The organism is uncultured Sneathiella sp. (assembly GCF_963976355.1).
Taxonomy (GTDB): domain Bacteria; phylum Pseudomonadota; class Alphaproteobacteria; order Sneathiellales; family Sneathiellaceae; genus Sneathiella.
Genome location: NZ_CAXBKA010000004.1, coordinates 287,665 through 345,335 on the forward strand (window position 1 = coordinate 287,665; position 57,671 = coordinate 345,335).

At 51.3% G+C, this 57,671-nt stretch carries 52 protein-coding genes (2 of these 52 only partly in view); 22 read left to right on the plus strand and 30 right to left on the minus strand.

The window, feature by feature from the left end:
- Positions 1–294: the 5' end (the start) of a thiamine pyrophosphate-dependent dehydrogenase E1 component subunit alpha gene (locus AAC599_RS11620; RefSeq protein WP_340150564.1), read on the minus strand. It extends 705 nt beyond the left edge of the window; only the first 294 of its 999 coding nucleotides appear in the window; it begins with the start codon at positions 292–294; the stop codon falls past the left edge of the window.
- Positions 291–1,073 carry an IclR family transcriptional regulator gene (locus AAC599_RS11625; protein ID WP_340150565.1) on the minus strand — a complete coding sequence of 261 codons (783 nt, stop codon included), beginning with the start codon at positions 1,071–1,073 and terminating at the stop codon, positions 291–293. The genes AAC599_RS11620 and AAC599_RS11625 overlap by 4 nt, the downstream gene beginning before the upstream one ends.
- A 91-nt stretch (positions 1,074–1,164) precedes the next feature.
- Here AAC599_RS11625 and AAC599_RS11630 point away from each other — a divergent pair, with 91 nt between their 5' ends.
- Positions 1,165–1,986 carry a hypothetical protein gene (locus AAC599_RS11630; RefSeq protein ID WP_340150566.1) on the plus strand — a complete coding sequence of 274 codons (822 nt, stop codon included), beginning with the start codon at positions 1,165–1,167 and terminating at the stop codon, positions 1,984–1,986.
- A 39-nt stretch (positions 1,987–2,025) separates the two neighbouring features.
- On the opposite strand, the gene AAC599_RS11635 is transcribed toward AAC599_RS11630, so the two are convergent.
- Both AAC599_RS11635 and AAC599_RS11640 read right to left on the minus strand, forming a co-directional pair.
- Positions 2,026–5,166, minus strand: a complete 3,141-nt coding sequence (locus tag AAC599_RS11635) for an efflux RND transporter permease subunit (RefSeq protein WP_340150567.1) — start codon at positions 5,164–5,166, stop codon at positions 2,026–2,028.
- Positions 5,167–5,177: 11 nt separating this feature from the next.
- Positions 5,178–6,356 carry an efflux RND transporter periplasmic adaptor subunit gene (locus AAC599_RS11640; RefSeq protein WP_340150568.1) on the minus strand — a complete coding sequence of 393 codons (1,179 nt, stop codon included), beginning with the start codon at positions 6,354–6,356 and terminating at the stop codon, positions 5,178–5,180.
- A 596-nt stretch (positions 6,357–6,952) separates the two neighbouring features.
- On the opposite strand from AAC599_RS11640, the gene AAC599_RS11645 reads away from it, so the two are divergent.
- The 8 genes from AAC599_RS11645 to AAC599_RS11680 all read left to right on the plus strand — a co-directional run bounded on the left by AAC599_RS11645 (position 6,953) and on the right by AAC599_RS11680 (position 15,111).
- Positions 6,953–9,031 carry an EAL domain-containing protein gene (locus AAC599_RS11645; protein WP_340150569.1) on the plus strand — a complete coding sequence of 693 codons (2,079 nt, stop codon included), beginning with the start codon at positions 6,953–6,955 and terminating at the stop codon, positions 9,029–9,031.
- A 234-nt stretch (positions 9,032–9,265) separates the two neighbouring features.
- Complete coding sequence (locus AAC599_RS11650) at positions 9,266–10,492, plus strand: MFS transporter (RefSeq protein ID WP_340150570.1); 1,227 nt, start codon at positions 9,266–9,268, stop codon at positions 10,490–10,492.
- A 133-nt stretch (positions 10,493–10,625) separates the two neighbouring features.
- Complete coding sequence (locus AAC599_RS11655) at positions 10,626–11,390, plus strand: N-formylglutamate amidohydrolase (RefSeq protein ID WP_340150571.1); 765 nt, start codon at positions 10,626–10,628, stop codon at positions 11,388–11,390.
- A gap of 8 nt (positions 11,391–11,398) precedes the next feature.
- Positions 11,399–11,893 (plus strand): TRAP transporter small permease subunit, encoded by a 495-nt coding sequence (locus AAC599_RS11660; protein ID WP_340150572.1) that lies wholly within the window; start codon positions 11,399–11,401, stop codon positions 11,891–11,893.
- Entirely contained in the window at positions 11,893–13,215 is a 1,323-nt protein-coding gene (locus AAC599_RS11665) for a TRAP transporter large permease subunit (protein ID WP_340150573.1), read from the plus strand. The genes AAC599_RS11660 and AAC599_RS11665 overlap by 1 nt, the downstream gene beginning before the upstream one ends.
- A 74-nt stretch (positions 13,216–13,289) precedes the next feature.
- A complete protein-coding gene (locus tag AAC599_RS11670; RefSeq protein WP_340150574.1) occupies positions 13,290–14,324 on the plus strand; it encodes a TRAP transporter substrate-binding protein in 1,035 nt (344 codons plus the stop codon).
- 270 nt (positions 14,325–14,594) lie between these two features.
- The gene (locus tag AAC599_RS11675; RefSeq protein WP_340150575.1) at positions 14,595–14,804 is read left to right on the plus strand and encodes a dodecin; all 210 of its coding nucleotides are present in this window, start codon (positions 14,595–14,597) and stop codon (positions 14,802–14,804) included.
- Between the two features lie 40 nt (positions 14,805–14,844).
- On the plus strand, positions 14,845–15,111 hold the full coding sequence (locus AAC599_RS11680) for a hypothetical protein (RefSeq protein WP_340150576.1): 267 nt from the start codon (positions 14,845–14,847) through the stop codon (positions 15,109–15,111).
- Between the two features lie 55 nt (positions 15,112–15,166).
- On the opposite strand, the gene AAC599_RS11685 is transcribed toward AAC599_RS11680, so the two are convergent.
- Positions 15,167–15,991 carry an enoyl-CoA hydratase gene (locus tag AAC599_RS11685; RefSeq protein WP_340150577.1) on the minus strand — a complete coding sequence of 275 codons (825 nt, stop codon included), beginning with the start codon at positions 15,989–15,991 and terminating at the stop codon, positions 15,167–15,169.
- A 533-nt stretch (positions 15,992–16,524) separates the two neighbouring features.
- Between AAC599_RS11685 and AAC599_RS11690 the strand changes: the two genes are divergently transcribed.
- From AAC599_RS11690 to AAC599_RS11700, 3 genes are all read left to right on the plus strand, one after another.
- Positions 16,525–16,962, plus strand: a complete 438-nt coding sequence (locus tag AAC599_RS11690; protein ID WP_340150578.1) for a universal stress protein — start codon at positions 16,525–16,527, stop codon at positions 16,960–16,962.
- 11 nt (positions 16,963–16,973) lie between these two features.
- On the plus strand, positions 16,974–18,521 hold the full coding sequence (locus tag AAC599_RS11695; protein ID WP_340150579.1) for an alanine/glycine:cation symporter family protein: 1,548 nt from the start codon (positions 16,974–16,976) through the stop codon (positions 18,519–18,521).
- Between the two features lie 156 nt (positions 18,522–18,677).
- A complete protein-coding gene (locus AAC599_RS11700; RefSeq protein WP_340150580.1) occupies positions 18,678–20,336 on the plus strand; it encodes a hypothetical protein in 1,659 nt (552 codons plus the stop codon).
- A 23-nt stretch (positions 20,337–20,359) separates the two neighbouring features.
- On the opposite strand, the gene AAC599_RS11705 is transcribed toward AAC599_RS11700, so the two are convergent.
- Complete coding sequence (locus tag AAC599_RS11705) at positions 20,360–21,079, minus strand: HAD family hydrolase (protein ID WP_340150581.1); 720 nt, start codon at positions 21,077–21,079, stop codon at positions 20,360–20,362.
- 309 nt (positions 21,080–21,388) lie between these two features.
- Here AAC599_RS11705 and AAC599_RS11710 point away from each other — a divergent pair, with 309 nt between their 5' ends.
- From AAC599_RS11710 to AAC599_RS11720, 3 genes are all read left to right on the plus strand, one after another.
- Entirely contained in the window at positions 21,389–24,013 is a 2,625-nt protein-coding gene (locus tag AAC599_RS11710; protein WP_340150582.1) for a non-ribosomal peptide synthetase, read from the plus strand.
- A 144-nt stretch (positions 24,014–24,157) separates the two neighbouring features.
- On the plus strand, positions 24,158–25,042 hold the full coding sequence (gene yghU, locus AAC599_RS11715) for a glutathione-dependent disulfide-bond oxidoreductase (RefSeq protein ID WP_340150583.1): 885 nt from the start codon (positions 24,158–24,160) through the stop codon (positions 25,040–25,042).
- Between the two features lie 65 nt (positions 25,043–25,107).
- A complete protein-coding gene (locus AAC599_RS11720; protein WP_340150584.1) occupies positions 25,108–25,572 on the plus strand; it encodes an L-2-amino-thiazoline-4-carboxylic acid hydrolase in 465 nt (154 codons plus the stop codon).
- Positions 25,573–25,587: 15 nt separating this feature from the next.
- On the opposite strand, the gene AAC599_RS11725 is transcribed toward AAC599_RS11720, so the two are convergent.
- From AAC599_RS11725 to AAC599_RS11745, 5 genes are all read right to left on the minus strand, one after another.
- Positions 25,588–25,956, minus strand: coding sequence for a YdbL family protein (locus AAC599_RS11725; protein ID WP_340150585.1), 369 nt, complete (start codon positions 25,954–25,956; stop codon positions 25,588–25,590).
- A 1-nt stretch (position 25,957) separates the two neighbouring features.
- Positions 25,958–26,158 (minus strand): YnbE family lipoprotein, encoded by a 201-nt coding sequence (locus AAC599_RS11730; RefSeq protein WP_340150586.1) that lies wholly within the window; start codon positions 26,156–26,158, stop codon positions 25,958–25,960.
- 19 nt (positions 26,159–26,177) lie between these two features.
- Positions 26,178–28,976 (minus strand): YdbH domain-containing protein, encoded by a 2,799-nt coding sequence (locus AAC599_RS11735; protein ID WP_340150587.1) that lies wholly within the window; start codon positions 28,974–28,976, stop codon positions 26,178–26,180.
- A gap of 116 nt (positions 28,977–29,092) precedes the next feature.
- Complete coding sequence (locus AAC599_RS11740; RefSeq protein ID WP_340150588.1) at positions 29,093–29,950, minus strand: TauD/TfdA family dioxygenase; 858 nt, start codon at positions 29,948–29,950, stop codon at positions 29,093–29,095.
- Between the two features lie 177 nt (positions 29,951–30,127).
- Positions 30,128–30,703, minus strand: coding sequence for a GNAT family N-acetyltransferase (locus AAC599_RS11745; protein WP_340150589.1), 576 nt, complete (start codon positions 30,701–30,703; stop codon positions 30,128–30,130).
- Positions 30,704–30,966: 263 nt separating this feature from the next.
- Here AAC599_RS11745 and AAC599_RS11750 point away from each other — a divergent pair, with 263 nt between their 5' ends.
- On the plus strand, positions 30,967–31,854 hold the full coding sequence (locus AAC599_RS11750) for an alpha/beta hydrolase (RefSeq protein WP_340150590.1): 888 nt from the start codon (positions 30,967–30,969) through the stop codon (positions 31,852–31,854).
- A 19-nt stretch (positions 31,855–31,873) separates the two neighbouring features.
- Here the strand turns inward: AAC599_RS11750 and AAC599_RS11755 are convergent, their stop codons facing one another.
- The 7 genes from AAC599_RS11755 to AAC599_RS11785 all read right to left on the minus strand — a co-directional run bounded on the left by AAC599_RS11755 (position 31,874) and on the right by AAC599_RS11785 (position 38,779).
- The gene (locus AAC599_RS11755; protein WP_340150591.1) at positions 31,874–32,155 is read right to left on the minus strand and encodes a DUF2160 domain-containing protein; all 282 of its coding nucleotides are present in this window, start codon (positions 32,153–32,155) and stop codon (positions 31,874–31,876) included.
- A gap of 11 nt (positions 32,156–32,166) precedes the next feature.
- Positions 32,167–32,967 (minus strand): carbohydrate ABC transporter permease, encoded by an 801-nt coding sequence (locus AAC599_RS11760; protein WP_340150592.1) that lies wholly within the window; start codon positions 32,965–32,967, stop codon positions 32,167–32,169.
- Positions 32,967–33,830 carry a sugar ABC transporter permease gene (locus tag AAC599_RS11765; RefSeq protein WP_340150593.1) on the minus strand — a complete coding sequence of 288 codons (864 nt, stop codon included), beginning with the start codon at positions 33,828–33,830 and terminating at the stop codon, positions 32,967–32,969. Before AAC599_RS11765 ends, AAC599_RS11760 begins: the two co-directional genes overlap by 1 nt.
- Complete coding sequence (locus tag AAC599_RS11770) at positions 33,827–34,903, minus strand: ABC transporter ATP-binding protein (RefSeq protein WP_340150594.1); 1,077 nt, start codon at positions 34,901–34,903, stop codon at positions 33,827–33,829. Before AAC599_RS11770 ends, AAC599_RS11765 begins: the two co-directional genes overlap by 4 nt.
- A gap of 11 nt (positions 34,904–34,914) precedes the next feature.
- Positions 34,915–35,991: an ABC transporter ATP-binding protein gene (locus AAC599_RS11775; protein WP_340150595.1), complete on the minus strand. Its 1,077-nt coding sequence runs from the start codon at positions 35,989–35,991 to the stop codon at positions 34,915–34,917.
- 108 nt (positions 35,992–36,099) lie between these two features.
- A complete protein-coding gene (locus AAC599_RS11780; protein ID WP_340150596.1) occupies positions 36,100–37,836 on the minus strand; it encodes an ABC transporter substrate-binding protein in 1,737 nt (578 codons plus the stop codon).
- A gap of 343 nt (positions 37,837–38,179) precedes the next feature.
- Positions 38,180–38,779 carry an XRE family transcriptional regulator gene (locus tag AAC599_RS11785; protein WP_340150597.1) on the minus strand — a complete coding sequence of 200 codons (600 nt, stop codon included), beginning with the start codon at positions 38,777–38,779 and terminating at the stop codon, positions 38,180–38,182.
- A gap of 120 nt (positions 38,780–38,899) precedes the next feature.
- Here AAC599_RS11785 and AAC599_RS11790 point away from each other — a divergent pair, with 120 nt between their 5' ends.
- The 4 genes from AAC599_RS11790 to AAC599_RS11805 all read left to right on the plus strand — a co-directional run bounded on the left by AAC599_RS11790 (position 38,900) and on the right by AAC599_RS11805 (position 43,042).
- A complete protein-coding gene (locus AAC599_RS11790; RefSeq protein ID WP_340150598.1) occupies positions 38,900–40,072 on the plus strand; it encodes an FAD-binding oxidoreductase in 1,173 nt (390 codons plus the stop codon).
- A complete protein-coding gene (locus AAC599_RS11795; protein WP_340150599.1) occupies positions 40,069–41,007 on the plus strand; it encodes a tripartite tricarboxylate transporter substrate binding protein in 939 nt (312 codons plus the stop codon). The genes AAC599_RS11790 and AAC599_RS11795 overlap by 4 nt, the downstream gene beginning before the upstream one ends.
- Before the next feature lie 70 nt (positions 41,008–41,077).
- Entirely contained in the window at positions 41,078–41,497 is a 420-nt protein-coding gene (locus AAC599_RS11800) for a hypothetical protein (RefSeq protein WP_340150600.1), read from the plus strand.
- A gap of 12 nt (positions 41,498–41,509) precedes the next feature.
- A complete protein-coding gene (locus AAC599_RS11805) occupies positions 41,510–43,042 on the plus strand; it encodes a tripartite tricarboxylate transporter permease (protein WP_340150601.1) in 1,533 nt (510 codons plus the stop codon).
- 48 nt (positions 43,043–43,090) lie between these two features.
- Here the strand turns inward: AAC599_RS11805 and AAC599_RS11810 are convergent, their stop codons facing one another.
- The gene (locus AAC599_RS11810; protein WP_340150602.1) at positions 43,091–43,942 is read right to left on the minus strand and encodes an HAD family acid phosphatase; all 852 of its coding nucleotides are present in this window, start codon (positions 43,940–43,942) and stop codon (positions 43,091–43,093) included.
- A gap of 211 nt (positions 43,943–44,153) precedes the next feature.
- Here AAC599_RS11810 and AAC599_RS11815 point away from each other — a divergent pair, with 211 nt between their 5' ends.
- Positions 44,154–45,266: an acyl-CoA dehydrogenase family protein gene (locus AAC599_RS11815; protein WP_340150603.1), complete on the plus strand. Its 1,113-nt coding sequence runs from the start codon at positions 44,154–44,156 to the stop codon at positions 45,264–45,266.
- Positions 45,267–45,277: 11 nt separating this feature from the next.
- On the opposite strand, the gene AAC599_RS11820 is transcribed toward AAC599_RS11815, so the two are convergent.
- The 9 genes from AAC599_RS11820 to AAC599_RS11860 form a co-directional block, all read right to left on the minus strand.
- Positions 45,278–46,144, minus strand: coding sequence for a DUF1989 domain-containing protein (locus AAC599_RS11820; protein ID WP_340150604.1), 867 nt, complete (start codon positions 46,142–46,144; stop codon positions 45,278–45,280).
- A gap of 90 nt (positions 46,145–46,234) precedes the next feature.
- Positions 46,235–48,115 (minus strand): DUF2207 domain-containing protein, encoded by a 1,881-nt coding sequence (locus tag AAC599_RS11825; protein ID WP_340150605.1) that lies wholly within the window; start codon positions 48,113–48,115, stop codon positions 46,235–46,237.
- 80 nt (positions 48,116–48,195) lie between these two features.
- Positions 48,196–48,762 carry a LemA family protein gene (locus AAC599_RS11830; protein WP_340150606.1) on the minus strand — a complete coding sequence of 189 codons (567 nt, stop codon included), beginning with the start codon at positions 48,760–48,762 and terminating at the stop codon, positions 48,196–48,198.
- A gap of 78 nt (positions 48,763–48,840) precedes the next feature.
- Complete coding sequence (locus AAC599_RS11835) at positions 48,841–50,004, minus strand: phytanoyl-CoA dioxygenase family protein (protein ID WP_340150607.1); 1,164 nt, start codon at positions 50,002–50,004, stop codon at positions 48,841–48,843.
- 70 nt (positions 50,005–50,074) lie between these two features.
- Positions 50,075–51,292 carry an FAD-dependent monooxygenase gene (locus AAC599_RS11840; RefSeq protein ID WP_340150608.1) on the minus strand — a complete coding sequence of 406 codons (1,218 nt, stop codon included), beginning with the start codon at positions 51,290–51,292 and terminating at the stop codon, positions 50,075–50,077.
- Positions 51,293–51,476: 184 nt separating this feature from the next.
- Complete coding sequence (locus AAC599_RS11845) at positions 51,477–52,004, minus strand: cupin domain-containing protein (protein ID WP_340150609.1); 528 nt, start codon at positions 52,002–52,004, stop codon at positions 51,477–51,479.
- 190 nt (positions 52,005–52,194) lie between these two features.
- Positions 52,195–52,755 carry a fasciclin domain-containing protein gene (locus tag AAC599_RS11850; RefSeq protein ID WP_340150610.1) on the minus strand — a complete coding sequence of 187 codons (561 nt, stop codon included), beginning with the start codon at positions 52,753–52,755 and terminating at the stop codon, positions 52,195–52,197.
- Positions 52,756–52,850: 95 nt separating this feature from the next.
- The gene (locus tag AAC599_RS11855; protein WP_340150611.1) at positions 52,851–53,573 is read right to left on the minus strand and encodes an anti-sigma factor; all 723 of its coding nucleotides are present in this window, start codon (positions 53,571–53,573) and stop codon (positions 52,851–52,853) included.
- Positions 53,570–54,109 (minus strand): sigma-70 family RNA polymerase sigma factor, encoded by a 540-nt coding sequence (locus AAC599_RS11860; RefSeq protein ID WP_340150612.1) that lies wholly within the window; start codon positions 54,107–54,109, stop codon positions 53,570–53,572. The genes AAC599_RS11855 and AAC599_RS11860 overlap by 4 nt, the downstream gene beginning before the upstream one ends.
- Before the next feature lie 225 nt (positions 54,110–54,334).
- On the opposite strand from AAC599_RS11860, the gene AAC599_RS11865 reads away from it, so the two are divergent.
- Complete coding sequence (locus AAC599_RS11865; RefSeq protein WP_340150613.1) at positions 54,335–55,261, plus strand: D-amino acid aminotransferase; 927 nt, start codon at positions 54,335–54,337, stop codon at positions 55,259–55,261.
- A gap of 56 nt (positions 55,262–55,317) precedes the next feature.
- Here the strand turns inward: AAC599_RS11865 and AAC599_RS11870 are convergent, their stop codons facing one another.
- Together AAC599_RS11870 and AAC599_RS11875 are read right to left on the minus strand one after the other, a co-directional pair.
- Positions 55,318–56,511, minus strand: a complete 1,194-nt coding sequence (locus tag AAC599_RS11870) for an ABC transporter substrate-binding protein (RefSeq protein WP_340150614.1) — start codon at positions 56,509–56,511, stop codon at positions 55,318–55,320.
- A 71-nt stretch (positions 56,512–56,582) separates the two neighbouring features.
- A protein-coding gene (locus AAC599_RS11875; RefSeq protein ID WP_340150615.1) for an AMP-binding protein crosses the window boundary here: on the minus strand, positions 56,583–57,671 show its 3' portion. The gene runs 744 nt beyond the window's last position; only the last 1,089 of its 1,833 coding nucleotides appear in the window; its start codon lies beyond the right edge, outside the window — the gene reads right to left on this strand; its stop codon occupies positions 56,583–56,585.

Sequence of the window (57,671 nt, forward strand, 5' to 3'; positions counted from 1 at the left end):
ACCACAACATCCGCCTTCACGACCGAGCAACTCGCGCATCATTGCAAGGGAACTCGCCCCCTTGGCAAGGGTATGCCCGTGACCACGATGCGTGGACAGCAGGATATCCTCCTTTTCGAGGTTATGCATGATGCCCGCGGCCACCGCCTCCTGGCCGATAGATGGATGGATCGCCCCCAGCACCAGCTTATCCCGTTCCGCAGCCAGACAAGCCTGTTCCTCGAAGGCACGAATACGCTCCATCATCTGCAATAATGATCGACCGCGTTCAAAATTGTGACCAACAGTTGTCATGTACTATTTTCCTTTTCCAGCGCGTTCAGTCGGTCAGCCAGACTGTGCGCCTCTCTTTTAAGTTCTGGCAGCAAGAGGTTGTCGATACGTGCCTGACCCATCCTGTCATTGATCGCGCCGACCGCCAGCGCGGCAACCGGCCGACCACTATCGGTTATGACCGGAACGGCAATGGCGCTCATCCCGCTAACAACACCTCCGGAATTGAGGGCGTAGCCATTGGTTTGAAAGAACTGAAACTCCCTTTCGAGGAGCTCTTCCGTAACCCCGTAATCAGCCAGCCAGCTCCTATTGATGCGACACATAGCCGCGCGCTTTTCCTCCGGCAAGGAACAGAATAAAGCCAGAGAGCCAGCCCCCACGCCTAACGGCCGCCGATCTCCCTTATCCAGAGTAAGGGTTCGGATCGGGAATGCCCCGACTTTCCGGTTAATGCAAATGGATGTGTGTCCTTCCGGAATAGAGAGAAAGACGGTGTCCTCTGACATATCCGCCAAGCGCGTCATTCCCCGTTCAGCGAGGGCGCCTACATCGATGCGATCCGCAACCCTGGCAAGCTCAGCCAGTTTCGAACCAAGCCGATAAGACCGGCTTGCCGGATCCTGAAAAACATAGTCAACATCGCGCAATGACGACAACACCCGAAAAGTCGTCGTTTTCGTGAATTTCGACCGTTCTACTATTTCGTTGAGGTCCGCACCGTCAGGCGCCAGTGACAACACGTCCAGAACGCGCGCAGCCCGAGCTATGGAGCCTTTTACAGGCGATATATTCGGCATACTTTCTCCAAAGCGTTCCGTTAACCGGAATTCATATTGCCGGTATTTGAAACAGATTGAAGCCCGAAGTCAAGCTATGTAAGGTCATCAAATGACAAAAGAATCTCTTTTACTCGACTCGATTACAGACACCGACGGGTCAATGAAAGGCAGGGTTGTAATATCCGGCTCTCATGGCGGAATTTACCCTGCGTCCCTTGCCTCGGCGGCCAATCTTCGTGCCATTCTCTTCAATGACGCGGGAATCGGATTTGAGAAAGCTGGCGTGGCTGGTGTTCTGGCCCTGGCTAATGTTGGGATGGCCGCAGCAGCCATGGATTGCGAATCCTGTCTGATCGGCTCCGCACAGGATGCCCTGAACCGGGGTATTATCAGCGTTGTGAATTCTGTTGCAAAAGCATGTGGTGTTGAACCCGGCATGGCTGTCGAGAAAGCAGCCATGGCTCTGGCGCGGGCACCTCAAGCTGAGGAACACTTGCCGCATGTCGAAGAGACGCGCCACGAGAGAATATTGGAAAAAAGCGGGCTATCACTCGTGCTCGTCGATTCTGCCTCACTAGTAACGGCCGAGGATAAAAACAGGATCGTGATCACTGGCTCTCATGGATGCCTTATTGGCGGCAATCCAGACAGGGCATTAAAGGCAGCCGCCAGGGTCGCTGTTTTTAATGACGCCGGGATCATTACCAGTGAGGCCGGCATCTCGCGATTACCGGCCCTGGATGATCGTGGTGTCTCAGCAGTAACGGTCTCCCACGAAACCGCCCGCATCGGCGATGCCATATCAGCCTTTGAAACAGGCGTTATATCAAACGTCAATGTGCATGCGCGTGAGGATGGCGCCGAGATCGGAATGCCTTTGAAAATCTGGCTGCAGCAACTGCGCCCTGCCTCAATAGTAGATCATAGTTAGCGGCAATGTCCAAAACACAATCTGAGAAACCTTCATTCTTCAAGCCTCCTCAGATGCCGTAGAAGATTTTTCAGGGGCCCGACGGTTCTTTGAAAAAATCCTGACAATAATCATGAAAAACAGAGGGACGAAGAAGATCGCCAGAACAGTCGCCGCAAGCATGCCGCCAATAACACCAGTGCCAACGGCAATTCGCGCCCCGGCGCCCGCACCCGTACTCAATGCGAGAGGAAGAACGCCAAGAGTGAAGGCCATTGAAGTCATAATAATTGGCCGCAACCGCTGACGTGCGGCTTCGACTGTTGCAGCCATCAATTCCATACCCTGATCATGGAGATCCCGCGCATATTCAACAATCAGGATAGCGTTTTTCGCGGACAAGCCAATCGTTGTCAAAATCGCGACCTGAAAATAGATGTCATCGGGCAGCCCCCTGAGCAAGGCCGCAATGACAGCCCCCAATACGCCAAGCGGCACAATCATGAGCACCGAGAACGGGATCGACCAGCTTTCATAAAGTGCCGCAAGACAAAGGAAGACGACAATGACAGACAGGGCGTATAGCGCAGGAGCCTGCTCGCCCGCCGCCCGCTCTTCATAGGAAAGACCAGTCCATTCCAATCCAACGCCCGCAGGCAGTTTCGACACCATCTCTTCCATCGCGATCATGGCCTCGCCTGAGCTCACGCCCGGTGCTGCCGACCCTTGAATATTAAGGGAAGATAAGCCGTTAAACCGTTCAAGCTGCGGGGATCCGAAACTCCATTCGGTGGACGCGAAGGCCGCGAATGGCACCATCTCGCCTTTGTCATTTCTGACATACCAGTTGCCCAGGTCATCCGGCATCATCCGAAAGCGGGCATCCGCCTGCATGTAAACCTTTTTCACCCGGCCGTTTTCCATGAAGTCGTTGACATATGACGGCGCCCAGGCCGCTGTCAGGGTCTGATTAATATCCGCGATGCTGAGGCCAAGCGCGCCCGCTTTTTCCTGGTCTATGTTGATGTCAAACTGCGGCGTGTCACTCAGGCCGTTTGGACGAACTCCGGCAACATTCGGATTTTGCGCCGCCATTCCCAACAACTGATTTCTGGCAGCGGTCAAAGCATCATGCCCGATACCGCTGCGGTCCACCAACTGCATATCGAAGCCGCCCGCAACGCCAAGCTCAAGAATGGCAGGGGGTGCAAAAGCAAACACCATCGCTTCGCGTATTTGCGCGAAAGCGCCATAGGCTCGGCCAATAATTGCCTTCACTGACTGCTGCGGCTCTGTTCGCTCCGACCAGTCTTTAAGATTGATAAAGGCAATGCCCGAGTTCTGCCCGCTTCCGGCGAAGCTGAATCCAGCCACCGTGAAGATACCGTTTACATCTTCCTTCTCGTCTTCCAGAAAATGTTTCTCAAGCTTTTTGAGTACATCGACCGTCCGCTCCTGAGACGCACCAGCCGGAGTTTGGACCATTGCGAACATAATTCCCTGATCTTCATCGGGAAGAAAAGAGGTTGGCAAGCGCATAAATAGGAAAGCGAGCCCGCCCAATAGGATGACGTACATCAGTATATAGCGCCACTTGCGGTTAACCACATGGCCAACGCTGCCTTGATAGAACCGGTTAAGAGAATCAAATCCACGATTGAACCAGCCGAAGAAGCCGCGCTTTGAATGCGGGCCACCATTGGCTGGTTTCAGGATCGTTGCGCAGAGCGCTGGTGTCAGCACGATTGCGACAACCACTGACAAAATCATTGCAGAAACAATGGTAATTGAGAATTGCCGGTAAATGGCGCCAGTCGACCCAGAGAAGAAGGCCATCGGTATGAAGACGGCAGAGAGCACCAGCGCGATGCCGATCAGCGCCCCCGTTATCTGCCCCATGGATTTACGGGTGGCCTCGCGCGGCGGCAACCCATCTTCCGCCATAACCCGCTCCACATTTTCCACGACGACAATCGCGTCATCCACAAGAAGGCCGATGGCCAGCACCATCGCGAACATTGTCAGCGTGTTGATGGAATAACCAAAAGCCGCAAGGATACCGAATGTTCCAAGGAGCACGATCGGCACAGCAATCGTCGGAATAAGGGTCGCGCGCAGGTTCTGAAGAAACAGGAGCATGACAAGAAACACGAGGACAATGGCCTCAAACAGCGTTTTGACAACCTCCTCGATGGAAACACGGACAAACGGTGTTGTATCGTAAGGATAGACAACCTCCACATCAGCAGGGAAAAAAGCCTTCAACTCATTAATGCGCTTTTCCACAGCTTCCGCCGTTTCCAGCGCATTGGCCCCGGTCGCGAGATTAATACCAACGCCGACCGCTTCCTGTCCGTTATAGCGGGCGACAGTATCGTAGCTCTCCGCGCCAATTTCGATCCGCGCAATATCCCCAAGCCTGACCTGCGATCCATCCGTATTAACGCGGAGCAGAATATTGGCAAATTCTTCAGGTGTTTGCAGACGGCTTTGCGCCGTGATCGTGGCATTGATCTGCTGACCGGGAACGGAGGGAGTTCCGCCGATCTGCCCCGCAGTCACCTCTGTATTTTGGACAACAATCGCATTACGAACTTCCGATACCGTAATGCCGTAGCTGATCAGCTTGTTCGGATCGAGCCAGATACGCATCGCATGCTGCGAGCCGAACACGGTTACGCTACCTACGCCATTGATCCGGGCAATCGGATCTTTCACCGAGGTCACCACATAGTCTGCGAGATCCGAAGCGCTGATACCACCGTTGCCAGAGACGAAGCCGACCACCATCAGAAATGAGCCGCTGGATTTCGAGACAACGATACCTTGCTGCTGGACTTCCGTCGGCAACCGTGATGTCGCAGCCTGCAGCTTGTTCTGGACCTGCACCTGGGCGATATCCGGATCCGCCTCCGGATTAAAGGTCAAAGTAATAGTAGAGGCGCCCGTGGAATCACTGATGGATGACATATAACGCAGATTATCGAGGCCATTCATCTCCTGCTCGATATTCTGCGTCACGGTATTCTCAACCGTCAGCGCCGATGCGCCAGGATAGACGGCGGATATCTGAACTGCCGGGGGTGCGATTGATGGATATTGCTCGATCGGCAACTGCAGAACCGAGATGCCGCCTGCCAGCATGATCACCAAGGCAATCACCCAGGCGAAGACCGGGCGATCAATAAAGTATCTTGCCATCTATACCGCCCTCAACCTTTTGTACTTTTGGATGACGCGACATCAGCATCAATGTCTTTGGGAGTGACTGTCATGCCGGGAGCGATACGCTGCAATCCATCAACGATGACGCGGCCTCCAGGCTCAATCCCTGACGTCACGACCCAGTCTTCATTCCGTGATTGCTCGATTGTAACATCTTTCGAGAGGACCTTATTCTCATCGCCGACGAGATACACATAGGCGCCGCCGTCGGGGCGCCGCATAACAGCGCGCTGGGGAACGAGATAGGCGTTCTCGATACGCCCCTGATCCACATAGCCGCGTACAAACATGCCCGGCAGCAATATCTTGTCCGGATTCGGGAACACTGCGCGCAAGCGGACGGACCCTGTTGTTTCATTAACGGTTACATCAGAAAACTCCAGCTTGCCGGCAAGCGGATATTTCTGGCCTGTTGCATCCAATACGAGCCGCACCTCTATATTTGCTTCATCCAGCCCGGTCACACGTCCGGCAGCAATGGCGTCCTTGATTTTCAGGAGTTTGCCCCCAGCCTGCGTCACATCCACATAGATAGGATCAAGCTGCGTTATCGTGGCAAGCGCCTCGGCCTGGCTGGCAGTTACCAGGGCCCCTTCAGAGTCAGTTGACGCGCCGATCTGGCCGGATAGCGGTGCGACGACATTTGTATAGTTGAGCTCAATCCGGGCCTTGTCGACACCGGCCTGTGCGGCAGCAATCGCCGCCTTGCTTTGCGCTTCCGCCGCGACAGCATCATCATAGCTCTGCTCGCTGGCGGTGCGGGATTTGAGCAATGCCTCGTACCGTAAGCGGGTCTTTGTTGCCAGCTCAAGATTGGCTCGCTCCCGCGCCAGTTCCGCCTGTGCCGAATCCAGTTCCGCCTGATATCTGTCTTTATCAATCTGATAAAGTTGCTGGCCGGCCTCTACATAGGCGCCTTCCGTGAAACTTCGCTTTTTGATTATGCCATCAACTTGAGGACGTACGTCAGCCTTGCGAAATGCAACGGTCCGTCCGGGCATCTCTGCCACCAGATTGATTGTGGAAGGCTGCAATGTCACAAACCCAACTTCAGCAGCTGGCGGAGCAGACGGAGCCGCCGCTTGCGTTTTTTCATTTTCACAAGCAGCCACCAGCATGACAAATGCGGCGAGACCGAAAAGTCTTATAGTTGATTGTATGGACAAGCTCTCAATCCTTCAAACCTAACAATGGGCAGAAACGGCAACAAGCCTCAACGGATGTCTCACGTCGGAATCATGCCATAAACATCCATCATCGTTCACTTTATCAAATGACAAAGCTTAAATAGCACAATTTTACTCCGGATAACTGGTCTTTAATTGGATAACATCATTAATGATAATAATATGCGTTAGGGTTTTATATCTTACCGTCCCGACACTCAACCTTGGAAAAGGTCAAACCCTGATTTGCATCGAATATTGGCCAAAAACCATATAGAATGTGTGCGCCGTCACGTTACTCAAATAATACGCGGGAAAACTTTGATTCAAATCAACTTTACTTGATATCATCTTTTAATAATATGCTTTCATCATTTTCGGTAAATAAGCAGCCATTATAAAATTCTCTTTTTGATTGTTATTGAATAGTAATAAAACTCATTTATTAAGAATTATTTCATGGCCGCGCTCTGATAAGTTGATCGAGTTACTATTATATTCATTCTTATTCAGCAGAATTTGTTTACAATTACTTCATCTATTGGGGTTAGCCTCCACAGCTATTTTGAATAAATTCAGCTTTGGTTTTCATTTTCATGACTGCTTCATTTCTCCATCTTGTTCACGGGCACAGCCTGGATATCGCTGTGCTGGCCTTGGCCCTGTGCGCTATCGGATCCGTTATAACAGTCCGGCTGTTTGAGCGGACACGGGTTACAACAGGCGTTAAAAAAGCCCATTGGGTTTTTGTCGCCGGGCTCGCGGGCGGATGCACGATCTGGAGTACGCATTTTCTGGCCATGGTAAGCTTTCAGCCCGGAGTAACCTGCGGCTATCAGCCCAACCTAACCATCGCTTCGTTTTTTACGATTATTTTTGTTTGCATTCTGGGATTCCTGGTTTCGGCCGTTACGAAATCCAGCACTTTTATTGAGCTCGGCGGCCTAATTGTGGGCGGCGGGATCGCGTTGATGCATTACATGGGCATGTCCGCCTATATTGTGGCGGGCGAGACCCATTGGGACAAAACGCTCGTCATAGCTTCTATCTTGCTGGGTATGTTTTTTGGTGCCATTACGGCAAACAGGATCGCCCGTCCCGTGACACGGTTTTGCCGTTACGGCTCGGCGCTCAGCTTTTTTCTTGCCATCCTGCTCACACATTTTGTCGGTATGGCCGCTTTTTCCATTACAGCTGATCCGAACGTTTATGTGCCCCCGTCACTACTTCCAGATAAACTTCTGATTTTCGGCACGATTGGCGTCATGGTTCTAATGGTCGGATCCGGCTTTTCTCTGAATATCCTCGACAGCAAAAGCAAAATCGAAGCAGCAGAACATATTCGTCACCTGTCGCAGACAGATCCCCTCACCGGGTTGCCGCTCTTCCAGAAAGCTTTGCAAAAGATGGAAAGCAGCTACTTCGACAAAGGAAATATGACGGCGAAACTCGCTTTTGCGCTACTGGAATTGGAAGGTCTGCGCCAGATACGGGAAGTCCATGGTCAGCATGTAAATGACCGCGTTATCTGTATCGTCGCAGAGCGGCTTTCAAAAGCTTGCACAGAGAATGAGATAATTGCGCGAGGCCGGGGCGATACGCTGGTTGCGATTTCAATGCAGTTGTTTTCGAATAGCAGTATCAGCTCGTTTTTTCAGAAGCTGGAATTGGCTGTTGAGGCTCCCATCGAGGATAACGGACAATTATTTAATCTGCATCTGAACGCCGGCATTTCCCACTTCCCAGAAAATGCCGATGAGATTGCCCTTCTCCCGGGTCAAGCTGAGCTCGCTCTTACCAGAGCGGCACATAACAAAGGCGCCAACATTGTGGTTTATGATCGTAATATTGACGAGGAGAAGCGCACTCTTAGTGCTCTGGCGATGGACTTAAGACATGCCATTGAGCGTGACGAACTCGAACTATATTATCAGCCACAAAATGATGTAACGACTGGCGACCTCATCGGTTTTGAGGTTTTGCTGCGCTGGAATCACGCTGAGCGAGGCCTGATTTCTCCGAATGACTTTATTCCACTTGCTGAAGAAACAGGATTGATTATCCCTATTGGCGAGTGGGTTCTCCGTACTGCATGCGAATGCGCAGCAAAGTGGAGCAAACCATATAAAATTGCGGTAAACGTCGCACCGGCGCAATTGACAGCAGGTGACCTTCCCGCAAAGGTGCGTCAAATTCTGAAAGAAACGTGCCTTGCGCATCAAAGGCTGGAACTCGAAATTACAGAAACCAGCATTATAGAAGACCATCTTCATACGTTGCATGTCGTGCAAAAATTGAAGCAAATCGGCATATCCCTTGCGATGGATGACTTTGGTACCGGTTATTCTTCTCTTTCGATGCTGCAGGCCTTTCCTTTTGACAAGATCAAAATTGATCGTTCCTTTATTAGCGGTGTGTCTGGAAGTCCTCATTCAGCGGCTATTGCCCGCGCAACAATCGTATTGGCCAACGGGCTACAGATCAGCTCGCTAGCAGAAGGCGTTGAGGACCAGGAAGATCTCAATTTCCTGAGAGAAATTGGGTGCCTCGAAGCTCAGGGTTACTTCTTTGGAAAACCAATGCCATTTTCGGGCATAGAACGAATGGTCAACCCCGAAGAAAATGCGGCTACCTCGAACAAAGGGTATAAACTGGCACTCGTATCCAACGTCTAGCTGGATTATCAGACGACTCCTATAGAGCCTGAGGCCTTGTCCGGCCTCGGGGTACAACTTCTTTTTTCAAACCACGGACTGAGGCGTCCCTGTCCTCATTCAAAACCTGTGTTTCGGATTGTCAATCCCGTTGAATCGGAGTAGAGCTTTTCCGGCCACATTTCCCAAACATCATTTGCCAACAGCCGGCCAGCTGTACTATCGTCAATAAAAACAATAAGAATTCTAAATATTATGAACAACACCGCTGCCCTCAAGCCTGTTCTCCCCATTCTTATTGCCGCAGCGATCATGCTCAGCTTGAGTTTCGGATTGCGGCAAAGCCTGGGGCTATTCATGCCGTCCTTGACCGGCGACATCGCTGTCACCATTACGGACTTCACTTTTGCAATTGCTATTCAAAACCTGATCTGGGGCATTTTCCAGCCTTTGGCGGGCATGTTTGCCGATCGCTGGGGTTTCCGGCCGGTCATGGTGGCCGGCGCCATTTCCTATGTCATCGGCATGTCGCTTCTTGCAAGTGCAAATGGTGTCCTCATGGTGATTTTGGGCGCCGGGCTTTGTGTCGGTGTCGCAATGGCCTGCGCCTCTTTTGCCATGACCCTCTCGGTGACATCCCGATTGGTGCCCGCGTCCATCCGGAGTACCGCGCTCGGCATTGTCTCCGCCGCGGGATCGGTCGGCGCGATCATGACTGCTCCATTGGGTCAATTCCTAGAATCATTTTACGACTGGCGGGTCGGTCTTATCGGATTTGCAATACTTGCCCTTTTAATCGTGCCCTCTGCCTGGATAGCCGGGCGGGTCGATAAAGAGGCACCACTAGAATTGTCTCCCGACAATACCGACAGGCTATCAGCAGGTGCCGCAATTGGCGTCGCGTTTCGCCATGTTCCATTTGTGGTGATGGCAATCGCCTATTTTGTCTGCGGCATGCAGCTCATCTTTATCACCACCCATTTGCCGTCCTATCTTCTTCTCTGCGGAATGGACCCGATGCTTGGCGCATCGGCGCTTGGCATCATTGCCGGATTCAACGTCCTTGGCAGCATTTTCTTTGGCTGGGCAGGCGGCAGATGGCCAAAGATGGTCCTGCTTGGCATGATATATATATCGCGCTCACTGGTCATTGCCTTATATTTCATGCTGCCGCCGACGCCCTCGACAACAATCCTGTTCGCGGCGGTCATGGGATTTTTGTGGCTTGGCGTTTCTCCGCTGGTTGCCGGGTCTGTTGTTGAAATGTTCGGTTTGCGCTGGCAGGCAATGATCCAGGGATTTGCCTTTTTCAGTCATCAGATCGGCAGCTTTATGGGCGCATTCGGTGGCGGGTGGCTGTTTGACCAGTTGGGGTCGTATAATCTGGCCCTGCAGATCGGGGTGAGTTTGGGACTGTTTGCCGGCACCGCACAGATTATTTTCGCATTCTACAAACCTCCCAAAAAGCCATTGCCCGCTTAATCCACGGACCATCCGCCGATCCTTCCCGCGCCCAACGATGCGTCCTTTTCAGGACCATAGGGAAATTTCAAAATCTATTGACAACAGATTGCGGGGCAGGGAAGTTTATAGGGAGCAGAGGTGCGGAGTTAGAATGCAGGATGTGACCGAACCGGAACAAAATATAAAAAGCCTTCGTGACGAAGGCATGTCTATCCTCCTCGTTTGCGAACATGCGAGCAACTTCATCCCTGAAAAATACAACGGTCTAGGGCTAACTCCCGACGAACAGATGAGCCACATTGCATGGGACCCCGGTGCATTGGCCGTCGCAAAAAACCTGCAAGAACAACTGAATGCCTCTCTGGTCGCATGTGAATATTCCCGGTTACTGTATGACTGCAATCGATCCCCCGATCAGAAAGATGCAATCTGCGAGGAGAGCGATGGAATTACCATTCCCGGCAACAAGGACTTATCAGCGTTCGAGAAAAACCAGCGCATTCAACAGTTTTACATGCCCTTCAAAAAGAGGATCACCAGCGCCGTAAAAGACAATTCCGTTATTGTTACGATCCACAGCTTTACGCCTGTATATTCAGGAGAGAAACGTGACGTGGAAATCGGCATTCTTCACGATACAGATACGCGGCTCGCAGATGCTCTGCTCTCGGTTGCGAAAAATGCCACAATCTATGACATTCAGCGGAATGAACCCTACAGCGCCTCTGACGGCGTCACCCATACGCTCAAAGTCCATGCAGTTGACAAGGGCAGATTGAATGTCATGTTCGAGATCCGGAATGACCTGATCCGTGATGTCAACTCCCAAAAAGCGGTTGCCGGCACGCTCTGTAATCTTCTTCAACAGGCTCTTTTCGCAATAACCCGCGAAAAGACAAGGGTCCGCACCGCATGAGGCGTTGGATGGCCGCATATATCCGCGTTGTTGACAAGATCAACTACCGTGTCGGCCGTTTCATCATGTATGGTATCTTCGCCATGATGGCCGTCTTGCTATGGTCTTCCATCTCGAAAACCTTTTTCTTGCCCTCTCTCTGGACACTTGAAATCGCCCAATTCTTAATGGTGGGATATTATATCCTCGGCGGCGCATACTCCATCCAACTCGGATCAAACGTCCGCATGGATTTGTTCTATGCAAACTGGTCCGACAGGCGCAAAGCGGCCTTCGATACGGCTACCGTGTTCATGCTTTTGTTCTATCTCGGTGTTCTCCTTTATGGCGGTTTCGAAAGTACGATTTATTCACTGGAGTACGGAGAGCGCAGTCCGACGGCCTGGCGCCCCTATATCTGGCCTATCAAAATCGTAATGTGCCTCGGCATTGTCATGATGCTGCTGCAAGCAGTCTCGGAGCTTTTCAAGGACATTCTGAAACTCAAAAGCGAGGCCGCCTGATGTCCTATGAGATGATCGCCCTCCTGATGTTTTCAAGCATGATGCTCCTGCTTTTAACCGGTCAGAGGGTGTTCGGCGCTATCGGTGCCGTCGCGGCGATATCCGCCTTGCTGCTTTGGGGAACGGGAGGGGCCGACATTCCCTTCGCTTCCGCCATGAAGCTGATGAAATGGTATCCGCTCCTGACGTTACCGATGTTCATATTCATGGGGTATGTCCTATCAGAATCCCGGATTGCCGATGATCTTTACAAAATGTTTCATATCTGGATGGGTCCGATAAACGGCGGCCTCGCGATTGGTACGATCGCGCTGATGGTGCTGATCTCAGCGATGAACGGTCTTTCCGTCGCTGGTATGGCCATCGGCGCCACCATCGCCTTGCCGGAGCTTCTCAGGCGCGGTTATGACAAACGCATGGTCACCGGCGTTATACAGGCCGGGTCCTCTCTCGGCATTCTCGTGCCCCCCTCAGTCGTTCTGGTGCTTTACGCTATGATAGCCCGTCAGCCCGTCGGCCAGTTATGGCTGGCCGGCATCCTGCCCGGCCTGATGATGGCAGCATTCTTTATCCTCTACATCGCCATTCGCTGCCGCATTAACCCCTCACTCGGTCCGGCGCTCAAGGCGGAAGCGAGAGATGTCGGCATGGCCGAGAAACTTCGGCTTCTACGTGCCGGCCTGTTACCGCTTGCCATTTTCGCGGCGATGATGGTGCCTTTTGTTAATGGCTGGACCAGCCTTGTAGAAAGCTCGGCTATCGGCGCACTAACCGCTTTCGTTGCCGCAGTCCTCAAAAAGCGCATGACCCGGCAGGTCTTTGAAAACTCGGTTCGCCAGACCCTTGGCATCTCCTGCATGTTCATGTGGATTATCCTGGCGGCGCTTGGTTTCGGTGCGGTATTTGATGGACTTGGCGCTGTTAAAGCGATCGAAAATTTGTTTACCGAACAGCTGGGCCTGTCACCCTGGGTGATCCTGATCTTGATGCAGCTTTCATTCCTGTTAATGGGAACCTTCCTTGACGACACGGCAATGCTGGTCATCGTTGCTCCACTATATATTCCTCTGGTCGGCGAGCTCGGCTTCGACCTAATCTGGTACGGCGTGCTCTACACCATCACGACACAGATTGCCTATATGACACCGCCCTTTGGCTATAATTTATTCCTGATGCGGGCGATGGCCCCGCCAGAGATTACACTTCGTGACATTTACGGGTCCATTCTGCCGTTTGTCGGCGTGATGATCTTTGCGCTTGGTCTGGTAATGGCATTCCCCGAGATCGCACTCTGGCTGCCGGATTATATTTACGGGAAATAACGATAACCCGGCTGACCGGGAAGAAAGACGGTGTTGGAATACCAATGCCAATCTTAAAAAAGAAGGAGATAGAAATGACGACAAGACGTAGTTTTATTAAAGGCGCTGGTGTTGCTGCCGCTTCTTCATTCGCCGCGCCTGCAGTTCATGCACAATCAACGATCAAGTGGCGCCTGCAAACTTATGCCGGTCCTGCCCTTGCTGAGCATGTCATCAAACCTGCCATCGACAGTTTCAACAAAATTGCCGGAGACCAGATGCAGATCGAGCTTTATTTTGCCGATCAGCTGGTTCCGACAGGCGAACTCTTTCGTGCCATGCAAAAAGGTACTATCGATGCGGTGCAGTCCGACGACGACTCCATGGCTTCTCCAACCGAGGTTACCGTTTTTGGCGGTTATTTCCCGTTTGCCAGCCGCTATTCCCTCGATGTGCCGGTCCTCTTCAATCAATATGGACTGAATGAAATCTGGGATGAAGAATACTCGAAGGTCGGAGTAAAGCATATTTCAGCCGGCGCCTGGGACCCCTGCCATTTCGCAACCAAGGATCCGATCAACAGCCTAGAGGACCTGAAAGGCAAGCGGGTTTTCACCTTCCCGACTGCCGGAAGATTCCTGAGCCAGTTTGGCGTCGTTCCCGTTACCCTGCCATGGGAAGACATTGAAGTCGCCGTTCAGACCGGTGAGCTCGACGGCATTGCCTGGTCCGGGATTACCGAGGACTACACAGTTGGCTGGGCGGACGTCACGAATTACTTCCTGACCAACAATATTTCCGGCGCCTGGGCAGGCTCATTCTTCGCCAACATGGACCGGTGGAATGAACTGCCGGAAAATCTGAAAGAGCTGGTCAAAATCACTTTTGATTCCTCGCATTATTATCGGCAGTGGTGGTATTGGGGCGGCGAAGCCTCACTCCGGGTCAATGGCACAAAAATGGAGCTTACCACCATTCCGGACGCGGAGTGGGATACGGTGGAGCAGGCCGCCACGGTTTTCTGGGATGAGATCGCCTCTGAATCTCCCACAAAAAAGAAAGTCGTCGATATATTCAAGCAATATAACGCCGATATGCAAAAAGCCGGGCGTCCTTACCGGTATGGCTGATGTTCCCGGGCGGAGTGCACAGGTTGCATTCCGCCTCTCTCCTACCTAACTCTTATAATAGCAGAAAAATAGTCGGCAGGTGGCAGTGCGGCACTACGCGCTTGGCTGAACGCGCCTTCCGGCAAGGCACAACGATCCTATACCTACCGCTGCCTTATTATTGTCATCCTTGATACCGACTTACAGGATGAAGGAGACGGGGAACATTGGCAAATCCCCAAGCTATAAAGGCCTATCTCTGCGCACCCTTATTAGAAAGGAGCAAGTATAATGAGTGACAATATTTATTCTATTACCGAGCTGGTTGGAAGCTCATCCACTTCCGTTGAGGACGCGATTGAGCAGGCAATCGCCAAGGCGTCCAAGACCATTCGCAATATCGAGTGGTTTGAAACAAAGGAAATCCGGGGACATGTCAAAGACGGGGCGGTTGCTCACTATCAGGTTATCCTGAAACTTGGGTTTCGCTATGAAGACTAGCCGACATTGAGTTTCTTTTTATCAACCGAAGGAGGATATGATGGCAAACAAACCGTTTGATCTCGATAAATTACGCGAAGACCCGGCAGATCACTATGATACTCCGCATGATGTCCTGAATGACACCAATCTCACGCCGGAAAACCAGAGCGAAATTCTGAAAGCCTGGGAAGATGATATTCGTGCGCTTCTTCGGGCAGAACAGGAGAATATGCCACCGGCAGAGAAGCCGACAAGCACGGCGGAACTGCTCTCCAACATTTCAAACTTGAGAGCTCAGCTAGCGGCCAAACATCCTGAAAGCTGATCATGTTTCAGGATCGTCACCCTGTCAGGCGTCGGGGTGACGATACGAGCTAAGCTTATTTTCCGGAAAAATTGGCGGGCCGCTTTTCAAGGAAATGTGCAACCCCTTCCTTGAAGTCCTCGCTCGCGAAGCTTTTCAACATCTCCTCATTTCCCGTTGCAACGGCCTCACTCAATGTCTGGAACTGGGCGGTATATACTTGACGTTTCATCACCGCCATCGAACGCGGAGAGACATTATTTGCAAGATCTTTTGCATAAGCGATCACTGCGGGTAGCAGCGCATCGGCGTCATGGACCTGATTAACAAGCCCAAGCCTCAAGGCCTCCTCCGCTGTTACCTTGCGCGAAGACAACAAAAGATCAAGGGCCGCGGAATGACCGATCAGCTGAGGTAACATCCATGAAATCCCATGCTCCGCAATCAGGCCCCGCTTGGCAAACGCCGTCATGAAGACAGCCTCCCGACTGGCGAACCGCATATCGCAGTAAAGCGAGATAACCATACCGAGCCCGGCGGCGGGCCCGTTAATTGCACCAATGATAGGTTTGCTGATAGATGGGAAATAAGAATATTGCGTTTGGAAATCAGCCCGGATCGCGACGTTATAAGGCTCGGTTCCGTATACTGCGCCCGGTTCGCGCTTTTCCGAGCCATCCTCGATCCCGCTAAGAAGATCCATATCGGCGCCTGCGCAAAAGCCCCTCCCTGCGCCGGTCAGCACAATAACGCGGATACCATCGTCTTTATCCGCGTCTTCCACGGCATTGCGAACTTCCCGTTCCATGATCCGGGTCCAGGCATTTAGTTTGTCTGGCCGGTTAAGAGTTACAATCGCAATTCCATCATTTTTCTCAAACATTATATGTTCATACGCCATTGTGGTTCCTTTTTATTTTTGACGGAATATTACCCTAACCGAATTTAAGAATGGCGTCTTCTCGTGTTTTGATTTTTCATTGCGGACATACCGTTCGGATTGATCCCAGTATGGCGAATCAGACTGAAATTCATCAATTTTCCATTCCTGAACAATAGAATCAATAAATTGAGGCGGTTTTCTTTCGCTTTACCGGTTAAATACCGCTATCTGATAGCATGCGGCTTTTCCCAAATTCAATTTTTCCGCATCCTATTGAAATTTATAATTTAAACAAAACAGCCGATGCTTCTTTTACTACGCATCCAGCAGATAGACTATGCAAAAAAACTATCTTGTTTACGGGCCAGTTGAAAACAATTCTCAAGTTTATTCCCCGTCTGTGATTTTTAACCTATCATGACAACCGGGGGATAAATTTATGAAATATTCGCGTAAAAGCCAATTTCCGGTTTTCCCCCAATTTTCGAAAGCAGTTTCATCTTTCGAGGATATTTTTAGCCGATTGGCAATCTAGAGGAGGGGAAGAGAAGATGGCAACAACACTGGTTATTGGTCTTGACGGCCATAAATCGGGGGAGCGCGTACTTGAGTATGGCAAGCGACTTGCTGGCCTCATCAAGGACTGTGAGCTTCTGGTCGTCTATGTCGTTGAATGGTCACCCTATTCATTCCAGACACCTGAAGAAAATGCAGAGCGGCATAAACGCCGTGAAAACGAAATCTCTACCGCGATGCAAAGGGTCGTCGATCCTGCGGTGGAAGAGTTGAAGAAAGCGGGCCTTCAGGCGCGTGGTGTCGTTCGGCACGGTCATGTCGCAGAGATCCTTAATACGGTCGCCAAGGAAGAGAATGCCGAGCAGATTATTATCGGCCGCTCTTCCAGCGGCGGTTTGGCCGAGCGCTTTTTCGGAAGCTCAACGTCCAATCTGGTGATGAGCGCACATGTCCCGGTAACGGTGATTGGATAGAGGGGGTTGTTATGAGAAAAGTATTTACAGCATTGTTTGTACAGATCGCGGCAATGCTCGCGGTCAGTCCTGCGTTTGCCCAAGAGGCAATGACGTTGGACCAGAAAGTCAATGAAGCATTCGCGACAGTCACAGGGCCCTTTGTCGGCCTGATTTTTGCTCCCATTCCGGGCACCAGCTTTCCCTGGATCGTCATGTGGCTGGTGATTGCGGCATCAATTTTCACCATTTATTTCGGTTTCGTACAATTTCGCTTTTTTGGACATGCCATCAGCTTGGTAAAAGGTGATTATTCCGATCCGAACGACGCAGGTGAAGTAAGCCATTTCCAGGCGCTTGCGACCGCACTTTCCGGCACGGTTGGCCTCGGTAATATTGCTGGCGTCGCCGTTGCCGTTGGCATCGGGGGGCCGGGCGCAACATTCTGGATGATCCTTGCCGGACTACTCGGCATGGCCTCAAAATTCACGGAATGTACCTTGGGTGTGAAGTACCGTAACGAATATGAAGACGGGACCGTTTCCGGTGGTCCGATGTATTATATTTCGAAAGGGTTCAAAGAACTTGGCATTCCGGGTGGCAAGCTACTCGCCATTCTCTTCGCTATTTTCTGTATTCTGGGATCGCTTGGTGGCGGCAATATGTTCCAGGCCAACCAGGCCCATGCACAGATTGCCGGCATCGTAGGCGAATATCCGGGCTGGATTACAGGTGTGGCCTTCGCCATCATCGTTTTTGCCGTTATTGTCGGCGGTATGAAGTCAATCGCGCGGGTAACGGAGAAAGTTGTCCCGTTCATGGGCATCATGTATGTGGCAGCCGCCATTATCATCCTCATCGTGAATTATGATCAGATTGCCTGGGCTTTCGGCCAAATTTTTGAAGGTGCCTTTACAGGTCTCGGCATCGCCGGTGGATTTGTCGGCGCGCTGATCCAGGGATTCAAGCGGGCTGCCTTCTCTAACGAGGCCGGTGTTGGTTCCGCTGCGATTGCGCATTCCGCCGTTAGGACAAAAGAGCCTGTCACGGAGGGAGTTGTATCTCTGCTGGAGCCTTTCATCGATACAGTTGTCATCTGTACCATGACGGCACTGGTTATTACGATCACAGGTCAATTGATTATTGATCCGGCAACTGGCAATTATGTGCTTGATGGATCATCAATCGCAACGGTGGGTGGCACCTCGGGCGTTGCTCTGACATCTGCGGCCTTTGGTTCCGCGATTAGCTGGTTCCCGTATGTTCTCGCGATCGCGGTAATTCTGTTTGCCTTCTCAACGATGATTTCCTGGTCCTACTATGGCCTGAAAGCCTGGACCTACCTCTTTGGTGAAGGGAAAACGACGGAGTTGATCTTCAAGCTGATCTTCTGCGCCTTCGTGATTATCGGCGCAGCGGCAAGCCTTGGACCGGTTATCGACTTCTCTGATGCGGCCATTTTCGCCATGGCTGTCGTCAACATCTTCGCGCTTTACTTCCTGATGAAGATTGTAAAAAAGGAATTCTATTCCTATCGCGAACGTCTTGCTTCCGGTGAAATCCGGAAGTTTAAAAACTGATACTGCCGGAGGTGTCCTTTTCAGGACACCTCCAATTCACGCCCTGAACTTGCGCCGCAAAGACTTATAAATTAATGTCATTTCCTCGTTCGCAGTAATAAGCAACAGTATATTAAAATACGCCTTCTACACTAACAGCCTACGGAATTTTCTGACATGCGAAGACTGATCTCTGCCGCACTTCTGCTCTCTTTTATCTTTATGGGCACCGCCGTTGCCGATACTGCCGTCGACAAAAATGTCTCCGATTCAATGGCGGACATTGAACGATATGAACAGCAGTTCGCAGGGAAAACGAATGTCAACAAGAGTACGGTAAACCGGACATTAAAACTGTTGAAATTGACGCGTCAGCGGCTCGACAGCGCAGCAGATCATTCCCAGCCAGCATGGAAGGCGGCGGATGAACGCTATAATGCTCTGGTAGCTCAACTCAATTCCCTGCTTGATCCGTCCGCAAGCAGCAATACACAGTCTTCCCAGACTTCCACTCAGGCAAAATCCAGCTCGCAGCCGGCAGCTAAGGCCAATTCCCAAACGACATCCGCACAAATGATTTCCCATCAGCGTGTCCAGGTTAAAAAGCTCAAACGGGATGTCGAAAGCGCCATGGATACAGTAGACAAGGCGGGCCCCAAGCCGTTCCAGGATCCGGGCTATGTCGAAAAAATAGATAACGCGCTCGACAAATATCGTACGGCTCTCGGTCGGTTTTCCGACTTCGCTGAAGACCCGGATGTCGTCGCGGCCAGCAACGCCTTTCAAAAATTTGAAGCAATGGCTCAGTTCGGTAAAGATCATGCCGCAAAAGAGCTGGCGGAACTTGGAAATGTGCAAGAACGCCTGTCGGCTATCAATGCAGAAATTAGCGGGCTGGCCATCCCCAATACACCACAACAACCCTTTAAAAATGGTGAGTTGGCAAACTGGCTCCGATCCCTCGCCGCAGCCCGAAAGGCAGCGATACAAATCTATCAACCCCTTCCCGAGATTAAGAAACGGGCCTATCTGCCTGAAACCCGCGCAACTGTCGAGGAAGGCGGTGCCTATGACATCAGAGATGTGGACAGGATGGAGCGATACCTCCGGGAAGTCGTCGGCAAAATTGATAATGAGGTAAATACCTTTTCCGCCAACCTGACGCGCAACGTCGAAATAGAAGCCGACAGCCTGTCCTTCTTTGATGGATTCGATCCGTCAGATCGTCAACAACAAGCCCAGCATTTCCTGACGGAAGGCCGTGCCGATGAGGTCCGGCAGACACTCGCAGGAAAGCGCCTCCTGGTTAGTGAGGCGGCGGAATATGCGAAGCTGCTCAAGCATGATACATATGAAGAGAGAGTTGCTCTCCTCGCACGGATCGACGATGTGGTTGGACGCTATGAAGAAAACTACAATAAAGCGCGCCAACTGGTCCGTATGCCCAAATCCGCGACCGACGATACTGAACTGGTCGAGATTGCAATGAAAACCCTGCAAAACCCCGACTATGATTATGTTGGAGAGATCAAGCGCCTCGTCGTCAATACGGAAAAGGTCCATCGCACCGAATCCACAAGCGAGACTCAAATTGACGATGTTGATGTGAGCTCCAGTGGCAAAATCACTATGAGCGGAACGGAAACGACCTATTTCTACGAGTGGGATCAGTATCAGGTAGCGACGGCGGAGCCGGTTGGCGATAAATTCTATATCTTTTACTCAACATTAAAGAATTATTCCTCGGGCGCCAGCAACACGCCGCTTAATAAATGGATTATCAGCAACCGAATTCAGGGCAGCGAGATACCGGAGGAAAATATAGAGCTGGACTAATGTCAACCATGAGCGAAACGGGCTCACCTTGCATCGCTTAAAATTTCCGCAAGTTCGATGAAACTGTCGACGTCATAGTCAAAAGATACGGGCTTCTCTTCGACGAACCCATCAGGGCCATATTCAAAAGGGCGATTTACATACGCTGTCTCGAAACCCGCATTACTCGCGCCGATTAAATCCTGCGCATGGCAAGCAACCATCATAATTTCCGATGGATCGAACTGAAGAAGTTCTGCGGCATCATGATAGATCGTTGGATCCGGCTTCACTTTCTTGAAAAAATCTGCCGAGATAATCCCATCCCAAGGCAACTCATTGCATCGGCTTATATCCAGAAGACAACGGATATCCCCGTTGGAGAACGGAAGAATCATGAAGTCTTTCTTGAGCAGCAAGAGCCCTTCGCGCGCATCGTCCCATGCATCAAGCCGGTTCCATACTCTGTTAAAATGAGTGATCTCGGAATCACTCAAGCCGGTCACGCCATATTCATCCAGCAGAGCAGTAAGTTTGTTCCTGTGAATTGTTTCAGTTGGAGTAATGGCTGCATTACCAGAAGAAATCTCGCCAAGTGCCTTGAGGTAACCTTCCACCCGCCATTTCGTCACAAATTCGCCCCACGGAACAGGTTGACCCAGCTTTTCGGACAGCTTCTGGCCTTCCCTTGTTACCGAGGAGTACCAGTCCACAACTGTGCCAAACACATCAAAATAAAGTGCTTTTACTCTATGCGAGGACATTGAATTTCCTTCATCAAACTGAAAAGCCTTATTATAGGCAAATTTCAGATGTTTGTTACATGTTCGATATGGAGTGGAAGACTCTTACTTCTCATCTTTCTGAACAAGTACTTATATGTTGCCTGAGTGTAGGTTTTTATGGCTGCGAAATTCGAATAAGGATTAGAATTGGTACTCAGGTTTAGCGTTGCGTCACATTTGTCTGCTATTTTGAATTTTAACCAGTAAGGATGAGAGAGAAAACAAACGGTATGCAAAAATTTAATTTTTATGCTTTATCACTGTCGCATTAATTGCCAGTTGGTTTTTATGAAATCATTTCAAACACTTGATGATATAAAGTCATTCTGGGCAAGCGAGACGCCAGATGCGCCAGCCTTGCTCGCAAAAGGTCGGCAGCCGCTCACATACCTTGGATTGTCTGAGATCGTCGATGAATTCCGTAACTTTCTGTCGCAAATCGGTCTAAGTCGAAATGACCGAATTGCCGTTGTTCATTCCGGCGGAGCAGACATGTCCGCCGCGATGACGGCGCTCGCCTGCAGTACGACGGTCGCGCCGCTGAATCCCGCTTTGACCACGGGTGAATTCTATCTACATTTTCGAGCCAAAAAGATTAGCGCACTTGCAATTGAAAAGGGGCTGGACTCCCCTGCGCGAATAGCGGCTGAAAAACTGAATATCCCAACTCTGGAAATTGAGAAGCAAAATCCGGAAATCACCGGAAGTATATGTCTTACAGGAGAGACGGCAACAAATGCAGCAATTGCACCACAGGCTGCTGAAAAGGATGATCTGCTGGTTATTTTTTCCACTTCCGGCACTACCAGTTATGGAAAATCCGTCCCACTATCACATCATAATATGATGCCGCGGTTAGCCAATATGGCGAAGATGCTTGGACTGACCTGTGAAGACCGAATGCTGAATATCATGCCTCTCTTCCATACAGGTGGCTTTTCTGCTGGCATGCTCATTTCGCTTTATTCTGGTGCCAGTTTTTTCCCTATCAGGAACAATGATGTCGATCTTTTATTTCACTCCCTTGTCGAAGCACGGCCTACAATAATTTCCGGAGGCTATACGATCTTTCATTCTATTGAGAGAAAAGCGCCTGACTACAGGGAAACTATTGATTCCATTAAGCCATCACTCCGCATGTTACGGACCGGAACTGGGCATCTTGACGAGAAAGTGTCTCAAAACCTGAAAACAATATTCGAAACTCCGGTTGTCGAAGCCTACGGATCGGCAGAAACCAGTTTCATGTCCTGTACCAACCTTCCGCCGCTGCCCAACAAACCGGGAAGCGTCGGTCAGCCGGACAGAACCCGGATTTCTGTAATTGATGAGCACGAGGCGCCGGTTCAGCCAGGGGAGAAAGGCGAAATCGTGGTCACACGCGCCACCTCGTTTGACGGTTATGAGAATAATCCCAACGCGAACCGTGAAGCGTTCACTAAGAACTGGTATCATACCGGCGATGAAGGTTATCTCGATGAAGATGGGTTTCTGTTCGTTACGGGCCGATTGAAGGAGATGATTAATCGGGGTGGCATTAAAATCATTCCAACCGAAATTGATCAAGCAGCACTGGAGCATGAGGCTGTCCGCGAGGCAGTCGCATATCCCCTGCCGCATAAAACGCTCGGGGATGATCTCGCGCTCGCGATAGTATTGGAAGCAGGAAAATCCGCATCAGCGAGTGAAATCAAGGCATTTCTGAAGAAAACTCTGGTTCCAAATAAAATCCCGTCCCATATTGTTTTTGTCGAAGAAATTCCGAAATCGGCAACCGGAAAGCCTCAGCGTCGCAAGCTTCATCATCAGCTCGACTCCGCGATATCCGATAGCTTCAATGTCCAAAACGATGTGCATCGTGTCAGCACCCTCAGCGAGAAAAAGCTGACGAATATCTGGCAACAGGTGCTTGAAAAAGAAGACATCGGCCCAAACGAGAATTTCTTCGCACTGGGCGGCGATTCGCTACAGGCTGTTGACCTTTTCATACGTATTGAAAAAGAACTGGACCGCAGCCTTCCCCGCGACATTTTATTCGAAGCAGGCACAATCCGTGAATTGGCACAGCTGATCGATGAAGAGCAAACCGCTTCCTGTATTGTCCCCATTCAACCGAACGGCAGCCGTCCTCCTCTTTTCTTTGTTCACCCCATTGGCGGTGAGGTGCTTGGGTATCGTGAGTTAGCTCGACATCTGGAAGCTGACCAACCATTTTATGGAATTCAGCAATTTCACTCCGGAGACGATTTCGCTCGCTACGCCTCTATCGAGGACATGGCGGACTTCTATCTGGGCGAAATACGTGAACTCCAGCCCACCGGCCCTTACTTCCTCGGCGGTCATTCCTTTGGCGGACTTGTCGCCTATCGTATTGCCCAAAAACTTTCCGCCCTTGGAGAAGAAATAGCATTTCTGGGATTGCTGGACAGCTACCTTCCCAACAGCAAAAGATATATAACGCCACAGGAATGGCTAATACGACATTTCCGGATCTGGCTGCGTCTTCCCATGCGGGAAAAGCCGGATTATATGCTCCAGCGGATCAAGAACATTAACAAGGCTGTCACCAGTGCAGTAAGGCTAAAACTCCTTTCCTCAACGAAAGGAAAAAAGACGCAAAAAAAACGTCCTTTAAGCAATATAGACATCAACTCCCTGAATGCGCGGAATTACCATCCCACGCCTTATAACGGGAATGCCACATTGTTTCGCACTGAATTACCGATTTCCATTCATCCTGACATTCACAAGGAATGGTATAGACTTGTAAATGGCAATCTTGAAATTTGTGAAATTTCGGGCGGACATGTCGAAATAATGAAAGAACCGAATGTTCGCGAATTAGCATCGAAACTCACTGCCTATCTCGAAAAAGCACAAGTTGAGAAGCCTCTGCATAGCCGAGTGGGTTAGGCAATCATTCGAATAGTGACAGAACTCACCAAAACATAAATGTGCCGGTAGACCTTTAGTCAAAAATTGTACAGAATGACGACGGGCGCTTAAAAAATCAAATGTCACCTGCCACATGATGCGGCACGTGAATGGAGTTTCGAAATGAGTGAAACAGCAGCCTATGTACCTCCTAAAGTCTGGAAATGGGAACAGGAAAGCGGGGGCCGCTTCGCCAATATAAATCGCCCCATCGCCGGACCTACTCACGAGAAGGAGTTGCAGGTCGGCAAGCATCCAATGCAGCTTTATTCCCTTGGCACACCGAATGGTGTGAAGGTCACCATCATGCTGGAAGAATTGCTGGCAGCCGGCTTTTCCGGTGCGGAATATGACGCATGGCTGATTAATATCGGACAGGGTGATCAGTTCGGCAGCGGCTTTGTCGATGTAAACCCTAATTCCAAAATTCCAGCATTGATGGACCGCAGCGGCGACAAACCAATTCGCCTGTTTGAATCAGGGGCGATCCTGTTACATCTCGCCGAAAAATTTGGTGCCTTTATCCCGACCGATACGGAAGGCCGGGCGGAATGCCTCTCCTGGCTCTTCTGGCAAATCGGCAGCACGCCCTATCTTGGCGGTGGATTTGGTCATTTCTATGCTTATGCACCAGAAAAATTCGAGTATCCGATCAATCGCTTCGCGATGGAAGTCAAACGCCAGTTGGATGTCCTGGATCGTCAGCTCGCGAACACCAAATACATTGCTGGCGATGAATATACGATTGCGGACATGGCTATCTGGCCCTGGTACGGGGCGCTGGTACAGAACAAGGTGTATGAGGCCGCTGAGTTTCTTGATGCGTCAACTTACAAGAATGTCATCCGCTGGACTGAGGAGATTGGAAAACGCATCCCGGTTCAACGCGGCCGGATGGTCAATCGCGCCATGGGGCCCCTTGAAGAGCAGCTACGCGAGCGCCATGACGCCAGTGATTTTGAAACGAAAACGCAGGATAAAATAGAGGCGGCAAAGGAAACGAGCTAGCTTTTTAGTCTAGGCCTGTTCGTCCATATAGCCGGACAGGCCTTTCCAGGAAGGGACGTAATAAAATGACAAAAGACATTAACATTACCCCTTTTCAGCATATCAAACTGACCGTTGAGGCGCAGATACCGCTGGTACGCGCTATGGAGCGAGTGCTTGGACAGGAGAAAGCGCATGCGCTTGTGCGCGAAACACTGGATCAGCGCAACCGGGCCATTTCAGAAGTCCGTGCCAGCAAAGAGCCAACGACCATCCCGAAACTGGAAGCGGAGTTTGCCTCCTTCGGTATTGGTATCGACTTTGAGTTCGATGTGCAGAAACGAACCGACAGCGAATTTCATGTCGATGTTCATAAATGTGCGTATACCCAGATGATGGAGCAACTGGAGGCCCGCGATCTCGGACCGCTTTTAATCTGCAACTGTGATTTTGCGCTGGCAGAAGGTCTGGGGTTGGAACTCAAACGCGAGAAAACCTGCATGAAAGGGGATGGTATGTGTGACTTCCGCTTTCAAAAAGTCGCAAAGTAAGCGCGCTATTCCAAGCTATTTCTGAGTCCAGTTGCCGTTTTCGCCAAGAATCCAGGTCCCCTTGGGGGCCTTGCTCAGGATTTGTGCAGCGTAAACCCGTCCTACCTGATCAACACTCACATTCTGGTCTTTCGCACGCTTTACGTAAATTGCACGTCGCTGTTCGTTCAAGTTGTCGACAAACGCTTTTGCTGAGCTGCCCCGGGCGCGGGCAAATCCGTCAAACGCTTCCCCGACAGCTCCGGATGCACGCAGGTCATCAAGTTGATCCGCCCATGCGGCGCCGGAAAAAAGAGGCAGCCCTGAAACAATCACAGCAGAGAGCAGCGCACCACGAAGGAACGTTCTGCGATTCAGTTGTCCATTGATTTTTCCAGTTGGCATATCAGAATATCCCCGGATTATTGGTTATGTCGTCTTTTGCCTGCTCCTCGATCTTGAGGCGCACTTCAGCATCCAGCTTGATGTTCAGATTAATGGTAATCGGCTCCGAGGGTGCTTCGACCTGGACTTTTGGCGTACAGGATGCAGCGGCGACAAGAAAAGCCATCACACCACATATCATAAGAACAGTTCGTTTCGCCACAGGTTGTCCCTCACTAAACTCAGCGTCCATCAACGGTAGCACGGAGCGCTTTTTCCGACAAGAGATAGCCCTCCAGCACGGTATTAAATATCTTGTCGAGACTGGTCGTGAGATTGATGTTCAGAACCACCGGCCGATTGTTCTCGATTTCCGGATTGGCACCTTCAGCATGGAGTTTGACCGTATCTTCGCCGCTTTGCGTTTTTACGATTTCAATGGAGAGTTCGGAATATTGAAAATTCTCCAGTATGTCGAGGAGAAGCATTGCCTGTTCCCCGCCACCTTCCAAAGCCCGGCGGGCGGCTTCAGAGCTCATTTTCAAAACGCCCGGACCGTCCGCGGCCAACAACGCTTCATCAACGATCAGGCGCTTGCCACCAAAGACAAGCGGGACACGGCCGCTCACTTTACCCGTCGCCACGAGTTCTTCAACATTGCTGAGCGCCATCACCTCTTCAAGGTCAAGACTGGTAAGCTGCACTTCAATGCGGTTGGTTTCTGCTCCCGTATCGATAACGGCCTCATTTATGACAGCAGTCCCCCCAACCAATCCAAGTGCCATCCGATCAATAAATAGCTGAGGATCGCCATCTTCGGTTAGTACGCGAAACCGAATGACCGGTTCTTTCAGCGGAATACCGGCAACGGCGGTCTCCGCCGTAATTTCCTGTGGTGTTGAAATCGTGAGCGGGAGCAGTTCGTCGATATGTACTTTCCCGTTCATGTTAGAGACACTGCCGCCGGATGCTTCGACGCTCAGGTTGTCCAACAGTACCTCCGCTGAAGAATTCAGACCGCTTGTCGTCCAACTGGCCGTTGCATCAGTTGTTACCTGGCCATCAAGGATTACTCCGGCGTCAAACGAGACGAGGTCTGCAAGCTGAAGTCCGTCTTTTGCAAAAGAGATCGGCTTAACCTTTAGCTGAGCGCGTCCATCCGAAGAGCTAAGCGAATGACGGCCCGTTATCTCAAGGTATGACCCGAGAAAGTCTGTCGTGGCATCAAGCGTAAAGTCGAGATCATTCTCCCTTAACCGCCCGGTTCCGGTAACAGTCTGGATTTCCTTGAAAAGAGCGCCATCGCCGGGGGCTATTGTCAGCTTTGAAAGGGTCAGAAGACCCGATTGCACAGCTTGTAAATTCTGATGTTCTGCCTCAAATGAGGCCTCAAGATGCGGAATGGCAATTCCTTGCTCTCTAAATCGCGCGCTTCCCGCTTTCCCAACTATATCGGCTCGCACTGGCGCGTCTGCATCGGCTTGGTTGGCCGTAATTGCCAGGGTAAGCCCCTTAGCTTCTATATCAACATCTTGCCAGCCCCCGTCGGACAGCTCGGCCTCCATCGCCGATAGGACAAGCTTCCCGTCGTTCTCCCGGGTAATCTTCGCCTGCCCCTTCATAACACCGGACAAACTATCCATCTGCTTCAAGAGCGATGAAAAGCCCGACGGCATGATGCCCTGTGATCCAATGGTTGTGGGCGGCAAGCAAAGAGAGACATTTCCTGATCCGTTTTCGATTTGATACTGGGCCGCGAGATCGAGATCAAACTTGCCCATCTCGTCACGAACCGAACTGCTTATCGAAACTTCCTGACTACCCTTCATCTCGCCTGAAGCACTAAATAACAAGGGAGGGAAATAGGTAGTCGCGGCATTATGTGTCACGATTCCGTCAAGCGATGCCAGCTTTACCGTTTCCGCTAAATTGACTATGTCTAATGACGCCGCAAGGTCCTTGACAGCAAATTCCTGCCCCACATAGGACAGAACAGCGTCCAGTTTCGGAACCGTAACCTTCGTGTCCTGCGTTCCGTCCTCCAGCAGATATCGCCCGTTAATTTCAATCGGAAACCGTTCTGACGAAACACCTCCATCGCCCAATTCCACATACAGGCTGCTCATTTCAATTTCTGCCTGATATACCACCGCTTTCCCCGCAATTTCCGCCTTCGCCGTAAAATTCAGATTTCCGTCGAACAACGGCAGGTTGGCAGCATAGCGGGACAGATCGGAGGGTTGAAAACCGTCCCGCCGAAAGGATAAGCGGCTTAAAGAAGCCTGAACATTCCCGTTTCCGGTTGCCGTTTCATAATGTCCCTCGACTTGCGCAAGAGGCTTGCCTTCCGAGGTTTGCAAAGCCACTTGAACAGTTGCATTGCCATCAACCAGCTGTCCTGTTCCGGTGAGTGACAACGGCGCCCAATCGGGCCTGTCCACATCATGGCGAAACACTCCCTCCGAAAGCTCGACAGCGGCCGATTGAGCGGCAATATCTGCCTCAATGGAAAACTCTGTATTCTCGAGAAGTATGGGGCCGGCCGCTGTCTCGACGCGCGCCTGAAATACACTCTCCGCCTTCACTCTCTGGTCAGAGGACAGGTTTCCCGTAAAGGAACCGGAGAGGAAGAAGTTTGCGTTTTCCGCAACGATTATCCCCTTTTGCAATTGCATCTCTGGATAGGGGCGTTTTGTGTCCTTATCTACCGAGGCCCCTTCTCCATCCGCCATCTCGGAAATGCGCTTAAGCGCTCCCTGATCCGGATTCGAAATATCGAGTCGCAGCTCTTCGATATTAACGCCGTCAATCTGTCCTGACAGCAAGGAGAGGGGGCGGTAAGCCACCGTCACATTATTCACGGATATCTGGTCAGAGAGAGAGAGGTTTTCGATCCGGATATTGCCCGTCCCTACCGATCGGATGCTGAGCGACACCTCGTCAAATCCATAAGCGTTTAGCGCAATTTTTGCAGCGATTTCAAGAGCGGTCGCACGGAAAAACAAGGCGAGCGCCAGCAGCACTGCGACCAGGAGGGCCAAGCCCAGAACCGTCCTTCGGATATATCGAGTTTTCCTGCCTGCTGACATTGCCCTACCTCAAATGACCCTATGTCATTTACATGGGCATACCGAAAAAGCAAGCGGCCGAGAGGAACCTAGGGATGACCGGGAGCAAATTCACTTTCCGGATCACCGGCAATCCGGGAATGGTACATTACCCTCGGCTCGTTCATATCCCAGGGTGTTGCCTGATGCAGCAAGCAGCGATTATCCCAGATAACGGAATCACCGGCCTCCCAATGATGATGGTATACGCGCGGCGCCTGACAGGTAAAATCAACCAGCTCTTCCAGAAATTCTGCTGATTCCTTCTCGCTTAACCCCGGGATATTGTAGGCATGCCGTCCTATGGTCAGCGCAGGACGACCGGTCTCGGGATGTATCTTGACGAGTGGTCGAAGTGGCGGTTCCTGGTCAAAGAATCCGTATCCGCTGTATTCGCTGTTTTTCTTCTTCTGATTGTAGCCTGCTTTTTGCTGGCTATAATATAACGAATGATAGGCCTTCAGGTCTTGAATTCGCGTCCGTGTTGCCTCGTCCAGCGCTTCATAGGCAGCGGACAAATCCGCCCATCCCGTTTCGCCACCGGTTGCAGGAACGACATGGGCACTGAAAACCGCCCCTTTTGCCTGAACGGGCATGTAGGTGCTGTCCTGATGCCACCCCATATTACCCTTCAGGATTTTCACCATGTCATTCTCATCTGATTTGATGATATTTCCAGCCTGATCGACATTACTGATCGGAGCGAGGTCAAATTCCATCTTTCCGAACCGGCGCGCAAATTTAACCTGCTCCTCGGTTGAGAGATGCTGAGCCGGGAAAATCAGCAGAGAGTATTCAAGCCAGGTACTGTAAAGATCGGCAAAATCATCATCATTCAAAGATCTGAGGTCGAGCCCCGTCACAATGGCGCCAAAAGTTGCATCGACCGGTTTAACTTGGAAGTTCATGGCATCAATCCTCCCAGAAAAAGCCAAGTGACGACGGTCATTCTTGATTAGTCTTGCTTGATCCCGTCGACATCAATGTCTCATCATACTGCCATGAAATCCCGACGTCCAGAGCTCAGTGTCACTCCGGGCATCCGCTGAATGAGCGACAGATGCCGGGAGCGCAGTGATGGAATTCTATTTCTTGATCATCAGGACCCAGTTGTCGCCCTCTCCCTTCCAGTCTTCCTTAACCATTGCCAGGAGGCGTTCCACTACGTAACCCGTGCGCTCATACAGCCGCCGAGCATTCGGATTTCCGTCTGAAACAATGATGCTCATCGCACGCCCTCCGGCTTCCTTTTCAGCAACCGCCAACAAGCTGGAGCCGATACCGAGGTTTCGATACTCCGGATAGGCTGCCAGTACACTCACATATTGCGTGGAAGGCGCGCTGTCTTCCAGTTCCTGAATGGGAACAAAGATGGGTGGCATTTCGTTATAATCTATTGGTTCGGGATCCTCTGGCAAAACATATGTCACCAGACATCCAGCCAGCTTCCCGTCAATCTCTGCAACGACGGTATGGCGGTAGGAGAAACTGCCCTCCTCACGCTCCGCCCGGTTTTTCCCGATTTCCCAAGGATCCTGCCCCGGTGCTGCATTTTTCTGCCAGAAGTAATACGGGATACCTTCCCCTGCAAAATTCACCAGATGTGCGAGATGCTGGGCATCACTCTTTGCTGCGGGCCTGAAAGTTACATTTTCACTCATTTTACTCTCCTTGCATATTAAGTAATGTATCCTGTCGCGCCGAACCACAGACGCGCTTTTCGGACTGCAATATGATGGCGGTGCTTTCAGAAAAACAGCAGGTTTATGGTAGAGTTATGTCACAGTAATTTTTTTATATTTTTCAATATGTTAAAAAATCTGCAATTACAATTGACTGAATTGGCCGTGAAAAACAGTACCTGTGGTAAAGTACTATGGCTCCATAAAATACGTTTCGACCAGCCATAGAGAAAAGCAGGAATATGATACTAAAAACGATCCAGGCAGGTGTCCTGAATGCGGCATACTATGAATATGGGCCTGCCGACGGCCCACCTATAATAATGTGCCACGGATTTCCGTATGATGTTCATGCCTACACGACTTCGTCAGCAGTTCTCGCTACAAACGGTATGAGGGTCATTATCCCCTTTTTACGGGGCTATGGCGACACAAGCTTCCTTTCACATGAGACTCCAAGATCGGGAGAGCAGGCCGCTCTTGCATATGATCTGATCTCTCTTATGGATGCCCTGAAAATAGAGAGGGCGCTTCTGGCCGGTTATGACTGGGGCGGCCGTGCCGCCTGTATCGTTTCCGCTCTCTGGCCGGAAAGGGTCACCGCATTGGTAACCGGAAACTCCTACAATATACAGGACATCGCAAAAGCGATGGAACCAGCAGCGCCCGCTGTTGAGGCATCCCTTTGGTATCAGTATTTTTTCCACTCAGAACGGGGACGACGGGGTCTGGAAGAAAACAGGGCCGGTTTTGCTTATCAGCTCTGGAAGATGTGGTCTCCGTCCTGGAATTTTGACAAGGAGACGTTCGATCGAACGGCCAAGGCGTTTGAAAATCCGGATTTTGTCGAAGTCGTCATTCATTCCTACCGGCATCGCTATGGATTGGCTCCCGGCGATCCTGCTGTTGCAGATATCGAAAAGCAACTTACCGCACAACCGCCGATAACAGTCTCGGCCATATCAATTGATGGCGCCGTGGATGGTGTCAATAACGGCACCGTCCATCATGCAAAGAAATTTACGGGGCCGCATGAACATCGTATTTTTAAAAATGCCGGGCACAACCTGCCGCAAGAGAGCCCCGATGAATGGGCAACCGCTATAATGGATGCATGCAGGATGGCTTAAACCAGACGCCTGTCACACCCTATACATACCGAAAGACAAACAGCGTCCATACAATCACGATCACCAGTGGCCAGTATAACGTGGCGCTTACAAGCCCCAGCCATGCCAGAAAAACAAAGGCTGACCCAAGCAGCGAAATAAACAGCCGATCCCCGCGGGTTGTATCAATCCTGAACACGCCCCGGCGCGGATCTCCGCCCGGTCGGAAATATTCCCATATCCCCAATGTGGCAATGCAAAGACCGATGAAGATGAAAAAGGCTGCTGTCGGCCAGGTCCAGGCCATCCATGAAAGTCCCATATCAATCTCCTCTATACTCGTCCAAGGGCGAACCCCTTGGCGATGTAGTTCCGCACAAAATAGATAACGATTGCTCCTGGAATAATGGTTAGCGCGCCCGCCGCCGCCAGCAGGCCAAGCTCATAGCCGGAGGTTGATGCCGTTCGTGTCATGGTCGCCGCAATCGGTTTCGCGGCCACCGCGGTCAATGTCTTGCCAAGCAGTAACTCTACCCATGAGAACATGAAGCAGAAAAACGCGGCGACGCCGATACCTGCCGCAATCGTCGGAATGAAAATTTTCACGAAGAATTTCGGGAAGGAATACCCGTCCACATAAGCTGTTTCATCAAGTTGCTTCGGAACGCCGGACATGAACCCCTCCAGTATCCAGACGGCAAGCGGTATGTTGAAAAGTGTGTGTGCCAGCGCAACAGCAAGATGCGTATCGAAAAGCCCGATTGCCGAGTAGAGCTGGAAAAACGGTAAGGCAAAAACCGCCGCCGGCGCCATTCGGTTCGTCAACAGCCAGAAGAACAAATGCTTGTCCCCCAGAAAGCGGTATCGAGAAAAGGCATAGGCCGCTGGCAAGGCAAATGCGACCGAAATAACGGTGTTCAGCGACACATAGATCAGCGAGTTTACATATCCCATATACCAGGTGGAATCGGTGAATATCTTCTTGTAGTTCTCCAGAGTGAATTCCTGAGGCACCAGCGTAAAAGAGCCCAGAATCTCATTGGTCGTCTTGAAGGACATACTCACAAGCCAGTATATCGGCAGCATCAGGAACAAGATATAAATCGTCGGCACAAGCCAGCTAAGACGCTTCATCACTGATCCTCATTTCGCATCATAAGGGTATAAAAAATCCAGCTCAGCAGCAGGATAATCAGGAAATAAATCAACGACATTGCTGCTGCCGGCCCCAGATCGAACTGTCCCAGCGCGATCTTCACCAGGTCAATTGACAGCAAAGTTGTGGAATTGCCCGGCCCACCGCCCGTCAGCACGAAGGGTTCCGTATAGATATTGAAGCTGTCCATGAAGCGCAGCAAAATGGCGATGGTCAGCACCCGTTTCATTTTTGGGAGCTGGATAAAGCGAAATATCGCCCAGGAACTTGCCCCATCTATCTTGGCCGCCTGATAATAAGCGTCCGGGATGGAGACCAGCCCCGCGTAAGCCAGCAAGACGACGAGTGATGTCCAGTGCCAGACATCCATCGCAATAAGCGTCACCCACGCGGCAACGGGCTGTCGGGTAAAGTTATAGTCGATACCCGAAGCATTCAGCATCTTTCCAAGAAGTCCAATTTCCGGCAAGGCGAATATGTTCCACATCGCTCCAACAACATTCCATGGAATTAGAAGAGGCATTGCCATGAGGACAAGACAGACCGACACCCATATCCCTTTGCGGGGCATCGCCAGTGCGATAGCTACACCGAGCGGAATTTCGATGAGCAGAATGCTGAACGTAAAGAACAGCTGTCGTCCGAGAGAGGCATGGAATCTCTCTGACCGCAGAACCTCTTCAAACCACATGACCCCGGCCCAGAAGAAATTATTGTCGCCGAAAGTCTCTTGAACCGAATAGTTGACTACTGTCATCAGCGGAATCAACGCATTAAACGCCACCAGTAACAACACCGGCAAAACCAGCAGCCATGCCTTTTGATTGACCGTCTTGTTCATTGCGCTCCCTCCGGTCCAGAAAGCCAGCCATCGACATATATCCGGGTGTTCGCCGGATCGAGGCTCAGCTTTACATTGTCAGCCGGGATTTCCGCTCCCTCATCGATCAGCAGCTTGAGATTCTGCCCCATACATTCTGCTTCCACTATATTAAACCGGCCCGTATCGCTGACGCGTGTAATACGGGCGGCCAGACCGTCATCGGAAAATGAAATGAATTCTGGCCTGATGCCGATTTCCGCGCGACTGATATTCTCCCCCGCCATATTCGCCGTCGCGATCTTCTCCCCGCCGACATACGCCTGGCCCGAATGAACATCACAGGGGAAAATATTCATGCCAGGTGATCCAATGAAATGGCCGACAAAGGTATGCTGGGGTCTTTCAAACAAGTCGACAGGCGTGCCGGTTTGAACGACCTTGCCCATATTCATGACCACGACTTTGTCCGCAAAGGTCAGCGCCTCGGTCTGATCATGCGTTACATAAATCATGGTGCGTTTGACACGGTGGTGAAGCTCCTTCAGCTTTGACCGGAGCTGGAACTTCAGGTGCGGATCAATCACGGTCAGCGGTTCATCGAACAGGATGGCATTAACATCGGTGCGCCCCATACCGCGCCCCAGGGAAATCTTCTGCTTACCATCCGCCGTCAGTTTTGATGCCCGCCGCTTCAGCATTTGCGTCAGATCCGTCATTTCCGCAACTTCCCGGACCCGCGCGTCAACGGTTTTCTCATCAACGCCGCGATTGCGAAGCGGAAAGGCCAGATTATCATAGACGGTCATGGTGTCGTATATCACCGGAAACTGGAAAACCTGTGCAATATGACGTTTATCTGGCGGCAGATGACTGACGTCGGTTTCGTCAAAAAGAATCTTGCCGTGACTGGGAACGAGCAATCCTGAAATGATGTTCAACAGGGTTGTCTTGCCACATCCTGAAGGCCCCAGCAACGCATAGGCACCGCCGTCGTCCCATTCAAGATCAAGCTGTTTCAATGCCCAGTCGTCATCCGAGCTGGGCTGCGCAAGGTAGCTGTGCCGCATATTCGATAACGTAATCTTTGCCATTAATATGCCCCCTACATCCCTGCCGAGATAAGCCGGCCATCGGTCCCGAAGTAAAAGCAATTGGCGACATCCACATAAAATGTTGTCACCTCTCCTCCGTCAAAGGCGTGTACGCCGTGCGACAGGGAAACCCAGGAATCATCGTCGAATGCCGTAAAATGGATCATGCTCTCAGACCCGCTCAGCTCCGCAACCTGAACCTTGCCGACTATCGGCACCAGCTGTTTCTCCTTTTGCATTGGATACACGTGATGCGGACGGACACCGATTGTGTATTCTCCGTCGGCCATCGTTTGATAGCCCGCATCTACCGGCCAACTGGCAGTATCCGATAGCCTGAAAATATTGCCGGATTTGACCACCTTGGCCACGTTTAACGGAGGTTCCGAAAACACCTGCGCACTCGTCAAATTGAGCGGCTTCCGATACAACTCCGCCGTTGGCCCGAACTGGGCGACAGCACCCTCAAACATAGCGGCGCATTTTCCGCCGAACAACAAGGCCTCTGAGGGTTCGGTTGTCGCATAGACAACAACGCAGTCCCTTTCGGCGAAAAGACGGGGTAGTTCATCGCGTAACTCTTCACGCAATTTGAAGTCCAGATTCGCCAACGGCTCGTCGAACAGAATCAAACTGGAATCTTTTACCAATGCCCGCGCTATCGCCACGCGCTGCTGTTGCCCGCCCGAAAGCTCCGACGGCCGACGCTCCAGCATTGAGGAAATCCTGAGTATTTCAGCAATTTCCCCGACGCGGCTGCGCATCTTCTTGTCAGGCAGCTTTGCAACCCGTAAAGGAGACGCAATATTCTCAAACACAGTCATATTTGGATAGTTGATGAACTGCTGATACACCATCGAAACATTACGCTTTTGCACTGGCATTTCCGTAACGTCCAGACCGTTGAACCAGACCTGGCCAGACGTGGGCCTATCCAGTCCGGCCATGAGCTGCATAAGTGATGTTTTGCCCGATATAGTTGTGCCCAGAAGGATGTTAAACTCACCGGCTTCAAGCACCATATCTGTTGGATAAATATGAGTTTCCCCACCGACGGTTTTACTTACCTGTTTCAGTTCAAGGACCATTAATTCGCCTACCTACCAATAACTGGCTGAGAAATAGTTTAACGAAAAATCAGATGATCCGGGACGCACTCCGCCCCGGACCATCATTCGCAAGGCCAAATAGACAGCTTATTGAGCCCAGCGCTTAACCAGTTCGTCGTAATTAACGGTTTCGCCCTGCGGCTTTTCATTTTCAAGCTTTGCTTTCGCGCCGCCCTTTCCAAGCCAGTCTGCCGGATCTTTTTCCGGATTCAGACGGGGACCGCATCCACCATAGGTGTTGTTGGCTTCGTCCGCTTTCTGCATGCGGGACATCACCTGATCCATCTCACCTGCAAGGCGATCCATTGCCTCCTGTGGTGTAAAAGCACCGGAATTCACGTCACCAATATTCTGCCACCAGAGCTGGGCCAGTTTCGGATAGTCCGGTACGTTCACGCCTGTCGGAGTCCAGTTCACCCGGTCAGGCGAGCGATAGAATTCAACAAGCCCGCCAAGATTGGGAGACCGCTCTGTGAAACTCTCGTGGTTCACGGTTGTATCACGAATAAAAGTTAGGCCGACGTGGCTTTTCTTCACATCAACCGTTTTAGACGTGACGAACTGGGCATACAGCCATGCCGCCTTACGCCGTTCTACCGGAGTAGACTTGAACAGGGTCCAGGAACCCGTGTCCTGATACCCCAACTTCTGCCCCTCTTCCCAATAGGGTCCATGTGGAGACGGCGCCATACGCCATAACGGCTTACCCGCGTCATCAACAGTGTTATTGCCGTCCGATTTCGGAGCAACCATGGAGGCCGTAAAAGCAGTATACCAGAAAATCTGCTGGGCAACGTTGCCCTGGCTCAAAGCCGGCAGTGACTGATAGAAGTCATAGTCCGCCGCACCGGGAGGTGCATACTGGCGCAGCCATTCATCCCACTTGCGGATTGCATAAACTGCGGCAGGGCCGTTGGTCCCACCACCCCGGGTAATGGAGGCTCCGGCGGGATTGCATGATCCATCTTCCATACGGATACCCCATTCATCAATCGGACGCCCGTTCGGAAGGCCTTTCGAGCCTGCGCCCGCCATGGACAGCCAGGCATCGGTCATACGCCAGCCAAGATCAGGCGCGCGCTTACCATAGTCCATATGCCCATATACTTGAACGCTGTCGATTTCCTTGACGTCGTTGGAGAAGAATTCCGCGATATCTTCATAGGCGGACCAGTTCACAGGTACACCCAGATCATATCCGTATTTTTCCTTGAAACGGCGCTGCAAATCCTCGCGATCGAACCAGTCCTTTCGGAACCAGTAAAGATTCGCAAACTGCTGATCAGGAAGCTGATACAGTTTTCCATCGGGGCCGGTTGTGAAAGACCGGCCAATAAAATCATCAAGATCGAGCCCTGGATTGGTTACATCCTTACCTTCACCCGCCATCCAGTCGGTCAGATTGACGGCCAGTTGCAGTCGAGAATGAGTGCCGATCAGATCGGAGTCATTGATGTAGGCGTCATAAAGGTTCCGGTTGGTCTGCATTTGGGTTTGCACCGCCTGAACCACTTCACCTTCCCCAAGCAACTGGTGATTGACCTTAATTCCTGTAATTTCCTCAAAGGCCTTGGCAAGTGTTTTGGATTCATATTCATGAGTCGGAATAGTCTCCGACAGCACATTTATTTCCATACCAGCCAGAGGCTTAGCCGCCTCGATAAACCAGTTCATTTCGGCCAATTGCTCTTCTTGCGTGAGTGAAGAGGGCTGAAACTCATTCGCGACCCATTTCTGCGCTTCAGCTTCACCCGCCTGAACAGAACTGGTCACAGCAAGGCCCAGCGCCAACGCGGCGGCTGAAGCCAATAATAACTTCTTCATTTAGTATTCCTCCCTTTACATAGCCGAGCGGTCCAAGGTCCGGCCGCTTCTATTTGCATGCGAAAACACTAAAATACGAAACTAAACGAAAGTCAATGCTCTTGTTTTTTCCTTAAAAAAATAAAAAACGCAAATTTACGAAAATATATGAAAACAACGGCGTTTTCGGAACGATACGGAAATTGGCCCTGTTTACAGCGTGGCTCTAATGGCGATCTTCCATAATTCGAGATGTATATAACACTATAAATCTGATTAGATATATAAATGTTAATCTCCAAGTTGCTTCAATTCGTCATCAACTTCATCAGAAGTAAAGGCTGGTTAATCCCTGTTGGACTGATTACATTTTTGTACAAACACAAAGTATACGGGCATCCATCTCTCCGGCAGAAGCATAGAGATGTCCCCGTCGGCTATCGAAATAGATACTCTCTCCGGTCTCCAGAACAACGGGGTCTTTTCCCTCGAGTTGAACAACGACCCGGCCTTTCAGGACAAAGAAGAACTCCTCCCCTTCATGGCTGACCAGTCGATCAAACCGCATTTTCTCAAACGGCTTAAGAGTGCCCAGCATCGGGATCATGCTTTTCCCCCGCAAATGCGGAAACAGCATCTCATAAGTATAGTTCTCTGTTTGGTGAAAACTATGCTCGCCTATGCGTGCAAGAGAGAATTCACCGGGGAGAAACTGCTCGCCTTTCGCCATAAATAACTCGGATACATCGACGCCCAGCCCATCTGCAAGGCGGCTGAACCGATCATAGGTGGGCGCCATGAGGTTCCGCTCGATTTTGGAGACAGTGGAAATGGCCAGACCGGACCGTGTCGCCACATCCTTGATTGTCAAACCTTTTTTTCGGCGGATTTCCCGAACCCGTTCGGCGACCTGCGCCCGGCCATTTCCATCCTCAGATATTTTTTCCGCCTCTAAACCGCTCATGTTCTGAAGATAGAGAAATCAGGAACTCAAGTCCATATTTTCTAATCGGAAAAATAATTTTCCTATCGGAAATTTGTATGTTAGCCTTTTCCGGAATTTCCAGAAAAATATAGGTACAGCTTGGAAGAGCAGACTGAATTTGACGTAGTGATCATTGGCGCCGGTATCGCCGGAGCCTCTCTTGCGGGCGAACTTTCACCGGGGGTCTCCGTGTTATTGCTGGAGATGGAAGCGCAACCCGGCTACCACTCAACGGGCAGGTCCGCCGCCATGTTTGTTGATACATATGGCCCCCCGCCCATTCGTGCGCTGTCCCGGGCATCGGCGGATTTCCTGGAGAACCCGCCAGAAAGGTTTAGTGAAGGCCCGCTGCTTTCCCGCCGTGGGGTCGTTATGATCGCACGGAAAGATCAGCTAACCTCTCTTGAAACCATGATCGCAGATCTCTCCGATTCAGGAGGTGTCAGACGCCTTGATGCAGCAGAAATAGAATCGGCGATCCCAATCCTTCGTAAGGGCTACGCGGCCGCCGGTTTTGCAAATGACCGGGTAAGCGATATTGATGTCAGCGCCCTCCACCAAGGATATTTACGCAAATTTCGATCCTCAGGAGGCATCCTGAAATCGGCGCAGGAAGTCATCGAGCTCAATAGAACTTCGGGCCGCTGGCAAGTCACGACAACTAATGGTTCGTACAGAGCTGAAACGATTGTCAATGCAGCGGGCGCATGGGCAGATTCCATTGGAGAAATGGTTGGCGCGGCGCCAATTGGTCTTGCCCCGAAACGACGAACGGCAATGGTTATTGCCGCCCCCTCCGATATCAATCCTGACAGATGGCCGATGGTCATCGACATTGACGAGCAGTTCTATCTGAAACCGGATGCGGGCAGATTATTGATCTCGCCAGCAGACGAAACAATCTCCCCCCCTTGCGACGTTCAACCCGATGAGTTGGATGTTGCGATCTGTGTAGACCGGATTGAAACCGCATTCGATCTTCCCATCCACCGGATTGATAATAAATGGGCCGGGCTGCGCAGTTTTGTCGAAGATAAATGTCCGGTGTGCGGATTTGATGATTCCGTAGAGGGGTTCTTCTGGCTGGCTGGACAAGGCGGCTACGGCATTCAGACCGCCCCTGCCCTGGCGAAAATTGCAGCATGTCTGGTTATGCAGCGGGGCATTCCACAGGAATTTCTGGATCACGGACTTAATATTGCCGACCTGTCGCCACAACGCGACACTTTGAAATCAAAGGAAAAAGAGAAACTAAAGAGGAGGATATCATGAAGTTCAAGGGATTGTTTTTAGGATTGATTACCTGGTTATTGCTTAGTGTCCCCGCATTCGCAGATTGGACACCATCGGGGCCGATTACTCTTCAGATCGGCTTTGATGCAGGGGGTGAAACAGATACGCTCGGCCGTGTTATCGCCAAAGAAATGGAAAACCAGACAGGCTGGGATATTGTTGTTGAAAACAAACCCGGCGGCGGCGGTATCGCCATGTTCACCGGAATCGCGGTGGCAAAACCTGACGGACAGACCCTTGGAATGGGCGTCAACATGCCGATCCTTGTGAATCTGGTGCTCAGGGGCGACAAGCTCCCATTCAATCTGGAAAGTTTTGACTATCTTGCGACCGTCGCCCGGGCACAAGTCGCCATCATCGCAAAATCCGACGCGCCATTCGATGACCTGGCGGGGTTGATAGAATACTCAAAGGCAAACGACGGGGCTCTTGTTGCGTTCGATGCCAAGCCACAGGAACTTCTGATGAAGTATGTGGACGGCGAAGCCGGTGCAGGCTTCAAGCTCGTCTCGACAAAAAGCAGCGCGGAAGCGATCCAGAACCTTCTGGGTGATCATGTCGTCGCCTCCTTCGCCGCAGGGGCACATATTCCCTACATCGAAAGTGGCGATCTTAAAATGATTGCGAGCGCAAATGCCTCACGGCATGGCTATGCCCCAGATACGCCAACCGTTGTCGAACAAGGCTATGAAATTTACGTAGATCCGTATTTTTTCATTGCCGCCCCTGCAGGCTTGCCGGCAGAGACAAAGGATACGCTTTCAAAAGCACTTCATAATGCGATCAACTCGGATGCTGCGAAAAAAGCGATCGTCAATGCGCTTAAAACTGACCCGAGCGACCTTGGCCCAGATGGAACCCAAAAGATGCTTACAGACGGCGTTGGGAATGTTAAAAAACTGTTCGGAAAGTAAATAAGGTACAGACGGCACATACTGCGCTCAATGCCTTGCAATATTAGAATAGACGCGGGAGATCCAGCCATTGCTGCTTAACCGACTATCGGGAGCATTCGTTGTCACCCTGGGTCTCCTGCTTTACTTCATGATCATCCCTGCGCATACGGAGATCGTTGATTATGGCTGGATGCGACCGCAGACGATTCCAAATGCCTGCGCGATCCTTTTTGTCTTTCTGGGAATAGTGCAAATCCTATTGCCAACCGGCACAACGTCGGTCGGCTTTTCCGAATTATTCAGGGTCTCTTTGTTTGTGATTGCTACAATGGCCGCACTTTGGACCATGGCGAGATTTGGGTTTTTGGCGATTACCCCGGTTTTCGTTGGCGCATTAATGCTCTTCGTCGAAGAGCGTCGGATAGGATGGCTGCTGGGCGGCGTTGTTGTTCTGCCTCTCATTATCTGGCTGACCGTGGTTCTCTTGCTTGACAGAACCCTGCCGTGAGGGCGGATGTGAATGGTTGAGGTCGCTACCATTCTGGCCGGACTTGGCGATGCATTAAGTCTGACAAACCTGTTGTTTGTTATTGGCGGCGTTGCCTTGGGCCAGTTCATCGGCGCCCTGCCCGGAACGGGTCCGGTTATGGCGATGGCCGTTGCCATTCCTTTCACCTTCGTTCTAGATCCTCTGGCAGCAATTTCCTTCCTCGTCGGCGTCAACAAGGGTGGCCTGTTTGGCGGCGCCATTCCGGCGATCCTGATCAATACGCCCGGTACCCCCGATGCGGCGGCGACGGCCCTTGATGGTCATCCCCTCGCGAAAAAGGGAAAGCCCGTCAAAGCAATGAAAATGGCCCTCTTTTCATCGGTTACCGGGGATACTTTCAGCGATATTGTCCTGATAACCCTATCCGCGCCCCTCGCAATCATCGCCCTGCAAATGGGACCCGTCGAAATATTTGCCCTGATGATCTTTGCGTTTTCAATTATTGCCGGGCTGATTGGCGACTCAATAACGAAAGCGCTAATTGCCGCTGTTCTTGGATTATTTTGTGCCATGGTCGGACTTGATCCGGAGCATGGAACCCCCCGCCTCTATTTCGGCTATTTCGAATTGTTTGACGGCCTCCCTCTCACTGCCGTTGCAATCGGGATGCTGGCCGTAGCGGAAATTTTTCGTCGCCTTGCCAATATCGGCAAATCAATATTGCCAACCATAGAAATTCCGGACACCCAGGACGCCCGGGATAAGCGCGTAAGCCTGGCCGAATACTGGTCTTGCCGCTATGTAATGGCGAGGGGCGCCATTATCGGAACCGTCCTTGGCGCCATTCCGGGCATCGGATCAACAGCAGCCGCCTTTATGAGCTATGCGTCTACCAAGCAGACATCGAAAGACCCGAATTCATTCGGCAAGGGAAACATTCAAGGGGTTGCCGCAACCGAATCCGCGAATAGTGCTGTCATGGGTGCCAACCTGATACCGCTACTTGCGATCGGAATCCCTGGCAGCATCACTGCAGCCCTTCTCATCTCCGCATTCAAGATTCACGGTATTCAGCCGGGCCCCCTCCTTTTCGAGCAGCAGGGCCGTCTCGTATATGGCCTGTTCGGGGCGATGCTCATGGCCAATTTGATAAACTTGCTGATAGGGCAAGCAAGTCTACGGCTTTGGGCAAGGATAATCAGCGCGCCTGAGTCACTGGTCTTCTCGGCAGCACTGGTTCTATGCATCACGGGGGTCTATGCATCAACAGGCGGCATGTTTGGCGTTGCCGTCATGCTGGTCTTCGCAATACTTGGCTATGTAATGACGTCATTCGGCTATTCCGTCGTCATTTTTATTATTGCCTTTTTCCTCGGAAACAAGCTGGAACTCTCGCTGTCCCAAACTCTGGTTATTCTGGATGGCGACCCAATGGCAATCATCAATTTCCCAGTCGCTCTGGCCTTGATTCTGCTGTCGCTCTTCTCAATCGCCTGGCTGGGTTATATAGCTCCTCGAAGAGCCCGCAAACGGGCCGACGCTTATAACAATAATCCAGAGTAAAAATGCTCCCGTTCGTTCGCGGGAGCATTTCGAATATCTGGTCGCCGCTTATTCTTTGGGTTCCCAATAGCTCATGGAGTCCAGCTTCATCTGGCGTTTCTCTTCATTCGGGAGTTTGAAATCATATCCGAATGTTGCAGCCTCCCAGGAACCATACATCGGATTGGCAATTGTGATCCATTTGCTGCTCCAGTAATCCTTGTAGGTATCTATCAGGGCGTCTCGTTCCGCCAAGGTAGCATCCCGGGCCTCGACAAAGTCCCCCAAATTGTCGCCGATGATCATGACAACCCGGTATTCCTTGGCAACATGGGCCCTTCTCGTCGTCTTGTCAGACCCCCATTCCTCCTTCTCACCGCGCAGTAATACGGTATCCATATCCTCATTCACGTAATATCCCAGATTTTTCAGGTTTTTAACCGTGCCTTCCTCTTCCGGTGCTTTGCGGTTCGACACATAAAATATCTCGACACCTTTTGAGCGGGCATAATCGATAAATTCTTTTGATCCGGCGATGGGTTTGGAGGTTGCCCCCATCACAAACGGAGCCCAGGTTTTGGAGCTATAACCCGTTTTCGCTTTAATCAGCCAGGCTTCGTAAGCCGTGTTGTCAAGCACCGTTTCATCGACATCGAGAATTACAGCGGTTGGCTTGTCCTGATAATCCCCTTCCTGTTCTATTGCCGCCGTCCAGTTTTTGTCGTCAAGACCGCGATCCAGCATAATTTCGGCCAGTTTATAGGCCGCAAGAGCCGTCGCCTTGAATTCGACCGATGTTTGTGTCCATAGAGTAGCGTTGGTGAGGTCATTTTCTTCTGCCTGAGCCGTTATCGGCAAAGCCATCAGGGTTGCGAGCGTAAAACCCGTAAACATACTACGGGCGGCAAATTTAATTTTCATAGAAAAACTCCCCATTCAGATGATGCTGGCGGCCCGGCTGCCAAATGGAAGGTGATGTCGCAGCCTGCCGAAGAACTTATTTCGTCAGAAATCCCGACATTAGACAATATATTTTTTCATGCCGGATGACGGCGGAAAGATGTTAATTTGAATTTGTATTGTCGATACATCGAGAAAACCAAGAATAATTTGTAAAGAGACATCATTCGATATGGATCAATCTGAATTGCTGAAAAAGGTCGAAGAGTTTGCTTCCGCCCATATCCGTCCACGGCGACTTGAACTGATCACCGCGACTTCATTTCCGAAGGACCTTTGGCAGGCTTTCTCAGGCTCCGGCCTAGCTGGACTTTCAATTCCGGAAGAATTTAATGGCCTAAATGCCAATTATGGCGTCATATCCGCTTCAGTTCAATGTCTCAGCCGGGTAGGAGGAATTCCAGGCGCAACAATGATGTTTATGTCTCATTGGCTTATCAGTCGGTTACACATTGTATCGGATGCGCCAAAGAAGATGAGACAGCAACTCCTGCCTGTCCTTGCAAAGGGTGAGGCGACTTTGTCTGTAGCCATTTCAGAGCCCGGCGCAGGCGCCCATCCAAAGCATCTGAAAACATCCGCGCGGCGAGAGGGCGATCATTATATCTTGAACGGAGAAAAGGCCTATCTGACAAACGGTCCTATCGCAGATCATTTTATCATTCTTGCGATCACGGATGAAACGGAGGGACGGAAATCATTCAGTGCGATCCTCGTCCCGGCGGATAACGCAGGTCTGGAACGGACAGAAGGAGTCAAAATAGACTTTCTTCATCCTTGCCCGCATGGAGGCATCCGCCTCACAAACTGTAAAGTGGGGGTGGAAAATCTCATCGGTGTAGTGGGAGATGCCTTTACACGCACCTCGATGCGGATGCGCGCCATTGAAGATGCTGCCGGGGCAGGCGGAACAGTTGGGGCATTTCAGTGCCTGCTGAACGATATTGTCCCGATTACCCTTAAAGAAAAGGCGCTTGAAATCGGTGCAATCAGCACCCAGCTCCAACTGCTGGAAGTGGGAGCGGCTGAACTCGCAAAAATGGTCGAGAATGAGAATGATGACCTTGCGCCAGTACTGGAAATGCAACTTGGCTTCCATCAGCAATGCCAAACCTTAAGCAAGGCATTCGCGGCATTGATCGAGGATCTACCGTCAAACCTTCCGACCGAGATAGAACTCCTCAACCGGGATATTGCAAAGTCCCTGACGATTGCCCGTTCTACCCACGCCGTGCGACTGACAAAGATCGGGCATTCCCTCCAGAGGTTAGCAACGCACTCTTAGATGACTAACTTTTATTCATCAGCACCATGATTGCGTGAATACGAATTGATAACAGGCGACGACCAGTCCGCAGGTAAGCCTTCTGTCGGGCGATAAACCTCAACTTTTAGAGGATAGCATTTCGCCGTATCGCTGGAATGGATAGTGCTGCAATCTCCGCCGGGGCAAGTTGACAGCCCACCCAGAAGATCGATCTCCGCAAAAAACTCAAGAAAATCGCCTGGACGCACAGGGCTGGCCTTCATGAAATACTGATGCGTATCCTGCGTGAAACCGGTGCACATGAAGACATTCAACACATCATGGACGTGCATTTCCGCGTCCGTTACATCAATCCCCTTTTCCTTCGCGAGAGCCCGGGAAAGATTTGAATGGCAACAGTAATGATATTCACCTCCGCTCAGAAGCCGGTTGGTGTAAGGATCACAGCGCGTTCCGATGACATCATGCACACCACCCCCATATTCATCCCATCCGTACCAATCCAGCGTGTCATGTGTAATCGTTGCCATGGGCCGCATATAGGGAAGGTTGCTCCAAAGTCTGTCGCCGACACTGACATGGGTTCCATGCAACGCACGAGTCTTACCGCTGAAAAATTGCTCATTCAGGTCAGCGGTATTCCAAAGATTAAGGTCGCCGACTTGCGGCCCCTCAACACTTACAATGCGGCAAAAATGGCCGGCGGGCACATGAAAGGTCTCGGCGTCTCGCGGTTCAACGATAACCTCATCAACCTGTCTCAAATGACGCCGCGCTTCTGCATAGATTTTCGCATTAGGAAGCGGCAGATTATCCGTAGGATAACATATGACGGGCCGGACGGCGCGGCGAGGTGCGGCATCAGCAGGTTCTGGATTCTCCGGTTTGTATTTCATGGTTCTTCCTTTGACGCAACACTCTCTGGATGCCATGCCCGCAATCCGGGATGCAAGCGAATAACAAAACTTAGGATCAAGGGAAGTGCCTTACCATCCCCCTCCTCCGCCGCCTCCCCCGCCGCCTCCGGACGAGCCACCGCCGGAAGAGCCGCTAGAGCTCCCCGGCGCTGTCGACGCGGAAGAAATGGCATTTGTAAAACTGCTTCCCAGAGACAATGAAAAGCCGGAAAGGTTAGACGCATTGAAGTGACGGCCATGATACCAGGTCGGTCGGTACCCGTGCGACTGCCACGGCCCCTCTCCTGTCTTGGAAAAGGCATCTGCGAATTGTTCGGACCACGCATTTTCGACATCCAGCGCGATTGCAAACGGCAGGTAGCGTTCAAAAAGTTCCGGCGTGCGGTCGGGTGGATTGAAAAAATTCATTCTATCCTTCTCCGTTACGCTCAGGAAATCCGCAAATCCGGCGAACCGATCCATCATTTTGCGCCCCAGAAGCGTCGGTGCCTTCAACAGGTGATAAAAGACGACATTCACAATCTGAATCAGAAGGAAAATAGCTGCCGCCGCGGGCGACGCCATTTCAATAAAGAAAAACAGCCCTGCGAACTCCCCACCAATGAAAGGGATTGCCATGACGGTTATCAAAACGGCGCTTGCCCCGGAAACTGCATCGCCACCAAGGAACGATTGCCAGGCGCGTAATCCCTTTCGCAGGAGAAAATAGACCCCGACCGTCCATCCAGAGAGCCAAAGGGAAATAAAGGCGGTTGGTATCGGCTCCCGCGCCCAGGCAATCATCAGGATAATGATGATGAGCGACAAGCCCGCGCCGGAGAAAAAATACATCCTGTTGTTGTTGAAATAGTTTTTCTCAAATTCGGTCCGCAACCATTCTTTCAGGCCATCACGGGCCCTTCCGAAATGCCGGTGATTTTTCTTGTCCAGTTCGATCTCATCCCGAAATCCGGAAAAGAGAGCGCGTGCAACGGCACTTTCTCCCATGGAAAGCGCCGCATTATTCCCGGCTTTCGACAACCGGTATTTACCGGAGCTATCTTCTGAAATAGTCAGAAAGCCCTTCACCGCCATGTTGACAATCGCTGCCGTGAAGACCTTGTCATCAAATCCCATTTTGCGGATATATCGCATGGCAGCAGGAGAGTAACCGGCCGGTGGTTCAAAGAAGGGGATGATCGTCCCGGCCGCAGGGTCACGTCCGACGCGCCACCAAAGGACAAAATAGTAAATCACCAAAATCAGCAAACCCGCCAATCCGACAATCAATATCCGGTTGTCCGCCAGCAGATAACCCAGCCTCTCGCTCTCTGTCGGCCTTGCGACATACCCAACGGGCCAGGAAACCGCGATGGTAAGACCCTCTTTTGCACGCAGCGGCCGCGTGGTGGAAAAGCCAATCCCGTCCACATAGTCATGAGTCGCAAAAGCCCTGCCTGTCTCACCCTCATACCCAGTGTATGCATCGAAATCAAGAACGGGCGCATCGTTCGGCAAATGGACACGGGCACTCGCATTCTCAATCTCAAAAGCCCATCCATTTCCCGTCACATTCCAGTACAATTCATCAAAATCGTCAAAGAATCCGATCTGCCGGATCGTATTATAGGTAATGCTATAGCGATGCTCACCTTCATCGATAAATTTATCCTTGCTGCCAATATACACACGCACGCCATTTGAAAGCCGCTCGGTATGGAACGGTTCCGGCTGTCCATTGCGAGTGACCTCCTCAACCGAAAAGCCAACCCGATACTGATTTCCGGCCTTGTCCTTGTAATCGGTCGGAAAGTCCCGGTAAATTCCGCGTCTGATCTCAAGCCCCTCACTGATTACCGTTATTGTTTCTTTGACGGTGAGGGAAGCGTCGGCATGGACCCAGAGGTCACTCTCGAAGTTTTTAATGACTTCCCGCGCTTGCAGATTTTCCGGAGCAACAATGCAGATCAACAAGGCCAATCCCAGGACAGCCCGGGTTCGACGGTTTAAAAAGAAGGCTGAATATTGCATCAGAACCAATCTTCTTCCTGTCAGTCAAACTTCACATCTACCGGCCTGCGCGCGGCTTCTTCATCTTCAGCCAACTCGAAAAATTCTGCTTTGATGAAATTAAACGCACCGGCGACAAGATTGCTCGGAAATTGATCAACCTTGATATTATTATCTCGAACAACGCCATTATAGTAGCGCCGCGCCGCCTGTATCTTGTCTTCAACATCGGACAATTGATGCTGCAGGTTCAGGAAGTTTTCATTCGCCTTGAGTTCAGGATAGTTCTCAGCGAGCGCAAACAATGATTTAAGCGCGCCGGTCAGTATATTTTCGGATTGAGCTTGCTCGGCGGGAGAGCCATGATTGGCCATTGCCTCGCTCCGTGCGCGGGTGACAGCTTCAAAAGTACCGGACTCATGCTTGGCATAACCCTTGACGGTTTCCACCAGATTGGGAATGAGATTATACCGGAGCTTCATCTGGACCTCGATCCCGCTCCAAGCTTCCTTGATCCGCTCCCGAAGACTGACGAAACCGTTATAGGCCACGATCACATAAGTGATGACGATGACAATCAGGCCGGTGACAATCAATGTCGAAATCATATCCCTTACTCCTTGATCGCACGCGCCATCGCGAACATCCGGGGCGCGGCCACAAGTTTACGGGCAAACTTCTTAAGATTAAATATAGATATCGTTGAGGTTGTAGTTTTTAAGGATTTTCTCTCGGTTTTCCTCATTCCAGCGATTTTCCGTCTCCTCCCCGGCCAGCGGCTGATAGCAAAATCTCCGCTCATTGGGGAAGCGTTGCTGACGCGCATCAATGCCAAGTGCGATAATACGACTGCGGGCGTGAATGCGCGCGGCATCATAGGTTTCCTCTCGATCATCGAGCTGGCTGGCGGAAACATTGAGAACCCGTTTGCGCGGAAAGAAGCCGGCATTAATCGTGACACGCCGATCCGGGGAAGAATTCGCAAAAGATCCGTGCACCAACTGCCGGTTGACGGCAAAAACATCACCGCCCTTGCATACAAGCGGGACAGCATCTTTAAACCGGTCCGACCCACTCTCCTCCACCAACTTCCGGATATCCACCTTGCCTGCCCGATGGCTTCCGGGCAGCAACCAGACGCAATTGGCCGGCGTACTCGGGTAGAGCTGGGTCATAAAATTGAAACCATGGGCATTTTCATCCCAGTCCGGCGCATTCCAGTGCGTCGTACCATCCTGATGCCAGGCAACGGAGGGACCTAGGCCCGGCTCCTTGATAAAGGTCACCTCGTTATAGGGGACAAAATCCGGCCCGTTTATCGCTTCTGCAACGGCTAGCAACCCCGGATGACCATAGAGACGCAGACATGAATCCATCAAATGCAAATTGCCGTGCAAAAGTTCAATCGTCCAACTCGGGGCATCCTTCGACGGAGTCGGATTTGACATTTTAACAGGATGGCGCCCCTTGTTCTTGGTCGTTCCGCCAAGCGGGTCACTTAAGGGCTTGGCAAATCGATACGGGTATCTCACATATTCCGGGCCAAGAGCGGGCCGTCCCTCTGCATCGACTTCGGCTTCCGGCGCAACCGGCGCCCGCGTCAAAACAGTCTCGACATCGGCGCGAAGTTCGGCCAACTCTTCGTCCCCAACGACATTCTCAAACACATAAAATCCATGTTCCCGATAGGCGTCCAGGATCTCGTGATGCAATTTACCGCCAGCGTCAAAATGGATCGGTCCGCGGTTCCCAAGTGCATAGGCCCGAGCCTCGCCCTCTTTTATATAATCCACCATTGTTTTGGCGTGGTCCTCTGCGGACATCTGGTTCATTGTGCCTGATTCAGCCATTATTTTTCTCGTTATTGTTTGAACTAACCAAAGATAAACCTGAAAGCCTGTTCATATTATTTATTTTTCTCTACCAGGCAAGCGATCGCCACTCCTCATCCGTTCCCATCACGGCCTTCTCCGCATCATAGGAGTACAACCATCGCTGTCCCGCTGGAAATCCATCCTGATCTCCCAGTTGATGTTTTGCGAACCGGGCATTCCGCCTCGCTATTTCATCCGGGTCGCTCATGTGAAATAGATGCTCCGCCGCACGGGATTGCTGCAGGACGCGGTTCGCGCGCGCCAACCGAAGCTCTTCATATTTTTTAAGGGCTACCGGAATATCACCTTCCGCCATTTCCAGGCATCTGCCCAGCACCCAAGCATCCTCGATGCTTTGGCCCGCACCTTGCGCATGATACGGCATCATCGCATGAGCGGCATCCCCCATCAGCGCAACCCGGTCGGTTACCCACCGATCCAGCGGATCGCGGTCAATCATGTTCGTCATAAAAAGGCTCTCGGTTCCTGCGATCAGCTCCCTGATCTGGTCGTTCCAGCCCTCATATTCTTTAAGGGCGGCATCACGGGACCCTGTCTGTGACCATGACTCCTTGGCATTATCATTATAGGGCCCAATGCCGACCCAGTTAAATAAGTCACCTCCGCGGACATAATATAATACGGCGGATCGATGCGGACCCATCCAGACATAGGAATTCTGTTCAAAGCCGAGGTCTCGCGCAACTTTCACCGGCACAAGGCCCCGCCAGGCGACGCAGCCGGAGGGACGGGGCTTCTCTGGCGCAAAAAATGTCTCGCGCACCATTGAGTGAAGGCCATCCGACCCAATCAGGACATCGCCCTTCTCGACTGTTCCGTCACTAAGGCGCACCTCAACACCGTTTTCATGTTCGGCGACATCAACAACCTTGCTGTTCAGACGGATATTTTCAGGGTCCATCGCATTGACCAATATGTCCAGCAGGTCCGCGCGATGAACATGGTAGTAGGGCGCCCCGAAAAATTCTTCGACTTTCGGCATTAGAGGAGTTTTCAGGTAAACCTCCCCACTTTTGTAATCCTTAAAAAGATGAGCCTGCGGCGGAACCCCTATCCTCGATAATTCGTCTTTCAAACCGAGATACTCAAGAACGCGGATACTGTTGGGGCTCTGTTGCAAGCCGGCCCCGATCTCGGAAAGCTCGGATGCCTGTTCCAGAACGATGTGAGAAATCCTGGCCCGTTGCAAGGTCAGTGAAAGAGCTGCTCCTGCAATACCACAGCCTATGAGTATGACACGCATGTTTTCCTCCCTCCGGATTTTTCTCCGTGTTATTCTGGAACGCGCTATGTTTTAGCCTTGCAGAGTTGGCGACAAACGACAAGGGAAAAGCCACGCTTCCGACTATTTAACCCCATAGGATTTCAGCGGATCAAAATCTCTCTCCCCGCCTATATGCCACAATAGAGGGTGCGAAAATATATGCTCAACGGACATCCGCATCTATGAGGATGGCGCAAAGAAGCGCCGGTTCCATACCCTTGTTAACCCATGCGTGATTGGTGCCGCGCTGAACCACGACGTCATAGGGCTTTAGGTCTCTCTCATCCTCATCCAGCAGGAGCGTCACATTACCGGAAAGAAGGATGATATAATCAATCGTTTCCGTCTTATGCATCGCCGGATGGCGCCTTGTATCAGGTTGCTCATGCTCCGCGCCCATTGCGGCAAACCGTGCCTTTACAATTTTTGCAAATTCCTCTTCGCTGATCGATGGATCGACCGGTGGGACAAGAAACCATCTAAATTTATGGCCGCCCGGCTCGGGGGATAATGTCACGGGCATCGCACCTCGGTCTTCGCTGCTGAGGCTGTCGACATCTGAGCCGACTGAATTCCATATATCTCTGAGATTGCCTATTTGCCCGCCCGGTGGCCCATCCAGGGTAACAATCGAGCGGCCTTTGTCATTATGTCCGGTGATAATCCGCCGGAGTTCAAATCCGAAATCCATCTCCCGCCTCCCCATGCGCTTTTGTTTCTTATTACCGGCTGCTGCCGGGAATTCACGTCCGGAGTTTCTAACCCGATAGAGCTTTACACAACATTGGGGGGCGGGCAAATAAAAAGGCCGTAAACCCCGTAAAGGGTTTACGGCCCCCGGAGCGACCATCCGCAGTGACGGCGACGGACGGTCTATCCGGCTAGGAGGCAGGAAGCAGAACTTTATCGATGACGTGTATAACGCCGTTCGACTGCTCGACATCCGCGATCGTGACATTGGCAATGTTACCTTGCCCGTCCTTCAGCATGATGGTGTCGCCCTTGTACATGGCGGTATAGACACAGCCACCGACCGTCTTGACGGGATGGGCGCCGCTATCATCATCAACCATGCCCTTGATGGGGCCAGAGAGGGCTTTTGCGGACACCACATGACAGGTGAGGATTTTTGTCAGCATGTCCTTGTTTTCCGGTTTCAGTAGGGTTTCGACCGTGCCTTCAGGCAGCGCAGAAAATGCGGCATCCGTTGGAGCAAAGACGGTAAACGGGCCCTCTCCCTGAAGGGTCTCAACAAGACCGGCGGCCTTGACGGCAGCAACCAAAGTTTCATGATCCTTGGAGTTGGAGGCATTCTCAATGATGTTCTTGCTTTGATACATCGGCGCCCCGCCGACCATCGGATTATCAGCGGACGCAGCACATCCGGCAACTGCAACAGGCAGAGCAAGCGTTGCGGCAAGTAGCGTATTCTTGAGTCTCATTCCTATTCTCCTTGTTAAACACCTAACCCCTCAATGGGTCGGTTACAGGGAGTAACGAGCGGACTTCAAAAATAGTTTCAGTCGTCAAAAAATTTTTAAATTTCCATTGCCTTACCCGTTGCTAAGACGGGGCCGGTCGCCTGTCCGGTGGGAGATCCCCCCGCCGGCTCATCGCTGATGGCAATGATTGCGTTCGGGAATTTATCACGCAGATATTCTGGTACAGTGACCTCACCTCGGCTGGCTGCCGGCACCAGGCCGAGCGATACAGGATCATTACCGCCCTCGATGAGCCAAAGTTCGAAGGATCGTCCGGACGCCGGTTCGCCTTTTACCCGATTAACCTTCATGATACCGCTTCGCGCATCATAGAGAGTAACCAATTCCACATCCCCGTTTTCACCGGAAAGTTCGGCAACAAACACGGGGGGAGCAATCGTCTCTGGCCCTTCCGGACCAGAAATTATACCACTGTAAAGCCCGGCGACGATGACCAGCGCCGCAAGGGAGATAGCGCTCAGGCCGCGCCAGAAACCGACATTTCCCCACCAGCCGGAGGTGCGCGCCAGGTCGCTCTCATTCGGTCCAAAAACCTCCGCCTCAATCTCAGACAGAATACGGGCAGGCGGAGTCACAGGTTCGAATTCTTCCTCTAGGTCCGCGAAATGTCTTTCCCAAAACTGAACACGCGCCTTTAGCGGCGCCTCGGATGAGAGGCGCGCCGCGAAGGCTTCCCTCTCGGCATGAGGCAGGACTCCCAGCACATACTCTGCGGCGAGTATGTCATCCGGATCCTTTATGTCGTCCTCAGTTGTCATCTTTCGAGACACTCTTTCAGTTTCAATAGGCCGCGGCGCAGCCAGGTTCGTACTGTATTCAACGGAATTTCCTGTTGTTCCGCCAGTTCCTGATAACTATAGCCTTCAAGATAGGCACCGCGTATCGCGACTGCCCTCGCTTTCGGTAGTTCATCCAGACAGCGCTCTATCCCGCGCCGGTCAGAGGACAAGATTGCCTCTTGCTCGGGGTTTGCTGTTTCATCAAATAAATCCGCCATTTCCTCGATATCAACCGCAGCCGGCTTGCTCGCCCTAATCCTGTCAATCGCATGATTTCGTGCAATCGCAATCAGCCACGACATCGGACTGAAATCACTCGGTGCGAATTTGGAGGCATCCCGCCATATCTTGACATAGACTTCCTGCAAGGCGTCTTCCGCTTCCGCCCGATTATTTAAGATACGAAGGCAGACTCCGAAAAGTTTCGGACTTGTAGCGAAATAAAGGTCGTTGAAGGCTTCCCGGTTTCCGAGCGCAATGCGACCAATTAATATTGAAATATCATTTGCAGTCAAAAGCACTCACTATCCTGAAGCTCTTTACTTCTCATGGTGTAACCGTAAGGAATGCTGGGCGAATTGTCATCCGTTTTTAACAGCTAAGGGGCCTCGCAACCTGTTGTTAAAGCGAGAGTGATATTATTACATTTGCATTCTTTGGGTTTTCATTCACCCTGAAAAGCATGCCTGTAGAATGGAAAGTCTTAACATGCATGCCGCATGTCAAAAAAGGTGGATGTAATGACAGAAAAGGAAATCAGCACTCATGATGCGGAAAATGACCTTCGCAACGAGACCATTAAGATCTACGTGAATGGAAAAATTGTTCCGCGCGCTGAAGCCACCATTTCCGTGTATGACTCAGGCTTCATGCTGGGGGATGGCATGTGGGAAGGAATGCGGCTTTACAATGGGAAGTGGGCGTTTTTCGATGAGCATATGGACCGGCTCTTCGATAGCTGCAAGGCCATCTCTCTGGATATCGGTATGGATCGGGCTAGCGTACTGGAAGCCCTTACACAAACCGCAGAAGTAAATGGCATGACACACGATGTGCACTGCCGGCTTATGATTACACGGGGTGTCAAATCCAAACCATTTCAGCATCCAGCCTTGTCAAAATCCGGTCCGACAATCGTCATTATCATGGAACATTCAAAAGCGGCCGCGCATCTTCAAGCCAAAGGAATTTCGCTGGCAACGGTGCCTCAGGTGCGAGGTCTACCGATGTCGCAAGACGCCAAGTACAATTCACATTCCAAGCTCAACTGCGTCATCGCCTGTCTTCAGGCGGAACAGGCCGGCGCCGATGAGGGCCTGATGCTTGATCCGCACGGATTTGTCAATACGACGAATGCCTGCAACTTCTTCATCGTACGCAAAGGAGAAGTCTGGACCTCCACCGGGGATTACTGCATGAACGGCGTCACCCGACAGAAAGTAATCGATCTTTGCAAGGCAAACGGTATTCCTGTGTTCGAGAAGAACTATTCACTATATGAAGCCTACGGTGCGGATGAAGCATTTCTGACCGGCACATTCGGCGCCCAAACTCCGGTTTCTCAAATCGACGGGAGAAAGATCGGGGAGCAGGACGGCATCGGCCCCGTCACCGCCCGCCTTCAAGGCCTTTATCGGGAGCTTGTCGCGCAGAATACACAAAGCTGATCAGAGCACAAAAAACCCGGCTTGAAAGCCGGGTAATTTGTTTCTTCAGGTTCTGGTTAGTAGCTGATTGCGCTGATCAGCTTCCATTTATCTCCCTGCACCTGATAAAGCGAGGCACTATTGCGGGCATCCGGCCCCAGATGGTCCTCTGCGGAGAAGCTGTAAGGTGCTCCGCCAAAGATATTCTGGTAGTCCTTGATGCTTTCAATAGCTTCCGCAACATTGTCGGCTGTCGGCTCCGGCCCCGCTTTTTCGAGAGCCATTGCAAATACTTCCATCAAATCATATCCCGCGATTGATTGAAGCACGGCGTCATCGCCAAACCGCTCCTTGTACTTGTCCATCCAGGCTTTTACTTCCGGCGTCGCATCCTCATAATAAGGAATTGGAGACTGACCGGTGCCGTACAGTCCCTCTGTCAGGCCCTTTGCCAAAGTTACATTCTCAGGAACATACCCAGCAGAGCTGACAACGAAAATCGGCTCATAACCAATTTTCTTGGCAGTTGCCATGCTGCCGATCGTCTCTCCGATGATCGTGCCGAGGCAAACCAGTTCGACACCTTCAGATTTCAGCTGCGCAATCTGGGACGAGAAATCTTTTGCCCCGCGCTTGAAGTTTGTCTTCACAACTTCATCCAGACCCATGTCCTTGGCCTGATCTTCGCATCCGTGAAGAACATTCTTGCCGAAATCGTCATCCTGATAGAGAACACCGATTTTCTTGACGCCATTGTTATCAACAAAATATTTAACAGCGGCCTGCATCTGGTCACTGTAAGGAGTGAAACCACCAAATTTAAGTTTATGGTGCGGCAAGAACATTTCGTTGGCTGCGGTAACCGGGAAAATATTCATAACCCCCATTTTAAGAGCACGGGGCATTGTCACCATGTTTGGCGGCGTTCCGAGGGCGCCGATAAGTGCAAAAACCTTGTCTTTCTTCAGGAGTTTATCACCTGCCTGCGCTGCCTTATTCTGCTGATAGGCAGAGTCTTCGACGATAAGCTCGATCATGCGGCCATGAATGCCGCCATTGGCGTTAACCTCTTCCACCGCCATGCGCATTCCGTTCGTTACCGGCACGCCCCACAGAGCAACAGGACCGGAGAGAGGTTGATGCGATCCAAGCACAATCTTGTCATCATAAATCCCCTGATCCGCCGAGGCGATCCCGACGGAGCCTGCGAACACCGCTGCCATGGCCGTCGCGGCAGCAAGTGATATTTGCAAAAAACTTCTGCGTTTCATTTGTTTTCTCCCAATTAGTTCCCTGATATTACTATAATAACCCATTTTTCTAATTTACGGAAATCTCCAAGTTATTCGTACATGGTGTCGATCAGCGGCTTGTATTTTTGATTTACGAACGATCGCTTTAATTTCATCGTCGGAGTCAATTCATCGTCTTCCGCCGTCAGAACTTCATCAATCAGTCTGAAATCCTTGATGGTTTCCACTTGAGCGAAGTTCTTGTTGACCGCCTCCACTTCATTCCGGATCAGATCCAGAACCTCCTGAGCGCGGCACAAACTTTGAAAATTCGTAAATGGTACGTTCTTGTCCTGGGCATATTTTTCAACATTTTCATGATCGATCATGATCAGAGATGTCAGATATTTCCGCTTATCCCCAATGACCACGGCGTCAGAGACATAGGGACTGAACTTCAGCTGGTTCTCAATTTCCGATGGGGTGATGTTCTTGCCGCCCGCCGTGATGATAATATCCTTCATACGGTCGGTGATCTTCACGAAGCCATTATTGTCAATATACCCGACATCGCCGGTATGCAACCATCCGTCTGTCACTGTTTCTGCCGTCTTTTCCGGCTGATTGAGGTACCCGAGGAAGACATGCGGGCCCTTAAGAAGGATTTCCCCTTCATCTGAAATACGCACCTCGGTTTCCGGGGCGGCGACACCCACGGAACCAAGCTTGAATTGGTTTGGCAGGTTCGTAGTTGCAACGCCAGTATTTTCCGTCTGGCCATAGACCTCGTACATGTCAAGGCCGAGCGCCAAATACCATTTGATTAGATCGGGAGAAATGGGGGCTGCGCCAGAACCGAGGTAATGCGCCCGGTCCAAGCCGAGAAGCCGTTTTACATTTCTGAGGACCAACTGATTGGCGAGCCAGAATTTGGCTTTTTCGAATCCCGTCGCTTCCTCACCGCTCAATTTGCGTTCTGCGATCTTGTAACCTGCTCCGATCGCCAGTTTATAGGCAAGCTGCTGCAGCTTTGTGGCTTCCTTCAACTGCAAGGTAATCGCCGAATAGAATTTTTCCCATATGCGAGGCACCGCAAAAAAAACTGTGGGAGATACTTCCCTGATATTTTCGGGTACCGTATCGGGGCCTTCAACAAAATTGATCACCGACCCTGCAAAAAGCGGCAAGAATACGCTAAA

Coding starts and splice junctions, on each gene's coding strand:
- AAC599_RS11625 (WP_340150565.1), bottom strand. CDS start 1,073: ATGCCGAATATATCGCCTGTAAAAGGCTCCATAGCTCGGGCTGCGCGC.
- AAC599_RS11630 (WP_340150566.1), top strand. CDS start 1,165: ATGACAAAAGAATCTCTTTTACTCGACTCGATTACAGACACCGACGGG.
- AAC599_RS11635 (WP_340150567.1), bottom strand. CDS start 5,166: ATGGCAAGATACTTTATTGATCGCCCGGTCTTCGCCTGGGTGATTGCC.
- AAC599_RS11645 (WP_340150569.1), top strand. CDS start 6,953: ATGACTGCTTCATTTCTCCATCTTGTTCACGGGCACAGCCTGGATATC.
- AAC599_RS11650 (WP_340150570.1), top strand. CDS start 9,266: ATGAACAACACCGCTGCCCTCAAGCCTGTTCTCCCCATTCTTATTGCC.
- AAC599_RS11655 (WP_340150571.1), top strand. CDS start 10,626: ATGCAGGATGTGACCGAACCGGAACAAAATATAAAAAGCCTTCGTGAC.
- AAC599_RS11660 (WP_340150572.1), top strand. CDS start 11,399: ATGGCCGCATATATCCGCGTTGTTGACAAGATCAACTACCGTGTCGGC.
- AAC599_RS11665 (WP_340150573.1), top strand. CDS start 11,893: ATGTCCTATGAGATGATCGCCCTCCTGATGTTTTCAAGCATGATGCTC.
- AAC599_RS11670 (WP_340150574.1), top strand. CDS start 13,290: ATGACGACAAGACGTAGTTTTATTAAAGGCGCTGGTGTTGCTGCCGCT.
- AAC599_RS11675 (WP_340150575.1), top strand. CDS start 14,595: ATGAGTGACAATATTTATTCTATTACCGAGCTGGTTGGAAGCTCATCC.
- AAC599_RS11680 (WP_340150576.1), top strand. CDS start 14,845: ATGGCAAACAAACCGTTTGATCTCGATAAATTACGCGAAGACCCGGCA.
- AAC599_RS11685 (WP_340150577.1), bottom strand. CDS start 15,991: ATGGCGTATGAACATATAATGTTTGAGAAAAATGATGGAATTGCGATT.
- AAC599_RS11690 (WP_340150578.1), top strand. CDS start 16,525: ATGGCAACAACACTGGTTATTGGTCTTGACGGCCATAAATCGGGGGAG.
- AAC599_RS11695 (WP_340150579.1), top strand. CDS start 16,974: ATGAGAAAAGTATTTACAGCATTGTTTGTACAGATCGCGGCAATGCTC.
- AAC599_RS11700 (WP_340150580.1), top strand. CDS start 18,678: ATGCGAAGACTGATCTCTGCCGCACTTCTGCTCTCTTTTATCTTTATG.
- AAC599_RS11705 (WP_340150581.1), bottom strand. CDS start 21,079: ATGTCCTCGCATAGAGTAAAAGCACTTTATTTTGATGTGTTTGGCACA.
- AAC599_RS11710 (WP_340150582.1), top strand. CDS start 21,389: ATGAAATCATTTCAAACACTTGATGATATAAAGTCATTCTGGGCAAGC.
- yghU (WP_340150583.1), top strand. CDS start 24,158: ATGAGTGAAACAGCAGCCTATGTACCTCCTAAAGTCTGGAAATGGGAA.
- AAC599_RS11720 (WP_340150584.1), top strand. CDS start 25,108: ATGACAAAAGACATTAACATTACCCCTTTTCAGCATATCAAACTGACC.
- AAC599_RS11725 (WP_340150585.1), bottom strand. CDS start 25,956: ATGCCAACTGGAAAAATCAATGGACAACTGAATCGCAGAACGTTCCTT.
- AAC599_RS11740 (WP_340150588.1), bottom strand. CDS start 29,950: ATGAACTTCCAAGTTAAACCGGTCGATGCAACTTTTGGCGCCATTGTG.
- AAC599_RS11745 (WP_340150589.1), bottom strand. CDS start 30,703: ATGAGTGAAAATGTAACTTTCAGGCCCGCAGCAAAGAGTGATGCCCAG.
- AAC599_RS11750 (WP_340150590.1), top strand. CDS start 30,967: ATGATACTAAAAACGATCCAGGCAGGTGTCCTGAATGCGGCATACTAT.
- AAC599_RS11755 (WP_340150591.1), bottom strand. CDS start 32,155: ATGGGACTTTCATGGATGGCCTGGACCTGGCCGACAGCAGCCTTTTTC.
- AAC599_RS11760 (WP_340150592.1), bottom strand. CDS start 32,967: ATGAAGCGTCTTAGCTGGCTTGTGCCGACGATTTATATCTTGTTCCTG.
- AAC599_RS11765 (WP_340150593.1), bottom strand. CDS start 33,830: ATGAACAAGACGGTCAATCAAAAGGCATGGCTGCTGGTTTTGCCGGTG.
- AAC599_RS11770 (WP_340150594.1), bottom strand. CDS start 34,903: ATGGCAAAGATTACGTTATCGAATATGCGGCACAGCTACCTTGCGCAG.
- AAC599_RS11775 (WP_340150595.1), bottom strand. CDS start 35,991: ATGGTCCTTGAACTGAAACAGGTAAGTAAAACCGTCGGTGGGGAAACT.
- AAC599_RS11780 (WP_340150596.1), bottom strand. CDS start 37,836: ATGAAGAAGTTATTATTGGCTTCAGCCGCCGCGTTGGCGCTGGGCCTT.
- AAC599_RS11785 (WP_340150597.1), bottom strand. CDS start 38,779: ATGAGCGGTTTAGAGGCGGAAAAAATATCTGAGGATGGAAATGGCCGG.
- AAC599_RS11795 (WP_340150599.1), top strand. CDS start 40,069: ATGAAGTTCAAGGGATTGTTTTTAGGATTGATTACCTGGTTATTGCTT.
- AAC599_RS11805 (WP_340150601.1), top strand. CDS start 41,510: ATGGTTGAGGTCGCTACCATTCTGGCCGGACTTGGCGATGCATTAAGT.
- AAC599_RS11810 (WP_340150602.1), bottom strand. CDS start 43,942: ATGAAAATTAAATTTGCCGCCCGTAGTATGTTTACGGGTTTTACGCTC.
- AAC599_RS11815 (WP_340150603.1), top strand. CDS start 44,154: ATGGATCAATCTGAATTGCTGAAAAAGGTCGAAGAGTTTGCTTCCGCC.
- AAC599_RS11820 (WP_340150604.1), bottom strand. CDS start 46,144: ATGAAATACAAACCGGAGAATCCAGAACCTGCTGATGCCGCACCTCGC.
- AAC599_RS11830 (WP_340150606.1), bottom strand. CDS start 48,762: ATGATTTCGACATTGATTGTCACCGGCCTGATTGTCATCGTCATCACT.
- AAC599_RS11835 (WP_340150607.1), bottom strand. CDS start 50,004: ATGGCTGAATCAGGCACAATGAACCAGATGTCCGCAGAGGACCACGCC.
- AAC599_RS11840 (WP_340150608.1), bottom strand. CDS start 51,292: ATGCGTGTCATACTCATAGGCTGTGGTATTGCAGGAGCAGCTCTTTCA.
- AAC599_RS11845 (WP_340150609.1), bottom strand. CDS start 52,004: ATGGATTTCGGATTTGAACTCCGGCGGATTATCACCGGACATAATGAC.
- AAC599_RS11850 (WP_340150610.1), bottom strand. CDS start 52,755: ATGAGACTCAAGAATACGCTACTTGCCGCAACGCTTGCTCTGCCTGTT.
- AAC599_RS11855 (WP_340150611.1), bottom strand. CDS start 53,573: ATGACAACTGAGGACGACATAAAGGATCCGGATGACATACTCGCCGCA.
- AAC599_RS11865 (WP_340150613.1), top strand. CDS start 54,335: ATGACAGAAAAGGAAATCAGCACTCATGATGCGGAAAATGACCTTCGC.
- AAC599_RS11870 (WP_340150614.1), bottom strand. CDS start 56,511: ATGAAACGCAGAAGTTTTTTGCAAATATCACTTGCTGCCGCGACGGCC.